Origin of the sequence: Eubacterium uniforme, assembly GCF_900167115.1 — a bacterium.
Classification (GTDB): domain Bacteria; phylum Bacillota; class Clostridia; order Lachnospirales; family Lachnospiraceae; genus Eubacterium_S; species Eubacterium_S uniforme.
On sequence record NZ_FUXZ01000007.1, the window covers coordinates 115,343 to 162,783 of the forward strand.

Here is a 47,441-nt window from a genome sequence, read left to right on the forward strand (position 1 = left end):
TATTTGATAGCATTTATGATGCATATAAAGGTGTAATTGTATTCTTCAGAGTAATGGATGGAAAAGTTAAAGCTGGAGATACAGTTAAGATGATGGCAACAGGAGCAACAGCTCAGGTTGTTGAAGTAGGTTATTTTGGTGCAGGTCAGTTTATACCATGTGAAGAATTATCAGCAGGAATGGTAGGCTACTTAACAGCTAGTATTAAGAATGTAAAAGATACTACAGTTGGTGATACTATTACTAATGCTGAGAATCCATGTAGTGAACCACTTCCTGGATATAAGAAAGTAAATTCAATGGTATATTGCGGCATGTATCCAGCGGATGGAGCTAAATATCCTGATTTACGTGATGCACTTGAAAAGTTGCAGCTTAATGATGCGTCACTTAAATATGAACCTGAAACATCTGTGGCATTAGGCTTTGGATTTAGATGTGGTTTTTTAGGGTTATTACATCTTGAAATTATTCAGGAGAGACTTGAAAGAGAATACAATCTTGATTTGGTTACAACAGCGCCAGGTGTTATTTATAAGGTCTATAAGACAAATGGTGAAATGATTGAACTTACTAATCCATCAAATCTTCCGGATCCATCAGAAATTGATTATATGGAAGAACCTATGGTTTCAGCTGAAATAATGGTAACAACAGAATTTATAGGGCCTATTATGGAATTATGTCAGCAGAGACGTGGTATTTATAAAGGAATGGATTATATTGAGACAACGAGAGCACTGCTTAAGTATGATTTGCCACTTAATGAAATTATTTATGATTTCTTTGATGCATTAAAATCAAGGTCAAGAGGATATGCTTCATTTGATTATGAACTAAAAGGTTATGAACGAGCTAAACTTGTTAAACTTGATATTTTGATTAATAGAGAAGAAATTGATGCACTTTCATTTATTGTTCATGCTGATACAGCATATGAACGTGGTAGAAAGATGTGTGAAAAGTTAAAGAAAGAAATTCCAAGACAGTTATTTGAAATACCAATTCAGGCTGCAATTGGAAGTAAAATTATAGCTAGAGAAACAGTTAAAGCTATGAGAAAAGACGTACTTGCTAAGTGTTATGGTGGTGATATTTCTCGTAAAAAGAAACTTCTTGAAAAACAGAAAGAAGGTAAGAAACGTATGCGTCAAGTTGGTAATGTTGAAATACCACAGAAAGCGTTTATGGCGGTTCTTAAACTTGATGAGGATTAAGAGTTGAAAGAAATTATAAGAGATAGAAAAAAATATTATTTATATTATACAATTATATATTTAGTTGTAATGTTAATAGTTTTTCTCCCTTTTTTGTTGAATGGTAAAACATTTATTGCAGATAATGATACAATCGCACAGCATTATCCGTATATGGTTAAAATTCGGGATTTTTATAGATATAATATAAAAGCTTTAATTATGGGGAAACAATTAAAATTTTTTGATTTTAACACATTTTTAGGTCTGGATATTGTTCAAACATATAACTATTATGGATATGGAAATCCTTTGTTTTTATTGTTGATTTTTGTGCCCAAAAATATGATGCCGTTTATGTATCAGATAATGGTCTTAGTATTCATATATTTAGGTGGGGGATTTTTTTCGGAATATTGTTTTTATCATAATATAAAAGAAAAAAATATTATGATTGGAGTGATTTTATATATTGTTAGTCCGCTTGCAATTGCGACTATGGACCAATTGTGTTTTGTATTATTGGTTTATCAAATACCATTGGCTTGGCTTGGTTTTGATTTGTTACTAGACAAAAATATAAAGAGTATTTTTGTGGGGGCGTTAGTAATTATTTCTTTAAGTGGATTTTATATGTTGTACGTAATTACAATTTGTTTGATATTGTATGGCTTTTATAAAGCAATAAATAACAATAACAATATAAAATCAACTATAATATATTTAAAAGAAAAAATTGCTACTAGTTTGATTTGTTATATCATTGCTATATTATTGGTTTCACCAATTTTTATTGTGAATTTGGTTGGCTTTTTTAATAGTTTTCGAAGTGGAAGAAGCAAAAATTTAAATCTTTTATTTTATAACAAAGAGATATATGATAAAGAATTGTTAAGTTTCATTTTTTATTTTCCAGGTTCATTTTTTACAGTAAATATTGCTGTTTTAATTATGATATATATGATGAAAAAAAAGAAAGAAACGAAATGGTTAATTATTACTGGAATTATTATGGTGTTATCTCAAATTTCGGTTGTAGGGTTTATTTTTAATGGTTTCGCGTATCCTTCGAACAGATGGTTTATGGTGGTTTCTTTTTATTTTTGCATATTATGTGTTCAATTTTTTGATAAATATAATATAAATGCAAAACAACTAGTTTTAATTATTTTGATATCGTTGATTCAGCCTTTGATTTTTTCTTATTTATTTTCGGGGGCGGATGAATGTTTTTCAGTTAAAAAGATAAAGAATATTTCAAACAGGATTAATCAGGAATCAAAGATTAATCGTGTTGACTTAAGCGGAAATGGTTTGAGTAGAGAAAACGCGTATTGTGAGAGTCCTTCAACTTGGATTTATACAAGTATGATACCGAAAAAAATATGTGATACTATGTTGAAATTTGGTAATAAAGAATTACATAGTACTAGTGAAATATATGGACTTGATGGTAGACCAGAATTAATGGCATTATTTAATGTTGATGAGTATTATGGTGCTGATGATGCCTATAAACCTGATTGGTTTGTAAAATCTTCTAAAGGTAATACTTATATAAATACACTAAGTCTTCCGTTTGGATATACATATAAGAATATTATTTATGAAAATGATGTGGAAGATATGAATGAAATAGATAGATCATGGGTTGCATTAAGAAGAGGAATAGTTGATAATTCAAAACATAATAAAAATGATAAAATAGAAGGTATTTCAAAAAAGATTCCATTTATCTCAAAAAATGAAAATAAGAAATATATGTTAAAATTTGACGAAATAAAAAAATCACAGATATACGTCGTATTAGATGGCTCGGAAGGTGGTAAAATTGAAGGAAAAATAAATAATAAAGACTGTTTTGTAAATGATTTTTCATTTTTTACCAAAAATAATCCGTGGTTTATTCAGCGAGAGAAATTGTATATAAATGCAGGATATTATGATAAAATTTCAGAATTGACAATAATTTTTGAAGAAAGTTATGATAAGGGTGTAGAATTATATGCTGTAGATGTATCAAATTACAAAAGTTACTTAAAGGAATTATCTGAAAAACATTTAGATAATGTCAAGTATAGAGTAAACATGATTGAAGGAAGTGTTAGTCTAAATGAGGATAGAACAATGTGTATTGCTGTTCCAAATTTAAAAGGATGGAAAGCATATGTTGATGAGAAGGAAGTAGATATTTATACTGTTAATTATATGTTTATAGGTATTGATATACCGAAAGGAAATCATGTGATAAAAATAAAATATAAAACACCATTATTTGATGAATGTTGTTTTCTTAGTGGAATAACAATGTTAGTATTAATATGTTATGGTGTAATAAGACGTAAAAGAAAAATTAGAGATAATAAGGTTGAGGGGTGATTATGGAAATATATGTACACATTCCTTTCTGTATTAAGAAATGTACATATTGTGATTTTTTATCTGCACCAATGGATGATGAAATTAAAGATAAATATGTAAAGGCTCTATGTAAAGAAATAGAAAATGGAAATAATAAGGATGAATTTGTTAGTAGCATTTTTATAGGAGGAGGTACGCCTACTGTATTAAAAGGCGAATATATTGAAAAAATAATATATACTATATGTGAAAATTATAATGTTAACTTAGATGCTGAAATATCTATTGAATGTAATCCAGGAACAATCACATATGAAAAGTTAATTTCGTATAAGAGGAGTGGAATAAATAGAATTAGCTTTGGTTTGCAATCATCTCATAATGATGAATTGAAGAAATTAGGAAGAATTCATACGTATGAAGATTTTGTTGAGAATTTTGAGTTAGCAAGACAGGTTGGATTTAAAAATATAAATATTGACTTGATGAGTGGACTTATAAATCAGAGTTTAAAAAAATTTAGTGATACTCTAAATAAAGTGGCAAAGTTAAATCCTGAACATATATCGGTATATAGTTTGATTATTGAGGAGAATACGCCACTTTATGAATATGTTAGAAAAATGGAGAGAGATGGAATTGATATTAGGCCATTAGAAGAAGTAGAACGAGAAATGTATAAAGTAACAAAACAAATACTATCGAGTTTTGGCTATGAAAGGTATGAAATATCAAATTATTCAAAATCTGGATATGAGTGTAAACATAATATAGGTTATTGGACAGGAATAGATTATATTGGGTTTGGTATAGGAGCAGCATCATATAAAAATTTTGGTAATAAAGCAATTCGATGGAAGAATACAGATAGTATTAGTAAATATCTTGATAATATTGAGACTAAGCAAGATGTTGAAAGATTAACCATAGATGATATGATGTCAGAATATATGATATTAGGCTTTAGGTTATGCAAGGGAGTTTCAAAAAAAGATTTTTATAATAAGTTTGGTGTTACCTTACAAAAAAAATATGGAGACATAATTAATAAGTATTTAGTAAATGGTTTTTTGGCTGAAAATGAAGACAGAGTTTTTTTGTCAGAAAAGGGAATTGATGTAAGTAATTATATTTTATGTGATTTTATGTGAATATAGAAATAGTTGTATAATAAAAATACATATATCATTAATTGGATATTAAAATTTGGTGAGAACTCGATGTTTGATTTGAGGGTTTGTCGTAACTGACAAACCCTCAAATTGTGTATGTGATTCGAAATGACCTGTGAAAATTAAGTAAATATAAATGTGGAAAATATCGAACTTGAGTATTAGTGAACTAGCAGAAATGAACACTTTAATAGGGTAAATTATCTTTATGTTTAATTAAAAAATATTGTTATTGCACATTTGTTATGACAGTTTTATAATAAATATATATGTTGCACAAAGAAATTGTAAAAAATGAGAATTTATTATAAAAAATCAACAAATGGAGGTAGCGTATGAAGGGGATTTACAAAAAGATTGTTTCGATATTTCTTGTTGCTAGTATGATTATTACTGGTAATGGTGTATCAGGTTTGAAATTGAAAGATGTATTTGCTTCTGATGCCACAATTGAACTTATCAATGGTACTCTTGGATCTTCAGATGGTCTGTACGATGGTAATACAATTGGAGAGGCAATACTTGGTAATACATCAACAAATGCATCGGATGATTTATATATGGATGTTGGATCATTTGTTGAATTTGATATTGCTACACAGAATAGTTCAGGTTATTCATTTTATTTAGCTGAAAATGCTACAGGAGAGAATAAACTTACACAATCGTTAAATTTCGAAGGACGGAAAATTGATGAATTTGATGAACTGGGGGAAAATATAGAAATACATTATGGCGATGATGTTAGTACTTGTACGAGTGATATGGCATCAAGTAGTACTTATTATGGAGTTAAAAAACATAAATATATAGATTATGAGCCAGGTAAAGATCCAAATACAGGAGAGACGGTTATGCTTCCTGTAGAAAAAGAGATAAATGTAGCGTTCGATCTTTTTAGCGTGGAATATGAAAATAATCATATAAAGATTAAGTCTCATAAAGATACTAAGCAATCAATTAATTATAGAGATACCTATTATTTGAATTTTATTGATAAAAATGGTGGATTTAAATGGACATTGAATATCCATGTTATGTTTAAAGCAACCTATGATAATTGTTCAATTAAAGCTAATGCTGTGTTTGTTAGACAGGGCAGAAATATAGTTCTTGATGTAAAAATGAAAAATAATAAGGATTTAATTACGGATGGCTTTGATTGGAAGGTTGTTAATGGGGATAATGTACAGAGTGAAGAAGTGTTAGGTACAGTTACAACTAATAAGCAGGGAACTACCAGATTCTCACAGGAATCAAGCGCAACATTCCATGCTGATTCAGATAAGGGTACAGGAAGTGTTGTTATAACAGCAAGTACTAATAGTGGAATTATGCTTGAAGATGGCGCAAAAGCATGTATAGCTTTAGGCTATAGAGGAACTACTTTTGAAATTACAGTTCCTATAGTTGAGTGGGTTCCTGCTACAGAAATAAGTTTCTCGAATGAAGAATATATTATTCAGGTTGGTTCAACAATTGAATTAAATAAACTTATTACTGCAAAGAGCGCAAGTGCAACTAATCCTAATGATGAATATACATTTACAATACCTACTTCTCAGGGTAAGTATGCAACAATAAATAAAGTAGCTGGGCAATCAACAATGCAACTTGTGAAACCTGGAAAGGTTGAACTTACATGTACAGCGGAAAATACCAGCGTAACAGCGAAGTGTATTATAAATATTATTAAGCCAACAACTAATTTGACGTTGTCAATTAATGGTGAAATAGTATCTCGTTATGAACCAACAACTACAAAAAATGCAACAATAAGAAGTGGTAATGAATTTATTGTTACTGCAGAAGAGTCTACTGGTTCAGATGAAGAGCTGATTTGGAATGAAGATAAATGGAATGGATTATTAACAGCTGAATTAATAAGTGATGTTGATAATGTAAAAGTTTATAGAATAAAAGCTAGTGATGTTACAGAACCAACTAGTGTAACTATGGAACTTGGAACTAATAGAACAAAAATAGGAGGAAATGATCCGGGAGAAGTTAAGGCGTCATATTTGCTTAATATCTATCCTATGATAACAGATGAAAATCCTCTTATAACAAGCGTAAGTTATGATGGCGAAAATTCATATCCAACAGATAGCATAGACTTATATAGTGGAGAGTCAGTGGTTGTTTATGCAAAGCCTGAAGGTATTTTAAATACGGAACCAGTTGATCAAATTGACTGGACTATTCCTCAGAATTCTGCATATATATTAAAAGAAGATTATAGAACATTAGAGAGTACTAATGTACTAAATGCTACAACAATTTACTGGTTAGATGATGGAGAAGAGGCATCAGTCCTTAGAGCAACATCAAAGAGTAATCCAGGTATTTCTAAGGATTTGATTATTAATACAAAAACATCAATAGAAAATATTGGGCTTGAAGTGGATAATTTAACATCACCAACTTTAAATGTAGGTGATTCGGCGGTTATCAAACCTACAATATATCCAGAAGGTGCTGATGAGGAAATAGAATTTGTATCACAATATCCGGATATGGTTTCAGTAGACCAAGATGGTAAAATTACTGCTCTTAAGGCTACAGATGCTAATGGTGTAGTAATATATGTGTATGCATATCATGAAAGATTTGATAATCCAAAGGCTAATAGAAGACTTATGGCTACAATAATTGTCAAAGTTAAAAAGATAGGATCAATTGAAGTTAAATATGATGCTGAAAGACAGTATACAGATAGTACATATTCAGTTACAGCATATGCGTATGAAGAAGGACAGGGTTCACAGGCTTTATCAGATGATACTATCGTAAATTGGAGTATAGTTGATGAAAAAGTTGCTAGTATTTTTGGAAGTACAACAGGTAAAACAATAGATATAAAACCAGAAAAAGTTGGTACAACGGAAGTTGTTGCTTCTGTTGGTAGTGGAGAAGGAAATAATCCTGTAACAGGTAAAGCATTTTTAACAGTTACAGCTCCTATTACAGATAGTAAAATTGTAGTTTCAAATATGAATACTTATACACTGTCAACACCGAATGATAATGCTTACAGATATTTACCTAACGGTGCTAGACAGGATATTACACCTGTTTTGACAGCGACAGGTATAGATTCTAGAGCAAATGCATATGATGAATATGTTCTTGTTGAAGAAACCGATTATAATGTATCAGATTCATTTGTTGAAGGCAGAGGAATAGGTACATATTCAATTAGATTTACGGGAAATGAATTATATACTGGTTCAAAATCTGTAAATTATAGAATATTCCCTAAAGTACTTGGTGACGATGTAAATCGTGATGGTGAAATATATGTTGAAGAAGTTGGTAAGTTAGTATATAACGGACAAGTTCAAAAACCAAATTTAAAGATTACATACAGAAATAGTAAGGGTTCACAGGAACTTGTATTAGGAACAGATTATACACTTAGTGATGGTAATACAGTTGCTGGAGATTATTCTATAGTAGTTACAGGTAAGGGCAACTTTACAGGTAGTTTTATTGTTGACTATACAATTCATCAGTTTGATTTAGAAGAGAACTTCGGTGAAACATTAAAATATAAAAAGACCAATGCTAATGAATACGTGATTTCAGGTAGTGTACCTAATCAGATTTGGAATGGAACAGAAGTTTGTCCAAATTCTCAAGTTTTAGTTTATGCAAAACTTGTTGAAGGTAAAGAAACATGGACTAAGTTAGTAGAAGGAAAAGATTATACTGTTGAATTTGAGAACAATACTGGTGTTGGAATTGCAACAGCAATTATTACAGGTATAGGTAATTATGTTGAAGAAGTACGTTGCGATTATAGAATAGTCGAAAAAGATATTTCAATAGATAATACTGGTGGTAAAAAAGCTACAGTAGCAGAAATTGGTACACAAGTTTATACTGGCTTTGAAGTTACACCAAAAGTAACCGTAACTTGTAATGAAGTTTTATTGCAGGAAGGTATTGATTATGAATTATCATATTCTGATAATATTGATGCAAACGTTAAGAGTAAAAAAATACCTAAGGTTATAATTACAGGTATTGGAAATTATAGTGGAACTATAAGTAAAAACTTTACAATTAGACCAGCAAATATTTCTGAAACAGATTTGGCTGATGGTTTAATTAATACAGAAGAAATAGGCGAAGTTATTTATAATGGATCTACTCAGGTACCAACACTAGATATTAAATATACTAATGATGAAGGAACACTAAATCTTGTAAAAGATGAAGACTATTCATTAGCAGCTAGTGGCGTTAATGTTGGCGAAGGTTATCCAGTTACAGTTACAGGTAAAGGTAATTATACTGGCTCATATGTATTTTACTTTGATATTAAACCATATAAATTACTTGATAAATTTGGTGTGGATGTAAAATATCAAAATGCAAATAAAGAATTTGTAACAGAAGGTAGTGTTGAAGACCAGGTTTATAATGGTACAGAAGTAACACCAAACGGAAAGATACTAGTTTATACATGGCTTAAAGGTCAAAGTGGTAGTGCAACAAAATTAATTGAAAATACTGATTATACAGTTGAATATGTTGATAATGATAGAGTTGGGCAAGCAAGAGCAATTATTACTGGTAAAGGAAATTATTCTCAGTCTATTAATTGCGATTTTAATATAATACAAAGAGATATTTCAGCTAAGATAGCAAACTTAAGCGATAAGGCTACGATAGCTCCAATTGATAATCAAGTTTATACTGGATTTGAAATCGAACCAAAGGTTACAGTGACATGTAATAGTATTGAACTTGTTGAAAACGTTGATTACGTATTATCATATGAGGATAATATTGATACAAATATTAAGAGTGGTAAAAAACCAACAGTTATAGTAACTGGAATTGGTAATTACACAGGAAGTATTAGTGCAAACTTCACAATAGTTCAGGCAGATTTATCAGATACAACTTTAGTACAAATTGATGAAATCCCAGATCAGTATGATTGTGGTACATTACTTGTTCCACCAATCACAGTTAGAATGGGTGAATACACATTAATAGAAGGAGTGGACTATAAAGTTTATTATGGTAAACAAAACTCTACAGAATATAATTATCAAATGGGCACACAGGGTGTTGTTACCATAGAACCGGTTGTTAAAGGAAACTTTACAGCAAATATATACACAACAGTTAGAAACATAAAAGGTAGTGAACAATTCTTTGATATAGTTGAAAAGAGTGTAAGTTCAAATGCTGATGATGTTAGCATTAAGCAGGAAAATGGTGAAGCATTAATTAATGATGCAATATATGTTAATGTTGCTAGAGCAGGAGCTGTAAACTCAACTCTTAATTTCGATATTGAAGCAGTTCGTTTTGATAACACTGAGTGTGATGACATAGTATTAGTATATGCAGATGCTAATGATCTATTTACATATGTTGTTACACCAGAAGATAGTACAAATGGTAATAAGGCAACTCTTTCAATAACAGGTAAAAAAGCTGGAAGAATGAAAATTTCGTTATTAACAAAAACTGGCGTATCCAAATATGTTGATGTTATAGTTAATGATCCAGCAACTTCAGTAAATGCAATTATTAAGGATAGAGAAGGTAAAACTGTTACAATTGATTCATCTACTAATCAGTGTGCTTTATTTGAAAATCATGATTATTTCCTAGAACCTGTATTATCAGTTGGAAAGACAGATACAGTTTCATGGTCAGTAAGTAATGAAGAGTACGCTACAATTAATGAAGATGGTAAATTGACAACAAAGAAGCCAGGAACTGTATACGTTACAGTAACAACTAATCCTTCAGAAGTTAGTCCTGGTGGAGTTTCAAAACAGATTACATGTATCATTAAAGAGAACGTATTAGCTGAAAATGTATTTATTAATAACAAGCAAAACTTATCAGTAGATTTGAAATACGATAAAACAATGGAATTAACTGGTACATCAATTTCAAAAGAGGGAGCAAATGTATCAGAAGAGTTATTATGGTCATCATCTAATGAAGATGCAGTACAGATTATTGCTGGTCAGGGTACAGGCAAGGCTGTAATAAAAGCAGTGGGTCCAGGAAGTGCAATTATTACATATGGTAGTAAGTTAGAAGCGGGAGTGAAGGCTACATGTACAGTTAATGTAACATATGATGTTACAGGAGTAGAACTTTCAGATAATGAACAATCGATTATAGTTAGTGATTCATTTGAACTTACTGCAACATTTAATGAAAATGCAGAAGATGAATTTATCTGGACTGTTGATAAAGAGGATGTTGTATCTATAAGTGAATATGATAGTGAAAAACATAATTCACAAACAGTTGATATTACAGGACTTAAACCTGGAACGGCAACGATAACAGTCAAGTCAAAAAATTATAATAAAACAGCAACATGTAGAATTAATGTTGTTCATGCATATGCCAAGGAAGCATTTATCAACGGAAATAATAATCAAACAATAGAAATGATGAATGGAGACACATTGGTACTTACTGGATCAGCAATATCTGATTTAGGTAAGGTAACAGAAGAACTTACTTGGGAAACAGATAATAGATATATTGTTGATATCATAGAAACAACAGAAGATGGAAAAGCTACAATTAAGGCATTAATGCCGGGCGAAGTAACAGTATCATATGGAAGCACAGTTAAGGATGGAGCAAGAGCAAGATTAAAAATTTTAGTTAGTAATCCGGTTACAGGCATTATGTTTGATGACGGCGATAGAGAAGTACATGTAGGAAGTACATTAACTTTAGGTGCAAGATTCAATGCATTTGCTAAAGGTGAAATGGTTATAACAAATACTAATGATGATGTTGTTCAAGTTACAGGAACTGCTGAAGGTATTTGCGAATATCAGGATATTAATGTTAAGGGCTTAAAGGCTGGTACATCAACAATTACTATTACAGCTAAAGGAACAGAATTATCAGATAGTGTAGAAATAACTGTTTTAGATAATATGGTTAGTGCTGCAACAATTAATGGTGAAGTTGATTCGGAATGCAAACTTAAGTTTGATGATACGATGGTTCTTAGTGGTATAGCAACATCAGAAACAGGTGATGTAACAGAAAAACTTACATGGAAATCATCGAATGAAGATGCAGTTAAGATAGTTGATGGTATTGATACAAATGAAGTTACTGTTAAGGCAGTTGGTCCTGGATCATCAGTTATTAGTTTTGGAAGTGATGCAGAAGGTGGCATAAGAGCAAAATGTACAGTCAATGTATATTATGAAGTTACAGAAGTTAAATTTGATGTAACAGAACTTATAATGACAGCATCATTAAAGAAACAATTAACAGCAAGCTTTAATGAGTATGCAGAAGATGAATTTATATGGACATCATCTGATGAAACAATACTTAAGGTGAATAATTTAAATAGTGGTGTAGCAAATGAACAGACTGTTACATTAGAAGCACTGAAAGCAGGCAGCGTAAATGTTACTGCTAAGTCAAAGTCTTATGGAACTAAATCTACAATTACTGTAACAGTAGTAGATAATAAGGCTTCTAAAGTATTAATTAATGGACAGATTAGTTCTTCTAAGACATTAAAGGTCAATGAGACTATGGAACTCGTTGGAACAGCAGAAGCTACGGAAGGAAAAGTTACAGAAAAACTTACATGGACATCATCTAATGATAAGGTAGTACAGATAGTTACTAATGATGGAAATGGAAAGGCAAGTGTAAAGGCAGTAGGAGCTGGAAATGCAGTGATTACATTTGGTAGTGCAAGTGGTGTTAAAGCAACAGTTACAATAACTGTTGAAAAGGAAGCAGTTACACCAACAGTTAATCCACAGGATGAAAATCAGGTTAAGGAAGGACCAAAAGCAGGTTCAGTTATTTCTGATAGTAAATTAAATTATAAGGTTACAAAGGCAGGAACAAGTAACACACCTGGTGAAGTTAGCATTAAGACAGTTGTAAGCAAGAATGCTAAATCAGTAGTTATTCCGGATAATGTAACAATTAATGGTATAACATATAAGGTTACTGTTATTGAAAACAATGCCTTTAAGAATAATAAGAAATTAGTTAAGGTTACTATTGGTAAGAACATTATTAGAATTGGAACTAAAGCTTTCTTCGGATGTAAAAAGCTTAAGAAGGTAACTGTGAAATCTACTGTATTAAAGAAGATTGGCAAAAAAGCATTTTACAGAAAGGGTGGAAAGAAATTAACATTTAAGGTTCCAAAATCTAAGAAGAAAAACTATAAAAAGTTAATAAAGAAAGCTAAAACTAATAAGTATGTTGTAAGATAATTTTAATATTGATTTATATACATATATATATAGTTGATTAATTGTTTTTCTCGATATGAGGATAAGGGTCTGTCAGATTATGGCAGACTCTTATTATTTTGATGAATTTTTCTTCCAAAACTGTTGACAAACACCCCTCGGGGTGTTATCTTATGTATAGATATTAGCACTCTATAAAAGTGAGTGCTAACAAAATGAACAAAGAAATTTTATTCTTTATATATTATTACAGCACATTAACGAAGGATATATAAAGAAAGGATTATTTGTACGAATACAACAAGGAGAATTAATAAGGAGGTGACCTCATGGATTTAAGTGAAAGAAAAGTAAAAATCTTACATGCTATTATAAGAAATTATCTTGAAACTGGGGAACCGGTAGGGTCAAGAACAATTTCAAAATATACAGATCTTAATTTAAGTTCTGCAACCATTAGAAATGAGGTTGCAGACCTTGAAGAATTAGGATTAGTAGTTTCACCACATACTTCAGCTGGAAGAATACCAACGGATCTTGGATATAGATTATATGTTGATAGTCTTATGAAAGATAGAGAAGATGAACTTGATGAAAGAGAAAAGAAACTTGAAGAAAAAGAAGACCTTCTCATTCAGAAAGTTGATAAGGTGGAAACACTTCTTAAGAATATGGCTAAGATGCTTGCAACTAACACAAATTACACAACATTAGTTTCAGCACCTACATATCAGAAAAATAAGATAAAGTTCATACAGCTTTCACCAGTTGATAGTACAAAACTTTTATGTGTTATTGTAAGTGAAGGTAACATTATTAAAAATAGAATCATAAATCTTGAAGAAGAACTTGATAATGAAAAGGTTTTAAATTTAAATGTTCTTCTTAATACAAGTCTTGCTGGCTTGACGCTTGAAGAGATTAATTTATCAATACTTAATAAGATTAATCAGCAAACATCTGAACATATCCAGATAGTAGATCAAGTTATGAAAGCAATTATAGAAACTCTTTCAGATGATGAAGACTTAAAGATTTATACATCAGGTACGATGAACATCTTTAAATATCCAGAACTTGCTGATAGTAGTAAGGCAGGAGAACTTATAAATGTTCTTGAAGAAAAAGAAGGACTTGAAGAGTTAATTAAAGATGATGAATCTGATATTAAAGTTTACATTGGTAATGAAACACCAGTTGAATCCATGAAGGATTGTAGTGTTGTTACAGCACATTACGAGATAGCTGATGGTGTTAAAGGTGTAATTGGTATCATTGGTCCAAAGCGTATGGATTATGAGAAAGTTATGAAAACGCTTAAAAATGTTAAAACACAATTAAGCGATACATATAATAATGAGAATGGAAGGAGCGGAAAAGATGGAGAATCAGACTACTGAGAAAAACGTAGTTGAAGAGGCGATTGAGAAAGCCAAAGAAGAAGCGGGCTTAAATGAAGCAGAAGATACAGCGACAGAAGTTGAAAATGCAGAAACTGAAAATGCAGAAACAACAGAAGAAACTGAAAGTGATAAAGAATCTGAGAAAACTTCTGATGATAAGTCTGATAAAAAAGGTTTCTTCAAAAAGAAGAAAGATAAAAAAGATGAGATTATCGAAGAACTTACAGATAAGAATAAAAGAATGCTTGCTGAGTTTGAAAACTTCAGAAACAGAAGTGAAAAAGAAAAGAGTGCAATGTTTGAAGTTGGAGCTAAAACAGTAATAGAAAAAATCTTACCTGTAATTGATAACTTTGAAAGAGGACTCACACAGAAACCTGAGGGTTCAGAAGCAGAAGGATTTGTTACAGGTATGGACATGGTATATAAACAATTTCTTACTTCGCTAGATGAACTTGGTGTTAAACCAATTGAGGCAGTAGGTAAGGAATTTGATCCTGAACTTCATAACGCAGTAATGCATGTTGAAGATGAAGAAGCAGGAGAGAATATCGTTGTTGAAGAATTCCAAAAAGGATATATGTATAAAGATACTGTGGTTAGACACAGTATGGTAAAAGTAGCAAATTAAAACTAAATAGTAAATTAATATTTAAAATACTAAGTATCAAATTGATACTAAGCAAATAAATTAGTACATTAAAAGAAAAAAATAACAAAGGTAATTTAGTAGAGATACAATTCTAAGGAGGAAAGAATTATGAGTAAAATAATTGGTATTGACTTAGGTACAACTAATTCATGTGTAGCAGTTATGGAAGGTGGTAAGCCAACTGTTATAGCTAATGCAGAAGGTATTAGAACAACACCATCTGTTGTAGCATTTACAAAGACAGGTGAAAGACTTGTCGGAGAAGGCGCTAAGCGTCAGGCAGTAACTAATGCAGAAAAGACAATCTCATCTATTAAGAGAGAGATGGGTACAGATTATAAAGTAGCTATTGATGATAAGAAATATACTCCACAGGAAATTTCAGCTATGATTCTTCAGAAATTAAAGAGTGATGCTGAAAGCTATCTTGGAGAAAAAGTTTCAGAAGCAGTTATTACAGTACCAGCATACTTTAATGATGCACAGAGACAGGCTACAAAGGATGCAGGTAAAATTGCAGGTCTTGATGTTAAGAGAATTATCAACGAGCCTACAGCAGCAGCTTTAGCTTATGGTCTTGATAATGAAAAAGAACAGAAAATTATGGTATACGATTTAGGTGGTGGTACATTCGACGTATCAATCATTGAAATCGGTGATGGCGTTATCGAAGTATTATCAACATCTGGTGATAACAAACTTGGTGGTGATGACTTTGATAAGAAGGTTGCAGATTATATTATTAGTGAATTTAAGAATGCAGAAGGTGTAGATTTAAGCCAGGATAAGATGGCTCTTCAGAGAATTAAAGAAGCAGCTGAAAAGGCTAAGAAGGAATTATCTTCAGCTACAACAACTAATATTAACCTTCCATTCATTACAGCAACAGCAGAAGGTCCAAAGCATCTTGATATGAACCTTACAAGAGCTAAGTTTGATGAACTTACAAATGACCTTGTTGAAAGAACAGCAACACCTGTAAACAATGCTCTTAATGATGCAGGTATTACAGCATCTGAACTTTCAAAGGTATTACTCGTTGGTGGTTCTACAAGAATCCCAGCAGTACAGGATAAGGTTAAAGCACTTACAGGTCATGAACCATCTAAGACACTTAACCCAGATGAATGTGTAGCAATTGGTGCTTCAATTCAGGGTGGTAAATTAGCTGGTGATGCAGGTGCAGGTGAAATCCTTCTTCTTGATGTAACTCCACTTTCACTTTCAATTGAAACATTAGGTGGTGTTGCTACAAAACTTATTGAAAGAAATACAACAATTCCTACAAAGAAGAGTCAGGTATTCTCAACAGCTGAGGATAATCAGACAGCAGTTGATATTCACGTAGTACAGGGTGAAAGAGAATTTGCTAAAGATAATAAGACACTTGGTAACTTTAGACTTGACGGAATTCTTCCAGCTCCACGTGGAATCCCACAGATTGAAGTAACATTTGATATTGATGCAAATGGTATTGTTAATGTTTCAGCTAAGGATCTTGGAACAGGTAAGGAACAGCATATTACAATTACAGCTGGTTCAAATATGTCTGATGAAGATATTGATAAGGCTGTTAAGGAAGCTGCTCAATTTGAAGCAGAAGATAAGAAGCGTAAAGAAGCAGTTGATACTGTTAATGATGCAAATTCAACAGTATTCCAGACAAAGAAAGCTTTGGATGAAGTTGGTGATAAGATTGATGCTGCTGATAAGACAACAGTAGAAGAAGATCTTAAAGCACTTGAAGCTATCTTAGAAGGAGTTAAAGATCAGGAAGTTTCTGATGATAAGATTGCAGAAATTAAAGCTGCTAAAGAAAAACTTATGAACGATGCTACAAAGGTATATCAGAAAGTATATGAACAGGCTCAGGCAGCAGGCGTTGATCCAAGCCAGTTCACAGGTGGACAGGCAGGTCCTGATGCATCAGCAAATGCAGGTGCTAGTCAGACACAGACACCTAACGATGACAATGTAGTAGACGGAGATTTCCAGGAATTATAAAATAAATAATTCGAACTAACAATGATTAAATAAGCCATCTGGAATTATGTAAACCAATAATTCCGGATGGCAAAATGTGTATATATAGAAAGGTTTCGAGATGGCAGATAAAAGAGATTATTATGAAGTCCTTGGCGTTGATAGAAATGCTGATGACGCAGCGATAAAAAAAGCATATAGAACACTTGCCAGAAAGTATCATCCAGATCAGAATCCAGGAGATAAGGAAGCTGAAGCGAAATTTAAAGAAGCATCAGAAGCGTACGCTGTTCTAAGTGATGAACAGAAGAGAAAGCAGTATGATCAGTTTGGACATGCTGCATTTGAAGGTGGCGCAGGTGGTGCAGGTGGATTTGATTTTAGCAATATGGATTTTTCGGATATATTTGGAGATATATTTGGATTTGGAGATATATTCGGCGGTGGTTCAAGACGTAATTCAAACGCACCAAGAAGAGGTGCTGACTTACGTACAGTTGTAAGAATTACTTTTGAAGAAGCTGTATTTGGTTGTGAAAAAGAGTTATCAGTTACAATTAAGGACGAGTGTACAAAGTGTAATGCAACAGGCGTTGCGCCTGGTAGTTCAAAAGAGACTTGTAGCAAGTGCGGTGGTAAGGGACAGGTTGTATTCACACAGAACTCAATCTTTGGCATGATGAGAAATGTTCAGACATGTCCAGATTGTGGTGGTACAGGTCAGATGATTAAGGAAAAATGTCCTGATTGTCATGGAACAGGATACATTGCAAGTAAGAAAAAGATTGCAGTACAGATTCCAGCTGGTATTGATGATGGTCAGTCTATTAGACTTCGTGAAAAAGGTGAGCCAGGTACTAATGGTGGTCCAAGAGGTGACTTATTAGTTCAGGTTAATGTAAGTAGACATGCTAAGTTTGCAAGAGAAGGAGTTAATATCTTCTCATCATCTAAGATATCATTTGCTCAGGCAGCACTTGGTGGAGACATCAGACTTGAGACTATTGATGGCGATGTTTTATTTAAGATTAAACCAGGTACACAGACAGATACAAGAGTAAGACTTAAAGGTAAGGGCGTACCTAATCTTAGAAATAAAGAGGTTAGAGGCGATCATTACGTAACACTTATTGTTGATGTTCCAACAAAACTTACAAATGAACAAAAAGAAGCACTTCTTGCATTTGATAAGGCATGCGGAGATACAGTTAGTGATACAAGCCAGACTAAGACAAAAACAAAGAAAAAGTCTTTTAAAGAAAAGATTGATGATATATTAAGTTAAAAGTAGAAGAATAATCATAATAGTTATTATTATGATTATTCTTTTTTTGTTGAAAATTGAGTTAACGTAAACTATAATTGTTTTTAGGTAAATTATTACAAAGAATAATTTGCTATCTATTATAAATAGTTTTTAGGAGGAAATATGAAAAGAAATATTATTTCGAAGGTAAAAAAATTTGTGCTAGCTACAACATTTTGTAGCGTGCTTTTAGTGGGAGGAAGCGTAAAGGCATTTGCGGATGATAATTCTGGAAAAACGGTTATTTATTCGAGAGAAACAGCTCCTACAATAGTATATGGTGATAGATATGATATGGAGTTAGATAATGATCAGACTACATATTACAAGCTTGAGATTACCGAAAAAACAAAAATTAAATTAAAGGGAAGATGTGAAGATGGTCATTTTCTGTTAACTAGTGCTTATGGTTATGAATTATTTAATAGTGACGGTATTGATAAAAATGATTATGATGATGAGACAGATCCAGAGACCGGAAACAGATATGTGGTATGGCATACAGATAAAACATTTATACTTCCTAAGGGTACATATTATGTAGGATTTACAACTACATTTTACGATTATTCACATATTGATTATGCATACTTTAGGGTATATAAATTAGATATGACTGATTTTGAAAAGGCATCAGAAAGATCGGAGACGGATATTTCTCTTGATAATGTTGCAAATATTTCAGATGTTGAAAAGTTAGTCACATCACAAAAGAATGATAGAGATGTAAAAGGTTCAACATATACTTTACTTCAGGCAAAGGGTAGTGCTAAAGGAAAGAATGCCATAAAAATATCATGGAAAAAGATAAAACAGGCTAAGAATTATACTATCTATGGTAATAAATGCGGTAAATCAAATAAATATAAAAAGATTGCTACAGTTAATAAAAACTCATTTATTCAAAAGAAATTAAAAAAAGGAACATATTATAAATATATTGTAGTTGCTAATACATCAAGTCATGTTATTGCAGTATCAAAGACTGTTCATGTTGCAACTAAAGGTGGTAAGGCAACAAATTATAAGAAGGTTAAGGCACCTAAGAGTGTTAAGATAAGAGTAAATAAATCAAAAAAAGTTAAAGCTAAAGCAATAAAAGAAAGTTCAAAGACAAGAAATCATAGATATATTGCATATGAATCAAGTGATGTAAGAGTAGCAACTGTAGGAAAGAATGGTGTTATAAAGGGCGTTCACAAGGGCAATTGTTACGTTTGTGCATATGCGCAGGATGGAAAGATGGTTAAAATAAAAGTTAAGGTTACAGAATAATTGCACCTTTACATTATGAATTGAAAAATATAGTATTTAAATGTATAATTATGAGGGTTAGTATTTATGCTAACCCTCATTTATTGTATTATATGAAATAATTAAACTGATATGAAAGAAAGGAAAGTCGCTATTTAAGATTATATATAGATTATGAAGTGGAATAAGTATACAATTGCTACTAAGGCAAAAGCAACTGAATATATATGTGATATGCTAATTGGGCTTGGAATTACAGGTATGCAAATAGATGATAATCTTGGCATAACTGAGGAAGAGAAAAAAGCTCAATTTATTGATTATGTGCCTACACTTAAGGATAGTGATGATGCATATATAACATTTTATACAGAAACTAAAGAGAATGCGGAAGATGAAAAATCTGATTCATATAATTTAACAGGAGTTGAAGTGGTTAAGCAAACTTTACAAATTAGTGATGAAGAGTTGCTTGAAAAAATAAGAGAAGAACTTCTTGATGCTTCTAAATTTATGGATATAGGTCTTGGTACAATTACAAAAGATGTGACTGTTGATACAGACTGGAAAGATAATTGGAAAGAGTTCTTTAAAGAATTTAATGTAGGATGCTTTAATATTAAACCTTTATGGGATAAAGATGTTGAAGAAAAAAGAGATTTAAGCCAAGTCGAAAACACGGATAAGACAATTTTCATTGATCCAGGTATGGCATTTGGTACAGGTAAGCATGAGACTACGGCTCTTTGTATACGTGAACTAGAAAAGTATGTTAAGCCTAACATGAATGTATTTGATGTTGGATGTGGTTCTGCAATTCTTTCGATAGCCGCAAGAAAACTTGGAGCAGGTAAGATGCTACTAACAGACATAGATCCAGAGGCTGTTAGCGTCGTTCCACATAATTTAGAAATTAATGACATAAAAGTGGATGAAAACATTACAGTGCTTAAAGGTGATTTGTTATCTGATGAAAACATTCAGAGTTTGGCAAAATCCTATGATTTTGATATTGTCGTAGCGAATATTTTAGCTGATGTAATTATACCTTTATCCGCAGTTGTTGATAGATATTTAAAGAAGGGTGGTATTTTTATTTCATCGGGTATTATTTATACAAGAGCTGATGAAGTTAAAGAGGCAGTTGTAGCAAATGCTAACCTAGAACTACTAGATGTAAAACGAGATGGTGATTGGGTTATGATTTCAGCTAGAAAGAAATAGATTAATGGTATATTGATGATTTGTATCTAATAGTATTTGAATATTGGAGAGATATATGCATAGATTTTTTGTTGATAGTAAAAATGTATCTGAAGAAGAAGTGAGAATCACAGGTAGCGATGTTAATCATATAAAAAATGTTTTAAGAATGAAACAGGGTGATAAGTTTTATGTTAGTGACGGTGACATTACAGATGTAACCTGTGAAATAACAGAGATTAATTCAGATGAAGTTATTGCAAAGATAATTGAAGAACATGAAAATACTGAACTTGCATCAAGAATAGTTTTATTCCAAGGCCTTCCAAAGTCAGATAAGATGGAACTGATTGTTCAAAAAGCAACAGAACTAGGAGCAAGTCAGATTGTTCCAGTTGCAATGAAGCGATGTGTTGTTAAACTTGATGAAAAAAAAGCAGCAAATAAAAAGAAAAGATATGAAGCAATTGCACTTAGTGCAGCTAAACAAAGTAAAAGATCAGTTATACCTGAAATAGGTGATGTGGTTAGTTTTAAAGAAGCATTAAGTATGGCTAAGAATTTAGATGTATGTTTGGTACCTTATGAATCAGCTAAAGGCATGGAAGGTACGAGAGAAGTTTTAGCAGAATTAGAGTATGGACAAAGTATTGGTATATTTATTGGACCTGAAGGAGGCTTTGATGATAAGGAGATAGAAGAAGTTAAAGAATGTGGTTTTAACATTATATCTCTTGGTAGACGAATTCTTAGAACAGAAACTGCTGGTCTTACAGCATTATCTATATTGATGTATATTCTTGAAGATTAATATATGTTTTATTGGTTACATCAATTTTGTATGTTGATAATAATCAGTATGATTTGAATTATTACATAGATTTAATATGATTATGAGTTTGAAAGGAGTGCATGGTAAACATGCAGGAACATATGGAGTGTTATTTTGATAATAGTGCCACAACAAAACCATACAAGGAAGTTGTGGAAGTTATGGAAAAAGTTTTAACTGAAGATTTTGGAAATCCATCATCAATGCATTTGAAAGGTGTTGATTCTGAAAAGTATGTAAAGGATGCAAGAGAAGTTATTGCAAAGACTTTAAGAGTTAATGAAAAGGAAATTCTTTTTACATCAGGTGGTACAGAGTCTAATAACACTGCAATCATTGGTAGTGCAATTGCAAAGAATAGGGAAGGTAAACACATTATAACTACAGCAATTGAACATCCATCAGTTTTATCACCAATGCAGTTTTTAGAAAAAAACGGATATGAAGTTACATACTTAAAAGTTGATGCTGATGGAAAAATCAGTATTGAAGATTTAAAGAATTCATTAAGAGAAGACACAATACTTGTTTCAATGATGCACATAAATAATGAGGTTGGAAGCATTCAGCCTATAGAAGAAGCAGGTAAGGTTATTGCTGAATTTGAAAAGAACCTTCATGCAAATGGTGCAGACAGAAGCAGACATATTAATTTTCATGTTGATGCAATTCAAAGTTATGGAAAAGTAATCATTAATCCAAAACAGTTAAACATTGATCTTTTATCAGTTAGTGGTCATAAGATTAATGGACCAAAAGGTATTGGATTTTTATACATAAAGGATAAAACAAAAGTTTCACCAATTATATTCGGTGGTGGTCAGCAGAAAGCAATGCGTTCTGGTACTGAAAATGTTCCAGGTATCGCAGGATTAGCTCTTGCTAGTAAAAAAACTTACGATACACTTGATGAAACTAATAAGAAATTATATGAACTTAAAGATTATCTTATAGATGGTCTTAGTGCTTTGCCAGATGTATATGTTAATAGTAAGAAAGGTGAAGAAGGAGCAATACATATCGTAAGTGCTTCATTTGCTGGAATAAGAAGTGAAGTTATGCTTCATACACTTGAAGATAAGGGGATTTTTGTTTCAGCGGGTTCAGCATGTTCATCAAATAAACCAGCACCAAGCAAGACACTTACAGAAATGGGCCTTAAGAAAAATCTTATTGAATCAACAGTTAGATTTAGCCTAGGCCACTACAACACAAAAGAAGAAATTGATTATGCGCTTGGCGAAATCGAAAGTGTTTTATCGATGCTAAGAAAATATATAAGAAAATAAATAAGAAAATAAAATAATAGCCTTAAATGTAAACACATGCATAAGTATATTATCTAGCAAGGACCATCGCGGGTCTCAGCACTTAGCGAGCATTGATTGCGAGCTTAGTACTGCTAGGGGTAGCCCGCGCTGTGCGAGAGCAGTGTCCTAGATAGATAATATACTTATGCATGTGTGTAGAAATAAGATTAAGTTATTTATGGAGGATATATGGTAACGGATATTTTTAATACTTTTTTGATAAAGTATGCAGAGATTGGAACAAAGGGAAAGAATAGATACATATTTGAAGATACACTTGTAAAGCAGATTAAAAATGCAATGTATAGAACAGGTTATAAGTATGAGGTTGTTAAAGAGTCAGGAAGAATCTATGTTAATCTTCCAGAAAACTTTGATTATGATGAAGTGGTAAATGCATTAAAGAAAGTATTTGGTATAGTTGGAATTTGTCCAGTTATGCAGATTGAGGATGAAGGCTTTGATAAGTTAAAAGAAACAGTTGTTAAGTATTTTGATGATGTTTATGAAGACAAGAATTTAACTTTTAAGGTTAAGACAAGAAGAGCAAGAAAGAATTATCCGCTTGAATCTAATGATATTAACATGGAACTTGGTGGAGCACTTCTTGATGCATATCCAGAACTTAAGGTTGATGTACATAATCCACAGGTTTGGTTACACGTTGAAATTAGAAATCAGATAAATATATATTCTGAAACAATTCCTGGACCTGGTGGTATGCCAGTTGGTACAGCAGGTAAGGCAATGCTACTTTTATCTGGTGGTATTGATAGTCCGGTTGCTGGATATATGGTTTCAAAGCGTGGCGTTACACTTGAAGCAACATATTTTCATGCACCACCTTATACAAGTGAAAGAGCAAAGCAGAAAGTAATTGATCTTGCAAAGAAGGTTGCTGTTTATTCTGGACCAATTAAGCTTAACATTGTAAACTTTACTGACATTCAGCTTGCAATTTATGAGAAGTGTCCACATGATGAACTTACGATTATCATGAGAAGATACATGATGAGAATTGCTGAACATTTCGCTAAGGAGAGTAAGTGCCAGGGACTTATTACGGGTGAAAGTATCGGACAGGTTGCAAGCCAGACTATGCAAAGTCTAATGGCAACTAATGAAGTTTGTACAATTCCGGTTTACAGACCACTTATTGCATTTGATAAACAGGATATTGTAGATGTTTCACTTGATATTGATACATATGAAACATCAATTCTTCCATATGAGGATTGTTGTACAATTTTCGTTGCAAAACATCCTGTTACAAAACCAAATCTTAATGCTATTAAAAGAAGTGAGTACAAGCTTAAAGATGTAATTGATGATCTTTTTACGAAGGCAATTGAGACTACAGAAGTTATAGAAGTTGAATAATAATTTGGGAAATAAAAAGAAAATGGAAAAACGTAAGAAGTATAGGGGAAAAAGCTATTAAAAACAGCAGGTACAAAAAAATATATTGTTAAAAAGTAGTAAAATAAAAGAATGGATTTATGAAAATCATAAATCCATTCTTTTTAAATTTATTATATCATCTGCAATATATAACTTAAAGTTTTATTATGCTTCTGCTATAAAAGGCTTAATAGCCTCAAGAATTGTTTCGATATTATCTTCCGAGTGGATATTTAAGTCGATAGGCTTTGATAAGTCTAAACTAAAGATACCCATGATAGATTTAGCGTCGATTACATAACGACCAGAAACTAAATCGAAATCAGTATCGAATTTTGTTACTTCATTTACGAATGCCTTTACTTTGTCAATTGAGTTTAAACAGATAGTTACTTTCTTCATTTCAAAATCCCTCGTTTCCTTCTTTGATATTTGTTAGGGCGTTTCTTTGACCCTACTACATTATAATACAATTTTGTTTTAAATAAATCAATGTACAATATGTATAAAAATTAAGGAGTATTGTTGTAAGAATTATTTTGTATATAGTTTTTATTGGTTATTTTATCTAATGAAAAATGACAAATAATTTAGTATAATATTAGGAGGTGTTTTAGAACGTGATAAATTCAAATTTTAAATAGAGATGATTTAGGATACGAGGAATGAATATGGGAAAAACGGTTGCACTTCACAATCTTGGATGCAAGGTTAATGCATATGAGACAGAGGTTATGACAAAACAATTAGAAGAAGCTGGATATGAAATAGTAAATTTTAATGAAAAGGCAGATGTGTATATAATTAATACATGTTCTGTTACTAATATTGCCGATAGAAAGTCAAGACAAATGCTTCATAGAGCTAAAAAACTTAATAAGGATGCTTGCGTTGTAGCTGCTGGTTGTTACGTTCAGGGTGCAAGAGAAGAGATGGAAAAAGATGCAGCTGTTGATGTAATAGTTAGTAACAATCGTAAGGGTCAGATTGTTGATATTATAAATAATTATTTTGAAGAAAAAGATATAAGAGATAAAAACTCAGATATAAATGAAATTAATGAATCTATAAACATAAATAACGAAATAAAATCATGTAAAGAATATTTTATTGATATTAATAAAACTTCTGAATATGAGGATATGACACTTACAGATACAGGTGAAAAAACAAGAGCATATATGAAAATTCAGGATGGTTGTAATCAGTTTTGTTCATATTGTATTATCCCATTTGTTCGTGGAAGAATAAGAAGTAGAAGTATAGAGAGTATAGTTAAGGAAGCTGAAGGTTTAGCTTTACGTGGATATAAGGAAATTGTTCTTACAGGAATTCATATTAGTTCTTATGGTAAGGATTATTTGAAAGATAAAGTGAATACTAAAATTGATAATAATGATGTTGAATTAGATAAAAATAGTGGTAAAGGATTAGGATCAGCATTGAAAGATGAAAATGATTATTTGAGTTTATCACAAGACCTTGAAGAAGTTATAGAGGATAATAAGAATATTCTAAGTTTAATTGATGTTATTGAAGCAGTAAGTAACGTTGATGGAATTAAGCGTATACGTCTAGGTTCTTTAGAACCAAGGATTATAACTGATAATTTTGTTCAAAGACTGGTAAAGCAAACTAAGGTATGTCCACATTTTCATTTATCACTTCAAAGCGGTTGCGATGAAACGCTTGCACGTATGAATAGACATTATACTTGTGATGAATACGAAGAAAGCTGCAATATCCTTAGAAAGTATTATGATGATCCAGCAATTTCAACAGATGTTATAGTTGGGTTTCCAGGTGAAACAGACGAAGAATTTAAAACTACGCATGCTTTCTTGAAAAGAATCGCATTTGCTAAGATGCATATTTTTAAGTATTCAAGACGTAAGGGCACTAGGGCAGATAAGATGCCTAATCAGATTTCGGATAGTGTTAAGCAGGTACGTAGTGAAGATTTGCTTAGTTTAGAACAGAATTTAGCATATGCATACATTAATAGAAATCTAGGTAAGGAAGAGGAAATCTTATTAGAAGAAGTTATAGAGGTTAGCGGCAGGGATTATATGACCGGATATACAAGTACATATGTAAAGGTTGCCGTTCCAATTGATGATGGTAAGGTTTATGGTGTTGATGTTTTAGAAGCTAATGGTAAGATTATAAAAGTTAAGTTGGATAGAGAACTTGAAAGCGAGCTTGTATTGGTTAATCCAATTGAGTGGGTGGAGTAATCTTAAGAGCACGCGGTTAACATAAAATATAATTGTTAAATTTTTGATAAATATGTCAAAAATTATCTAAATATTTTTAAATATATGGTGCCTATATAGCAAATGACACTTGCTTATAATAGGTAAATAAACTATAATAAAACCAAAGGTATTTATGTAAATAATAAGGAAAAGGACGTGAAAAAAATGGATTTAGGAAACACACAATATTTTAAAGTTCAGGCTGATAAACAGATTTCTGCTGAAGATGTTTTAGAACAGGTATATGAAGCTTTAGTAGAAAAGGGATATAATCCAGTTAATCAAATCGTTGGTTATATTATGTCAGGCGATCCAACATACATCACTAGTCATAAGAATGCTAGAAGCTTGATTATTAGGGTTGAAAGAGATGAGTTATTAGAAGAAGCCTTAACTTATTACATTGAGAAGAAATTAGGCGGAGATGTACAATAATGAGAATAATGGGCTTAGACTTCGGTTCAAAAACTGTTGGCGTAGCCGTTACGGATCCTCTGGGCATTACTGCGCAGGGGATTACGATTGTAAGGAGGGATTCTGAGAAGAGGCTTAGAAAGACTTATCAGGCAATCGAAAAGCTAGCTAAGGAATATGAAGTTACCAAATTTGTCATTGGACTTCCTATGAATATGGATGGAAGTTCGGGAGAGAGAGTGGAGAAATCTAAGGCATTTGCTGAAGATTTGCATAGAAGAACTGGTATTGAAGTTGAGTTATGGGATGAGAGACTAACAACGGTTGAAGCTCATGAAATTATGAGTGAACTTGGTATAAAAGGGGGAAAACGTAAGGATTATGTTGATGAGATAGCAGCAGTTCTTATTTTGGAGGATTATTTAAGGGCTAATCCTGATTGTTTGAAATAATAAATGTGAACATTAATTGATTGAGGGATATATAATCATAAGAGTTTAAGGAGATTGGTATGGAAGACATTTTAACATTTATTGATGATGATGGAGAAGAGATTAAATTCGAAGTTTTAGAAGAAACAAGAATTAATAATACGAATTATATTTTAGTTGCTGAAGATGGGGACGGAGACGAGGCAACTGTTTATATTATGAAGGACGTATCGGAGCCTACAAGTGAGGAAGCTTCTTATGTTATCGTGGATGATGATACGGAGTTAGAAAGCGTTATGAAAATATTTGACGAATTACTTGGAGACGAAATGAACATTGAAAGATAGGTCCTCTAAAAATTATAGGAGGATAATATGAAGAAGGATGAAGTGAAAATCATTCCTTTAGGCGGTTTAGATAAGATCGGAATGAATATAACTGCCTTTGAAACGGATGAAGACATTATTATTGTGGATTGTGGTATGTCTTTTCCGAGTGAGGATATGTTGGGAATTGATTATGTTATTCCTGATATAACATATCTCATTTATAACAGAGAAAGGGTTAGAGCTTTTTTTATAACACATGGTCATGAAGATCATATAGGAGCTTTACCATATGTTTTAAAACAATTGAATGTGCCTATCTATGCTACGAAACTCACAATGGGTATTATAGAGGGCAAACTTGAAGAAGCTGAACTTATGGATGTCACTAAGAGGAACGTGGTAAAATATGGTGATATTATTGAGACAGGCGACTTTAAGGTGGAATTTATAAGAACTAATCATAGTATTGCTGATGCGGCTGCATTAGCTATTACGACTCCAGCAGGTGTGATTGTTCATACAGGTGACTTTAAGGTTGATTATACTCCAGTATATGGTGAGCCTATTGATCTTAAGAGATTCGCTGAACTTGGTAATGAGGGAGTACTAGCAGTAATGTGCGATAGTACAAATGTTGTACGCCCTGGTTTTACTATGTCTGAACGTGCAGTTGGAGATAGAATAGATAAGATATTTGCTGATCATCCAAAGAACAGAATTATTATTGCGACATTTGCTTCAAATGTTGATAGAGTTCAGGAGATTGTAAATGCTGCGCAAAAGTATAATCGTAAAGTTATTATTGAAGGCAGAAGTATGGTTAGCATTTTTGATATTGCGCAAAAACTAGGATACCTTGAAGTTCCTGATAACATTATGGTTGATATTGAAGAAATTGGTAATTATACTGATGAGCAGATTTGTCTCATTACAACAGGTAGTCAGGGAGAGGCTATGGCAGCGCTTTCACGTATGGCTTCATCAGCTCATAAGAAGGTTTCAATTTTTCCAGGAGATACTATTATATTTAGTTCAAACCCTATTCCTGGTAATGAAAAGGCGGTTACAAAAGTAATTAATGATCTTTATGATAAGGATGCAGAGGTTATATTTGAGAATACTCATGTGTCAGGCCATGCTTGTCAGGAAGAGATAAAACTAATATATACACTTACAAAACCAAAGTATGCCATACCAGTTCATGGTGAGGTTAGACATTTAAAGGAGCATGCAAAACTCTGCAAGAGCCTTGGTATGGATAATGAACATATCTTTGTTTTACATAGTGGAGATGTTTTGAAATTAAGTCCTAAAAAGGGGAAAATTGTAGATAAAGTTGTAGCCGGAGAGGTTATGGTTGACGGTCTTGGCGTCGGTGATGTTGGTAATATTGTTCTTAGAGATAGACAAAGTCTATCAGAAAATGGTATTATGATTGTTGTTATGACGCTTGAAAGATATGGTTCAAGAATATTAGCAGGACCAGATATTGTTTCAAGAGGTTTTGTATATGTAAGAGAATCTGAGGATTTAATATATGAAGCACAGACTGTTGTAAGAGAAGCACTTGAAAGATGTTTAGGTTCAGGTGTTAATGACTGGGGAAGAATCAAGACAGTCATTAGGGATACTCTTAGTGAGTTCTTATGGAAGAAGATTAAGAGAAGTCCTATGATTATTCCAATTATTATGGAAGTTGATTAATGGTATTTTGATTATTTGTATGTATGTTGGAATAAAATAAATTTATGAGAGGCGATTATGAGTTTACTTAGAAAGACATCAACTGGATTTGCTAAGACAGTATTTAAGGTTGCAGTATATATTGTGCTTGGTCTTGTGTTGTTTTACGGATGTTCATATGCATATACTTATGGACAGAAAGTATTTTCTTCAAAAGGTATGGAATCAAAACCAGGTACAGATATTAAAGTTACAATTAAGAACGGAACAAGTGTAAAAAAGCTTGGTACAATTCTTGAGGATTATGGACTAATAGAGGATGATTTTATATTCTATTTACAATCTATAGCATTTGAGTATAAAAAAGTAATTCCAGGTACATTTGATCTTAATACTTCAATGAGTGGTGAGGAGATTATCAGAGTGTTATCTACTGAACCACAGGAAGATGAAACTAGTACAGAGAAGGATAAAGAAACTGAAAAAGAAACTAAAGAAGAAAAAACTACAAAAAAAGATAAGGATGAAAAGTAGTTTATAGTTTAGTTGGTCTTTAATACAGATAAAGGATGAATTGATATGATTAGTGATGAAAGAATCACAACATATATTAATTCACTCGATAAAAATGATAATCCATTTTTAACTGAGCTTAGGAAAAAGGCTGAAGAAGATAGAGTTCCTATAATCAGAAAGGAAATGGAAAGTTTTATAAGGGTTTTATTTAAGTTAAAAGAGCCGAAGAATATTTTAGAGCTGGGTAGTGCAATAGGCTACTCAGCCATTTTAATGAGTGAATGTATAAGTAGTGATGGTAAAATAACTACAATTGAAAATTATGATAAACGTATTGTTCAGGCTAGAGAGAACTTTAAAAAGGCGGGGAAAGAAGATGTGATTACGCTTCTAGAAGGGGATGCCCTTGAAATCATAAGTAAGTTAGATGGTGAATATGATTTTATATTTATGGATGCTGCTAAGGCACAATACATAAATTATCTTCCACATTTAATTAGACTTATGGAAAAAGGAGCAATCCTTCTAACCGATAACGTTCTTCAGGATGGAGATTTATTTGAATCACGTTACGGTATAATAAGAAGAAACCGTACAATTCATACACGCATGCGTGAATACCTAGAAGCAGTAAAATCCAGCAACGAATTAGAAACAAGCATCGTTCAAATTGGTGATGGTATAACACTTAGTGTGAAATTGTAATTAGATGGCTAAATAACCATCTAAATCATTAAATATGTAAGTTCCTAAGTGAACGTAGAGAATTAAGAATGGAGAGATGATATGAAGAAACCTGAATTGCTATGTCCGGCAAGTAGTTTGGAAGTTTTGAAAACAGCGGTGAATTTTGGCGCGGATGCTGTTTATATAGGTGGCGAGGTTTATGGACTTCGTGCAAAAGCAAAGAACTTTTCACATGAAGATATGATAGAAGGTGTAAAATATGCACATGCTCATAATGTCAGAGTATTTGTTACAGCAAATATCTTAGCTCATAATGCAGATCTTGCAGGTGTTAGAAAGTACTTTGAAGAATTAAAAGAAGTTGGAATGGATGCACTTATTATTGCTGATCCAGCTATATTTACAATAGCTAAGGAAGTTCTTCCGGATACAGAAATTCATATTAGTACACAGGCTAATAATACAAACTATGGTACATTTAATTTCTGGTGGAATTTAGGTGCTAAAAGAGTAGTTACAGCAAGAGAATTATCGCTTAAAGAAATAAAAGAAATTAGAGATAATATTCCAGAAGATATGGAGATTGAGACATTTGTTCATGGGGCTATGTGTATTTCATATTCGGGAAGATGTTTGCTTAGTAGTTTTATGACAGGTCGTGATTCAAATAAGGGAGCATGTACTCATCCATGTAGATGGCAGTATGCAGTTGTTGAGGAAAAACGACCAGGAGAATATATGCCTATATATGAAAATGAAAGAGGAACATATATCTTCAATTCAAAGGATTTATGTATGATTGAACATATTCCTGAACTAATAATGAGTGGTGTTGATAGTTTAAAGATTGAAGGACGTATGAAGACTGCTTTATATGTTGCAACAGTTGCAAGAACATATAGAATGGCAATAGATGATTTTTTTGAAGATCCGCTTAAGTATAAAGAAAATATTCCTAAGTATGTTGAACTTATGAGTCAGGGTATTTATCGTCAGTATACAACAGGTTTTTTCTTTGGTAAGCCTGATGAAAATTCACAGGTTTATGATAAAAATGATTATGAACATAGTTATACTTATCTTGGAATTATTGGAGATGTTGATGAAGACGGTATGTGTCATTTTGAACAGAGAAATAAGTTTAGTGTGGGCGATGAAATAGAAGTAATGAAGCCTGATGGAAGAGACATTAAGATTAAGGTTTCTAAGATGATGGATGAAGAAGGTAATGAAGTTGAATCTGCACCACATCCAAAACAAAAACTTAAAGTTTATCTAGATGGTCAGGCAGAAATTGGCAATCTTATTAGAATGAAATCTGAGAAATAATGATTATACAGTCTTATAGTGGTATATAGTATGTTAGACAACGCTTTAAAAAATTTAAAAAGTGTAAAAATTTGCTTGATTTTTTTATATAATTAGATACAATGTACAGGTTGTATACATAATAATTTATTTACGGATTAGGAGGACGAAAATGAAACATTTTAAAAGAATTATTATTTTATCGACTGTATTAGTGTGTTTAGTAAGTATGACAGTTTCTGCAAAAGCAGGAAGCTATAGTTCTACATATAGCATGAAAGGTGGAGTTTTTTCAAAAAAATGGATTGATCCTAAAAGCAAATGTACAGTAGATGTATTTCCTGAAATTGGAACACCAGGTGAAGATATGGCAGTTATATGGGCTAATAAGGTTTTTTTTGGATGGGATGGAGACTACAAATGGACATCTTCGACTGAACCAGGAACAGTTACATTTAAATCAAGTAGAAGAAGAAAAGTTTGGTTAAGAAACTTTACAGGTATTCGATGGGAAGGAAAGGTTACATTTTCTTGGGATTAAGGTTTGAGATATGTATATTTTAGATTTACATCTTTTTCTTTTTGTGATAATTTTAATGTTTTTATTTGGTATGACAGTGATAATATGTAAAAAGAAAAAGACGAAGTATAGGAGACTTTTTTATTTTTTAATTGAAATATATTGTTTATTAATGGTAAAAGTTGTTGTTATGCCAATAGTTTTACTTAATGCAGTCAGTAGACATGATTTTATAAAACATTTAGGTAGAAAAGTTATATATGGTATTCAAACAATCCCGTTTCAAACAATAAAAAGTAATTTGACGCCAATCACATTTGCTGGAATAATACAAATATTTGGAAATATAATATTATTAATGCCGGTGGCAATTATTATAGTTTGGATAATTGAAGAGAAAAATATAATATTTGTTTTATCTCTTGGACTATTTGTTTCGATTATTGTAGAAGGAATGCAGTATATTATTAATGCGTTAACTTTGTATCCATCGCATGAAGTAGATGTTGATGATTTGATTTTAAATTATTTAGGATATATTCTGATGATTGGAGTTATTTATATTATTAAGAGAAAAAATATTAATGTATACAATAAAGTAAGAAAAATGTTCGTGATAAATGAATAATTGAAAATGCTAAGAATATTACTTGACATTACTAACGCAAAGTGTTTAAATATTCTTAGCATTGATTTTTTATACCACGTCTAACAGAAATGGAGGATATGTGGTAAGTAAAACTTATTGCGCGGTACTACAGGGTATAAGCGCAGAAATAATTAACATTGAAGTAGATATTGGTGAAGGTCTGCCATCATGTGAGATGGTTGGCCTTCTTTCGTCTGAAGTGCGTGAGGCCAAGGAGCGAGTTAAATCAGCTTTAAGGAACTCAGGCATTTTTTTGCCTTCAGGGAGAACTACAATTAGTTTATCCCCTGCTGATATCAGAAAGGAAGGCTCGGGATTTGATTTAGGAATTGCTGTTGGAATCATGATTTCATTGGGACTTATTGATGAAGAGAAAGTTAAGAACAAAATCTTTATCGGTGAACTTGGATTAGACGGTGAAGTTAAGAAAGTTAACGGTGTTTTAAACATGGTTATGGCAGCAAGGAATAAAGGATTTAAGGAGGCAGTTGTACCTTTAGCAAATGTAAAAGAAGCAACTATGGTTTCTGGAATAAATATTATTTCATTTAAAAACCTAGAAGAGTTAGTGGTGGCTTTTGATAGTACTTTAAAATATGAAGAAACCGTAGATATTTCTAAAATTATTGATGAGGATGAAGACAAAGAGGAAGTATATGATTTTTCAAATGTTTATGGACAAGGTATAGCTAAAAGAGCAATTGAAATTGCTGTAAGTGGAATGCATAATATTATGCTTGTTGGTCCACCGGGATGTGGTAAGTCTTTGATGGCAAAATGTATACCATCCATTATGCCAAAACTTAGTGTTGATGAGGCATTAGAAATTACAGGAATTCATAGCATGGGAGGAAGACTTGGTAATAATGAAGTGATTACAAAAAGACCATTTTTAAGTCCGCATTATACAACAACAATTACAGCACTTATGGGTGGCGGAAAGAATCCAAAACCTGGAGATATATCTCTTGCACATGGTGGTATTTTATATCTTGATGAATTTCCTGAATTTCCAAGAAAACAATTAGAAACATTAAGGCAACCCATGGAAGATGGGCAAATTACCATATCTAGAGTTAATGGAAATTATACATATCCAGCTAGGTTTATGTTAGTTGCTTCTATGAATCCATGTCCTTGTGGATATTATCCTGATAGGAACAAATGCAATTGTAGCATTTATCAAATAGAGAAATATAAATCAAAACTTAGTGGGCCGATGTATGATCGAATTGATATATGTGTAAATGTTGAAAGTGTTAAGTTAGAGGAATTAATGAGTGATGATTATGATAAGAATGGTTTGCAGAATGATGTAAAAAGAGATACATCTAAAATTATTAGACAAAGAGTTGAAAGAGTAAGAAAAATTCAACTTGAAAGATTCAAAAATGAAAGCATAAAATTTAATTCGCAGATGAATAATGAACAAGTAAAAAAATATGCAAAAATGGATAGTGAGGCAGCGAAATTTTTAGGACAGGTTTTTGAGAAGAAAAAACTTAGTGCAAGAAGTTATTATAAGATAATAAAGGTTGCTAGAACCATAAGTGACATAGAAGGAAAAGAGTTTATAGATAAAACATCAATAGCAGAGGCAGTTGGATTAAGGGGGAATATCAATGAATGATAAAATGTATTGGTTATGGCTTAGTGGCATAGATAATATGTGGTCTAAAAAAATAGAAATTTTAATAAAAAGATTTGGAAGTGCTGAAGAAATATATAAAGCAAGTAAAAAAGATATTATGGCTTTTTATAGAGATTACAATAAGGTGGAAGAAAATATAAATGATGTTGTATTTAATAGTAATAATCAAAATGATACTAAGTATGTAATAAAAGGTCATAAAGTTGAGTTTACAATGGAAGATGTAAATAGAATTTTAGACAAAGAATATGGGAAGAAAAAGCTAGAAGATATGGTGAAAATTATGGATAGGGAGAGAATGAAATTTACGTATATGGGTGATGAAAACTTTCCTATTAAATTATATGATTTAACAACTCCTGTATATACGCTTTTTTATATTGGTAAATTACCAGCTGGAAAGACCTGTAGCATAATTGGTGCAAGAAATTGTAGTGAGTATGGTAAAAAATATGCATTGACAGTTGGCGAAAATTTGGCACGTGGAAATGTAGAGGTTATAAGTGGCATGGCTAGAGGAATTGATACATATGGTATGTATGGTGCATATCGTGGTGGAGCAAATGTATATGCAGTTTTGGGAAGTGGCGCAGATGTATGTTATCCGAAAGATAATTTAGAAATATATGAGGCCATAAAACAAAGAGGTGGAATTATATCAGAATATCCCCCAGGGTGTTTAGGGTTACCTTGGCATTTCCCGCATAGAAACAGAATAATAAGCGGCTTATCAGATTGTGTGGCTGTTATAGAGGCTAGAAAGAAAAGTGGATCATTAATAACAGTTTCGTATGCTATACAAGAGGGGAAGGACATATATGCACTTCCAGGACGAGTTAGTGATGAATTAAGTGTAGGCTGTAATGAATTAATTAGAGATGGAGCAGCAGTTATTTTTGATGGTCGAGAAATTGTTTTTGATATTACTGGAAAAGAAATAAGGAGAAGAGTTAGTAAAAAAGCATTAAAGAATGAATTGGGAGATGAAAAATATAAGATATACAGTTTACTTTCTATGACACCTGAAAGTATTGAAAATATATCAAGAAAAGCTAATGTAAGTATTGATATTATTAGGTCACATTTGCTGGATTTAGAGATGAGTGGATACATTGTAGAAGTGACTTCTGGATATTATGTAAGAGGATGATTTTTAAAAAACTAAAATCAAAAATTTTATTAAAAAAATAAAAATTTACTTGCAAAAGATTCGAATAGGGTGTATAGTTGCCTTGATTTGCTTTCAGAAGGGGAGCAAAAAAAGGGATGGTTTTATGAAAGACCAAGAAGGAGATAAGGATTATAATGGCTAAAAAATATTTAGTTATAGTTGAGTCGCCTGCTAAGGTTAAGACAATTAAAAAGTTTTTGGGAAGCAATTATGAAGTGTTGGCTTCTAATGGACATATAAGGGATTTGCCTAAGAGTACAATGGGCATTGATATAGAGAACAACTTCGAACCTAAGTATATTACAATAAGAGGTAAGGGTGAGAAACTTAATGAACTTAAGAAGAATGCAAAGAAAGCAGATAAGATTTTTCTTGCAACTGACCCTGACCGTGAGGGAGAAGCTATATCATGGCATTTAAAAACAGCTCTTGGACAGGACGAAAAGAAGCTATATAGAATTTCATTTAATGAAATAACAAAAAATGCAGTTAAGGAATCATTAAAGAATCCTAGACAGATAGATATGGGACTTGTTGATGCACAGCAGGCTAGACGTGTTCTTGACAGAATGGTTGGTTACATGATAAGTCCAGTTTTATGGCAGAAAGTTAAGAGAGGTCTTAGTGCAGGTAGAGTTCAGTCTGTAGCACTTAAGATGATTTGTGATAGAGAAGCAGAAATTGATGCATTTATTCCAGAAGAATATTTTGATATTGAAGCAGAACTTAAACTTGAAGGTGAAAAGAAACCATTTTTATGTAAACTTAATTACAAGGGTAAGGAAAAACTTAGAATAACAAATAAGGAAGAACTTGCTAATATTATTTCTGTTATTGAAAAAGCAGATTATAAAGTTTCAGATGTTCAGGTTGGAAAGCGTACTAAGAAGGCACCAGTTCCTTTCATTACTAGTACACTTCAGCAGGAAGCATCTAAGACTCTCAACTTCTCAACACAGAAGACCATGAGACTTGCTCAGCAGCTTTATGAAGGTGTTGATATTAAGGGAAGAGGTACAGTAGGTTTAATTACGTACTTACGTACTGACTCTATTCGAATTGCTGAAACCGCTCAGGAAGCAGCTAAAGAATTTATAGAAGAAAAATATGGTAAAGAATATATAGCAACAACAGAGAGTACAAATAAATCAGGTAAAAAGATTCAGGATGCTCATGAAGCAATAAGACCAACAGATATTACACTTATGCCTGAACTTATTAAGGATGAGTTATCAAGAGATTTATTTAGATTATATCAGCTTATCTGGAAAAGATTTGTTGCAAGCCAGATGGAAAATTCTATATCAGAGATTAAGTCAGTTAAAATCTCAGCTGATGAATATATTTTCAATGCATCAGATTCAAAAGTTTTATTTGATGGTTTTACAAAGGTATATACAGCAAGTGATGAGGAAAAGGAAAAGTCTGATAATGTTATTTCAAAACTTACTAAGGAAAGTGAATTGAGTCTTGTTAAGCTTAATCAGAATCAGCATTTTACACAGGCACCTGCTCACTTTACAGAAGCAGCACTTGTAAAGGCACTTGAAGAAGAAGGCATTGGAAGACCAAGTACATATGCTCCAACAATCACAACTATTTTAGCTAGACATTATGTTACAAAGGAAAATAAAAATTTATATGTAACAGATTTAGGTGAAGCTGTTAATAATATTATGAAGGAAGCCTTTGAGGTTATTGTTGATAGCAAGTTTACTGCTAATCTTGAATCATTGCTTGATATGGTTGAAGAAGGAAAGGTTGAATGGAAGACTGTTGTAAGTAACTTTTATCCAGATCTTGAAGCAGCAGTTAAGAATGCTGAAAAGGAACTTGAAAAAGTTGAAATTGCAGATGAGGTTACAGATGTTATATGTGAGGAATGTGGAAGAAATATGGTAATTAAGTATGGTCCACATGGTAAGTTCCTTGCATGTCCAGGATTCCCTGAATGTAGAAATACAAAACAATATTTTGAAAAGATTGGAGTTGCTTGTCCTAAGTGCGGTGGCGAAATCGTAATTAGAAAGACAAAGAAGGGCAGAAGATACTATGGATGTGAAAACATCCCAGAGTGTGATTTTATGTCATGGCAGAAAGTATCAAAGGAAAAATGTCCTAAGTGTGGTGGCTTTATGGTGGAACGTGGTAATAAGCTTACATGTGGTGATACAGAGTGTGGCTATGTTTGCGATAAACCAAAGGAAGAAACAAAGTAAATATTTTTTTGAAATATATAAACTATAAAAAGATTTTAATAACTTAAGAACATTTTAAATGATTGTTAAATGAATTTAAGATGATTCTGAAAATAGTTGTTGAAATCTTTTTTTATTTATGCTAAACTTGAAAGGCTGAATATGCACGTGTGGCTAGTAGAGCCGGTGCCTTTATAATTAAGGTGGTATTCTATGGAAGTGCACACGGAAGAATAAAACCAAATGGAGGTAGAGAAATGAGCGTTATATCAATGAAACAGCTCTTAGAAGCAGGTGTTCACTTTGGACATCAGACAAAAAGATGGAACCCTAAGATGGCTCCATACATTTACACAGAAAGAAATGGTATCTACATCATCGACTTACAGAAGTCAGTAGGTATGGTAGATACAGCATACCAGGCAGTAGCAGACATTGTTGCTGATGGTGGTAAGATTCTTTTCGTAGGTACAAAGAAACAGGCTCAGGAAGCTATCAAGAGTGAAGCTGAAAGATGCGGTATGTACTATGTAAACGAAAGATGGCTTGGTGGTATGCTTACAAACTTTAAGACAATCAAGTCAAGAATTGCTAGACTTAAAGAAATCGAAGCTATGTCAGAAGATGGAACATTCGATGTTCTTCCTAAGAAGGAAGTTATTGAACTTAAGAAAGAATGGGATAAGCTTGAAAAGAACCTTGGTGGTATCAAGAACATGAAGACTATTCCAGATGCTATCTTTGTAGTAGATCCTAAGAAAGAAAAGATTTGTATCCAGGAAGCACATACACTTGGAATTCCTCTTATCGGTATCGCTGATACAAACTGTGATCCAGAAGAACTTGATTATGTTATTCCAGGTAACGATGATGCTATCAGAGCAGTTAAGCTTATCGTAGCTAAGATGGCTGATGCTGTTATTGAAAGCAATCAGGGTGCTGAAGGTGAAGACTTTGAAGCAGCAGAAGAAGTTGCAGAAGAAGTAACAGAAGATACAGAAGCATAATATAATTTTTGATAATATATAATTTCATAATATAGGAGGATAAGAAGATGGCAGATATTACAGCTGCAATGGTAAAAGAGCTTAGAACTCTTACAGGTGCTGGTGTTATGGCTTGTAAGAACGCTTTAGTAGAAACAGATGGTAATATGGATGAAGCTGTAGAAGTTCTCAGAAAAAAAGGTGAAGCTACAGCTGTTAAGAAATCAGGCAGAATCGCTGCAGAAGGTACAAGTTTTGCAGTAGTAAAGGATGATAAGAAGGCTGTTGTTGTTGAAGTTAACTCAGAAACAGACTTCGTTGCTAAGAACGAAAAGTTCAAGACATTCGTTGCTCAGGTTGCTGACCAGATTATAGATTCAAATGCAAAAGATGTTGAAGAGTTACTCGCTGAACAGTGGAAACTTGATGCATCAAAGACAGTTAAAGATGAATTAGTTTCACAGATCGCTGTTATCGGTGAAAACATGAACATCAGAAGATTTGCTAAGATTGAAGCTAATGATGGTATCGTTGCATCATACATCCATATGGGTGGTAAGATTGGTACTCTCGTATATGCACAGACAGATGTTGTAAATGATGACATTAAGACAGCACTTTACAATGTTGCTATGCAGGTTACAGCTTTAAATCCAAAATTCATCACAGATGAAGATGTTGATCAGGATTACATTAATCATGAAAAAGAAATTCTTCTTGCTCAGATTCAGAATGATCCTAAGGAATCACAGAAGCCTGAAAAGGTTATCGAAGGTATGATTATGGGTCGTATCAAGAAAGAGCTTAAAGAAGTAGTTCTTTATGATCAGGCATATTTCCAGGCTGCTGATGGTAAGCAGACAGTTGCTGCTTATATTGATGAAGTAGCTAAGGCTAATGGTGCTAACATCAAGATCAAAGAATTCGTTCGTTTTGAAACAGGCGAAGGTCTTGAAAAGAAAGAAGAAGATTTCGCTGCAGAAGTTGCAAAACAGATGCAGTAATGCTTTTGATTGCAAATCAAAAGAGCCCTCCGCGGCTTTGAGCGGAGTCAGAAATTCTCTGTAAGAGAATTTACCTTGTGTGATTGTAAATCAAAAGTAGATATATATAAAACCACGTACCAATAGGTACGTGGTTTTTGTTTGAAGATGGAGAATAAGATGCATAATAAAATAAAAATGATGATTCCATATTTATGTACAGTTTTGTTGGTGATGCTGATGACATTGTTTTCGGAGGTATTAAATGAAAAAGAAATAATATTTCCTGAAATAACAGCATTAGCTGTTGGATATATGGTAGCGAAGAAAAGAAGTTGGAAAGTAAATGGAAAAAGAATGTTAGCCCTTATAACAGTTTGTGCTATTTTAGGAGTTGGAATTGTAAGATATTTGAATGCACCTATTTTAGTAGAGGTTGTTGTAGCGTATTCATTTGCTCAGGTTTTATTTATGTATTCAGGTACAACATTTGCTCCTTTTGTATCAGCAATTGTTCTGCCAGTTATGATGCAAACAGAAAGCATAATATACCCGATTTCTGCTTTTGCATTAACTTTATTGATAATAATATTTCATAATATATTTATATTTTTGGGAATACGTGAGGATGAAGATTATATACCAGTAAAGCTTAATTTAGAGGAAGATAAGTTAGATGCAGCAATTAGAATTTTATGTGTTACTCTTATGGCGAGTGTGGCTTTTATGAGTGGATTTAGATTTATAATTGCGCCTCCATTATTAGTTGCGTTTACGGAGTTTTCCAGACCGAGGAATAAAACAAGAAATAAGCCAGTAAAAGTAGTATTTGTTATCACGATTTGCGCATTTGTAGGAGTTATTACTAGATATATAGTTGTCATTAAATTATTACTTCCATTAACGATTGCTGCGGTGATTGCAACTAGTATTATGCTTATTATTCTTAATAAAACAGAAATGTATATGCCACCTGTTGGTGCAATCACGATGCTTTCGATGATAATTAAAAAAGAGATTTTATTTACATATCCTATTCAGATATTTGTGGGTAGTGTTGTTATAATGGTTATGTCTAGAAACTTATTTATGAAGCGTCAAGATAGAGGAAAATATGAAACAGAGCATGAATTAAAAGCTGGTTAATAGCGTTTTTTGGTAGACATATTTGGTGATAATTAGTAAAATATATAGTATGAGTTTACGTTTGTATATATAGAAATATGGGGATTTAAACAAAGGAGAAAGATTTATGCAAAAAAACAAATTTTTTCCAGAAGTAAATGGAAATTTTGCTTTTGGGTGTATGAGGCTACCTATGAAGGGGAGTGAGGTTGACTATGATGAATTTATTAAGATGATTGATAAGTTCATAGAGACAGGTTTTAATTATTTTGATACAGCACATGGCTATATTGAAGGGAAAAGTGAGACTGCAATTAGAGATTGCTTGTCAAAAAGATATGATAGGGATAAGTTTTTGCTTACAAATAAACTTACTTCACCTTATTTTGATAAAGAAGAAGATATAAGACCTTTCTTTGATAAACAACTTGAGTTATGTGGAGTTGATTATTTTGATTTTTACCTTATGCATGCGCAGGATCATAATAACTATCCAAAATTTAAAGCATGTAATGCTTATGAAACTGCTTTTGAATTAAAGAAAGAAGGAAAGATTAAGCACGTTGGAATTTCTTTCCATGATAATGCATCAATGCTTGAACAGATTCTTACTGATTATCCAGAGATTGAAGTTGTTCAAATTCAGTTTAATTATGTGGATTATTTAGATAGTGCGGTAGACAGTAAAAATATTTATGAAGTATGTGAAAAATACAATAAGCCAGTCCTTATTATGGAACCTGTAAAGGGTGGCACTTTAGTGAATCTTCCAGATGATGCTGATAAAATATTTAGAGATTTAGGTGATGGTTATAGTAATGCTAGTTATGCAATTAGATATACAGCATCATTTCCTAAGGTTTCAGTTGTATTATCAGGTATGAGTAATATGGAGCAAATGAATGATAATATGAGTTTTATGGCTGATTTTAAACCTTTAGATGAAAGAGAAATGCTTGCTGTTGCAAAGGTGTGTGCCATTTTTAAAAATCTTGATTTGATTCCATGTACAGGTTGTAGATATTGTACTGAAGGATGTCCAATGAATATACCTATTCCAGATTATTTTTCATTGCTTAATGCAAAGAATAATTTTTCTAGTTGGAATCAGAATATGTATTATAATAATATTTTACATGACGGAGTTGGAAAAGCGTCGGAATGTATAGGATGTGGACAATGTGAGGGGGTATGTCCTCAGCATTTGGAAATCATTGAATTGTTAAAGAAGGTAGCGCAAGCGTTTGAATAATAATGGAGGTACATTATGAGTATTAAAGTAAGAGATAATGTAAAAGATAAACTATCAATGCAGACTAAAACTATAGCTGCATTTATTGCAATCGTTGCTGCAGTAGCTTTACCACAAATTTTTCATCTTATTGGTGCAGCTATTGGTGCAGATACAGCAATTGGTGAAAAGTATTTACCAATGCATTTGCCAGTTATTTTTGTTGGACTATTAATAGGGGCTTATACTGGTAGTCTTACGGGTTTAATTGCACCTTTGGTAAGTTTTGCATTAACAGGAATGCCAGCAAAGTCTATGCTTCCATTTATGATGATTGAGTTATTTGGATATGGATTTGCTGCAGGAATTATTAAGAATATTATTAATACAGAAGAAGTAGGAGCAGTTAAGAGTCTTGTTGGAAATACAATTAAAGTATTTTTAGTTCAGGTATCTGGTAGAGCACTAAGAGCTATTGCTATCCTATTCTCATTTCATGTTCTTGGTAACAAGGCAATTAAGCCTATAATTATTACAAAGAGCATTAGTGCTGGAGTGGTGGGTATAGTTATACAATTAGTTGCTATTCCAATAATATTATATGTAATTAATGGTAGAAAACATGAATAAATTATTTGAAAAAGAATTACTCGATGAACTTAATAATGGAGATACAACTCTTGTGATTAGATGTGATGAGAAAGTTATCAAATCTAATCACAAGGGTATATCGCCCTTGATTGAATTGAATGAGAAAAATCTTAATTTAGAAGGTGCTTGTGCATATGATAAAATAGTTGGTAAGGCAGCGGCTTTACTTTATGCACGTTTGAATATAAAGTATGTTTATGCTGAAGTTTTATCAAAACGTGGTATGGATACTTTAGATAATTATGGAGTTGAATATGACTATTCTGTTTTTACAGATGAGATAATTAATAGATTGAAAACAGGTATGTGTCCGATGGAGGAAACAGTTTTAGATGTGAAGAATCCAGAGGAAGCATATGAAAAATTAAAGAAAAAAATAATTGAAATGAAAAATAATAAATAGTTGAAATGAAAAGCGAAAAAATAGAAATAGTATTTAGTATATAGATTTTATAATATAAATTATATATATTAATTTTATATTATTAATTTGAAAAAAAGATTTATACAGGAAGGATTATTATATGAATTTAATTTTTGATATTGATGGAACCCTTTGGGATACTACTAAAGTTGTAGCTGATGCGTGGCAGAGGGCTGTAGATGAGATAGGTACGGTGACTACAAAGTTGACACCTGAAAGACTTAAAAAAGAATTTGGTAAGCCTATGGATGTTATTGCTAAGAATGTATTTCCAGAGATAGAAGATGAAGAAGATAGAAATAAATTAATAGAACTATGTTATAAGTATGAAGAAGAGTTTTTAGATGGCTTAAGTGATGAAAGTGTAGAAGATATTTTATTTGATCAGGTTAGATACACTTTAACTAAGTTAAAGGAAGAACATGATTTATACATAGTAAGTAATTGCCAGAAAGGTTATATAGAATTATTTTTGAAAAAATCAAAACTAGGTCATCTTTTTAATGATTACTTATGTTTTGGAGATACTAATGCACCTAAGGGTATTACAATTAAACAACTTATGATGAATAATCATCTCTTAGAAAAACACACTTTATATGTTGGTGATACTATTGGTGATTTTGAAGCAACATTACTAGCTGGAATTAAATTTGTATTTTGTAAGTATGGATTTGGCCAGGTACCAAATGCTGAATATCAGATAGATGGGATAAGTGAGTTGTTATAATTAATAGAAGAGGTATATAATAAAATTTTTATAATAAGAGTTAGTTGTAAATTGATACTAACTGATATGGAAAGTGAGAGCGGATATGGAATTTAATGAAACAAGACCTTTTGTAGAATTTGAAAAGATGAAGAATTTTATTGCGGATGCATTTGCTGCATATGGAGTTCCTAAGGAAGATGCTGAAATTTGTGCGGACGTTTTGATTGAGTCAGATAAGCGTGGTATCGAAAGCCATGGCTGTAATAGATTTAAACCAATCTATATTGATAGAATTAAGAATGGTACACTTTTACCTGTTACTAATATTGAAATTTTAAAAGAGACTCCAACGACTGTAGTTATGGATGCTCATGATGGTATGGGTATGGTTGCTAGTCATAAGATGATGACTATGCTTATTGAAAAAGCTAAGAAGTATGGTATGGCGGGTGGCGCTATTAGAAATTCAACTCATTATGGTATCGCAGGTTATTGGAGTGGTATGGCTGCTGATGCAGGACTAGTTGGTATTACAGGTACTAATGCAAGACCTTCAATTGCTCCAACTTTTGGCGTTGAAAATATGCTAGGAACTAATCCACTTACATTTTCACTCCCAACTGATGAGGAATTCCCATTCTGTTTAGATTGCGCGACTTCAATAGTTCAGCGTGGTAAGATTGAATATTATGCGAGAAATGGTAAGGATACACCAGCAGGAATGGTTATTTCTGAAACAGGTGAGACTCTTACAGATAGTGAGCAAATACTTAAGGATTTAGTTGCAGGTACAGCAGCACTTGCACCTTTAGGTGGTGTTGGTGAAGAACTTGCTGGATATAAAGGATATGGATATGCTACAGTTGTTGAAATCCTTTCAGCAGCTTTAAGTGGTGGTAAGTTTATGAAGGCTTTAACAGGTGTTGATGAAAATAAGAAGCCTAGAATGTATAATCTTGGACATTTCTTCTTCGTAGTTGATCCAGAAGCTTTTATGGGTCTTGAAACATTTAAGAAGATTGCTGGTGATATTTGTAGAGATCTTCGTGCATCTAAAAAGGCACCAGGAGAGGAACGTATTTTTACTGCAGGTGAAAAGGAACATGAAGTTTGGCTTTATAGAAAGGATAAAGGGGTTCCAGTAAGTGAAAGCGTTCAGAAAGATATTATTGAAGTTAGAAATGAAAAGAATTTAGATTATAAATTCGATTTTGAATAGAAAAAATATTAGAATGAATATTAATATAATTGAGTATTAATATAATTAGATAAGGATTATAATTATGTCGGCTAAAGATTATTTTAAAAAGTATTTACCTTATATTATCATTTATGCAGTTATTGCTATTGTTTTGATTTTTAAAACTATTTCTAATCAACCGAAGGAAGAAAAGCGGAATAAAAAAGAACTTAGTTTGGTAACTGAGACTAATGATAATGAAAAAAATAAAGAGACAAATAAAGATACCACGTTAGCAACAACTATAGAATTTGAATCAGAGACAGAGACAGTTGATTATGTGGAATATAAGTTTAGAAATAAGAATTTATTAAATCAGCATTTTGAAAAACATGGAAAAGACATGGGATTTGCTGATGCAAAGGCTTATGAAAAAGCAGCAAGTGATGTTGTTAATAATAAGTCAGCTCTTCATAAAACAGAAGAAGAGGATGGAGATGATATTTATTATGTAGAAAGCACCAATGAATTTGTTGTGGTTTCTACGGATGGATATTTAAGAACTTATTTTAATCCGGATAGAGGTCTTGATTATTTTAATCGACAGTAATACAATAATATAAGTGTGTTTGCTAAAAAAATTGAGATATTTTGAGATAAACACCTGGGGTCAAATATAAACTATATTGAAAGGCATATTATGAAAGAAGAATTACAAAAACGAGTAGATTTATTTATTGAAAATAAAGATAAGATAAAGGCAGAATTTCCAAAGGAAGCAGAGACATTAAGTATTCTTTGTGCTGCACTAATTGGACTTAGAAATAGGGAAGCTGATCCTAAAAAAATGAGAAAGTCATTAGAAATTGTTAGAGAGAATACAGGTGTTTTTTCAAGTTTTAGAGGAAGTTTAAGAATGCCTATTATTACGAAGATGTCTTTAACAGGTGATTCTAAAGACTTTTTATATGTCGTTCAAAAGAATTATAATGCATTAAGTGGACATAAGTGGATGGGAAATATTTATCAGATTCTTGCATCTATGATTATGTATGAATATGTTGAAAGAAAAGAAGTAAATGCTATGGTTTCATCAACCAAAGCAATTTATGCAAAAATGAAAAAAACGCATCCATTCTATACTTCTCAGGAAGATTGTACATTTGCTGCACTTCTTGCAATGACTGATAGAAATGAAGATGAGATGCTTGCAGATATTGAGAAGATGTATAAGATTCTTAAAGAGAGATTTAAGTATAATCGTAATGCGACACTTGCACTTGCACATGTTTTATATCTTAATAATGATGATATTGATACTAAGTGTAAAAAGGTTATAGATATTTATGATGCACTTAAGGATAAGGGTGTAAAGTTTACAACTACTTATGAGTTTGTTACTCTTGGAGTTATTACAAATCTTGATGTTGATATTGAAACTATAGCAAGTGATATCTATGAAGTTAATCTATTTTTAAAGAAGGATAAGGCATTTGGTATGCTTGGTGTTGGTAGATCAGAGCGCCATATGTATGCTTGCATGGTTGCGGTTTCCCTTCATTTGGAGAACATAGAAGGACTTATGGATAGTGCTCTTAATGATAATGTTGATGGAGACATTGATGATGAATATGAAGATGAAAGTACAGATTTGATTGATTATAATCTTTCAATTAGAATGGCAGAGGAGATGGCTCTATTACTTATGATGACAGGTGATAGTGAATCTGCATTGAAATAGCAGTTTCATAAAAGTGATGAAGATATTGTGAGAAATGTAGAAATATAAATGATAAAAAGAGGCTGTAAACAGTCTCTTTTTATTATGTATAAGGAAAACTCCACTATTATAAGGAAATTCTCTATTATGTGGGGGGAGTGAGCTTGCTTTTGTGAGTAGGAGTAATCAAATGCTTTCCTATTAGCCAAAAATGTAAAAAGGAAAGCAAGTTTAAGCATGTATTTGTAAGTATAGGTTACCAAATGCTTTCCTATTGGTCAAAAAAGTAAAAAAGGAAAGC

Annotated in this window: 37 protein-coding genes (1 of these 37 cut by a window edge); 36 read left to right on the forward strand and 1 reads right to left on the reverse strand. The window is 32.2% G+C overall.

Features of this window, described 5'->3' with window-relative positions; translation table 11 throughout:
* The 13 genes from lepA to thiI form a co-directional block, all read left to right on the forward strand.
* Positions 1-1,217, forward strand: partial view of a translation elongation factor 4 gene (lepA, locus tag B5D16_RS06475; RefSeq protein ID WP_078766166.1) — the 3' portion only. The gene continues 598 nt to the left of window position 1, outside the view; 1,217 of the gene's 1,815 nt are visible here — the last part of the coding sequence; its start codon lies beyond the left edge, outside the window; it ends in the stop codon at positions 1,215-1,217.
* Between the two features lie 3 nt (positions 1,218-1,220).
* On the forward strand, positions 1,221-3,575 hold the full coding sequence (locus B5D16_RS06480) for a YfhO family protein (RefSeq protein WP_078766167.1): 2,355 nt from the start codon (positions 1,221-1,223) through the stop codon (positions 3,573-3,575).
* A gap of 2 nt (positions 3,576-3,577) precedes the next feature.
* A complete protein-coding gene (gene hemW / locus B5D16_RS06485; RefSeq protein ID WP_078766168.1) occupies positions 3,578-4,708 on the forward strand; it encodes a radical SAM family heme chaperone HemW in 1,131 nt (376 codons plus the stop codon).
* Between the two features lie 356 nt (positions 4,709-5,064).
* Positions 5,065-12,990 carry an Ig-like domain-containing protein gene (locus B5D16_RS06490; RefSeq protein WP_078766169.1) on the forward strand — a complete coding sequence of 2,642 codons (7,926 nt, stop codon included), beginning with the start codon at positions 5,065-5,067 and terminating at the stop codon, positions 12,988-12,990.
* Between the two features lie 308 nt (positions 12,991-13,298).
* Positions 13,299-14,369, forward strand: a complete 1,071-nt coding sequence (gene hrcA / locus B5D16_RS06495; protein WP_078766170.1) for a heat-inducible transcriptional repressor HrcA — start codon at positions 13,299-13,301, stop codon at positions 14,367-14,369.
* The gene (gene grpE / locus B5D16_RS06500; protein ID WP_078766171.1) at positions 14,350-15,003 is read left to right on the forward strand and encodes a nucleotide exchange factor GrpE; all 654 of its coding nucleotides are present in this window, start codon (positions 14,350-14,352) and stop codon (positions 15,001-15,003) included. The genes hrcA and grpE overlap by 20 nt, the downstream gene beginning before the upstream one ends.
* A gap of 129 nt (positions 15,004-15,132) precedes the next feature.
* On the forward strand, positions 15,133-17,028 hold the full coding sequence (dnaK, locus tag B5D16_RS06505; protein WP_078766172.1) for a molecular chaperone DnaK: 1,896 nt from the start codon (positions 15,133-15,135) through the stop codon (positions 17,026-17,028).
* Positions 17,029-17,128: 100 nt separating this feature from the next.
* The gene (gene dnaJ, locus B5D16_RS06510; RefSeq protein WP_078766173.1) at positions 17,129-18,292 is read left to right on the forward strand and encodes a molecular chaperone DnaJ; all 1,164 of its coding nucleotides are present in this window, start codon (positions 17,129-17,131) and stop codon (positions 18,290-18,292) included.
* Positions 18,293-18,436: 144 nt separating this feature from the next.
* On the forward strand, positions 18,437-19,588 hold the full coding sequence (locus B5D16_RS06515) for an Ig-like domain-containing protein (RefSeq protein WP_078766174.1): 1,152 nt from the start codon (positions 18,437-18,439) through the stop codon (positions 19,586-19,588).
* Between the two features lie 153 nt (positions 19,589-19,741).
* Positions 19,742-20,791, forward strand: a complete 1,050-nt coding sequence (locus B5D16_RS06520) for a 50S ribosomal protein L11 methyltransferase (protein WP_078766175.1) — start codon at positions 19,742-19,744, stop codon at positions 20,789-20,791.
* Between the two features lie 55 nt (positions 20,792-20,846).
* A complete protein-coding gene (locus B5D16_RS06525; protein WP_078766176.1) occupies positions 20,847-21,581 on the forward strand; it encodes a 16S rRNA (uracil(1498)-N(3))-methyltransferase in 735 nt (244 codons plus the stop codon).
* Positions 21,582-21,703: 122 nt separating this feature from the next.
* Positions 21,704-22,891 (forward strand): cysteine desulfurase family protein, encoded by a 1,188-nt coding sequence (locus B5D16_RS06530; RefSeq protein ID WP_078766237.1) that lies wholly within the window; start codon positions 21,704-21,706, stop codon positions 22,889-22,891.
* A gap of 210 nt (positions 22,892-23,101) precedes the next feature.
* Entirely contained in the window at positions 23,102-24,292 is a 1,191-nt protein-coding gene (thiI, locus tag B5D16_RS06535) for a tRNA uracil 4-sulfurtransferase ThiI (RefSeq protein ID WP_341465195.1), read from the forward strand.
* Positions 24,293-24,478: 186 nt separating this feature from the next.
* Here the strand turns inward: thiI and B5D16_RS06540 are convergent, their stop codons facing one another.
* On the reverse strand, positions 24,479-24,715 hold the full coding sequence (locus tag B5D16_RS06540) for an HPr family phosphocarrier protein (protein WP_078766177.1): 237 nt from the start codon (positions 24,713-24,715) through the stop codon (positions 24,479-24,481).
* Between the two features lie 269 nt (positions 24,716-24,984).
* Between B5D16_RS06540 and B5D16_RS06545 the strand changes: the two genes are divergently transcribed.
* The 23 genes from B5D16_RS06545 (at position 24,985) to B5D16_RS06655 (ending at position 47,161) form a co-directional block, all read left to right on the forward strand.
* Entirely contained in the window at positions 24,985-26,550 is a 1,566-nt protein-coding gene (locus tag B5D16_RS06545; RefSeq protein WP_078766178.1) for a MiaB/RimO family radical SAM methylthiotransferase, read from the forward strand.
* Positions 26,551-26,736: 186 nt separating this feature from the next.
* A complete protein-coding gene (locus tag B5D16_RS06550) occupies positions 26,737-27,006 on the forward strand; it encodes an IreB family regulatory phosphoprotein (protein ID WP_078766180.1) in 270 nt (89 codons plus the stop codon).
* Complete coding sequence (gene ruvX, locus B5D16_RS06555; RefSeq protein WP_078766181.1) at positions 27,006-27,437, forward strand: Holliday junction resolvase RuvX; 432 nt, start codon at positions 27,006-27,008, stop codon at positions 27,435-27,437. Before B5D16_RS06550 ends, ruvX begins: the two co-directional genes overlap by 1 nt.
* Before the next feature lie 59 nt (positions 27,438-27,496).
* Entirely contained in the window at positions 27,497-27,763 is a 267-nt protein-coding gene (locus B5D16_RS06560) for a DUF1292 domain-containing protein (RefSeq protein WP_078766182.1), read from the forward strand.
* 27 nt (positions 27,764-27,790) lie between these two features.
* A complete protein-coding gene (locus tag B5D16_RS06565; protein ID WP_078766183.1) occupies positions 27,791-29,449 on the forward strand; it encodes a ribonuclease J in 1,659 nt (552 codons plus the stop codon).
* A 57-nt stretch (positions 29,450-29,506) separates the two neighbouring features.
* Positions 29,507-29,962, forward strand: a complete 456-nt coding sequence (locus B5D16_RS06570; protein WP_078766185.1) for an MltG/YceG/YrrL family protein — start codon at positions 29,507-29,509, stop codon at positions 29,960-29,962.
* A 45-nt stretch (positions 29,963-30,007) separates the two neighbouring features.
* Entirely contained in the window at positions 30,008-30,649 is a 642-nt protein-coding gene (locus B5D16_RS06575; RefSeq protein WP_078766187.1) for an O-methyltransferase, read from the forward strand.
* A gap of 81 nt (positions 30,650-30,730) precedes the next feature.
* A complete protein-coding gene (locus tag B5D16_RS06580) occupies positions 30,731-31,960 on the forward strand; it encodes a peptidase U32 family protein (RefSeq protein ID WP_078766188.1) in 1,230 nt (409 codons plus the stop codon).
* A 151-nt stretch (positions 31,961-32,111) separates the two neighbouring features.
* Positions 32,112-32,480 (forward strand): hypothetical protein, encoded by a 369-nt coding sequence (locus B5D16_RS06585; RefSeq protein WP_078766189.1) that lies wholly within the window; start codon positions 32,112-32,114, stop codon positions 32,478-32,480.
* Positions 32,481-32,631: 151 nt separating this feature from the next.
* The gene (locus tag B5D16_RS06590) at positions 32,632-33,087 is read left to right on the forward strand and encodes a VanZ family protein (protein ID WP_159444318.1); all 456 of its coding nucleotides are present in this window, start codon (positions 32,632-32,634) and stop codon (positions 33,085-33,087) included.
* A gap of 100 nt (positions 33,088-33,187) precedes the next feature.
* Positions 33,188-34,738, forward strand: coding sequence for a YifB family Mg chelatase-like AAA ATPase (locus B5D16_RS06595; RefSeq protein WP_078766193.1), 1,551 nt, complete (start codon positions 33,188-33,190; stop codon positions 34,736-34,738).
* Positions 34,731-35,909, forward strand: a complete 1,179-nt coding sequence (locus tag B5D16_RS06600; protein ID WP_078766195.1) for a DNA-processing protein DprA — start codon at positions 34,731-34,733, stop codon at positions 35,907-35,909. Before B5D16_RS06595 ends, B5D16_RS06600 begins: the two co-directional genes overlap by 8 nt.
* A gap of 155 nt (positions 35,910-36,064) precedes the next feature.
* A complete protein-coding gene (gene topA / locus B5D16_RS06605) occupies positions 36,065-38,149 on the forward strand; it encodes a type I DNA topoisomerase (protein WP_078766196.1) in 2,085 nt (694 codons plus the stop codon).
* Positions 38,150-38,385: 236 nt separating this feature from the next.
* Positions 38,386-39,135: a 30S ribosomal protein S2 gene (gene rpsB / locus B5D16_RS06610; protein WP_078766197.1), complete on the forward strand. Its 750-nt coding sequence runs from the start codon at positions 38,386-38,388 to the stop codon at positions 39,133-39,135.
* Between the two features lie 47 nt (positions 39,136-39,182).
* A complete protein-coding gene (gene tsf / locus B5D16_RS06615) occupies positions 39,183-40,118 on the forward strand; it encodes a translation elongation factor Ts (protein ID WP_078766199.1) in 936 nt (311 codons plus the stop codon).
* 159 nt (positions 40,119-40,277) lie between these two features.
* Entirely contained in the window at positions 40,278-41,243 is a 966-nt protein-coding gene (locus B5D16_RS06620) for an HPP family protein (protein ID WP_078766200.1), read from the forward strand.
* 160 nt (positions 41,244-41,403) lie between these two features.
* Positions 41,404-42,474: an aldo/keto reductase gene (locus tag B5D16_RS06625; RefSeq protein ID WP_341465200.1), complete on the forward strand. Its 1,071-nt coding sequence runs from the start codon at positions 41,404-41,406 to the stop codon at positions 42,472-42,474.
* A gap of 15 nt (positions 42,475-42,489) precedes the next feature.
* On the forward strand, positions 42,490-43,083 hold the full coding sequence (locus B5D16_RS06630) for an ECF transporter S component (RefSeq protein ID WP_078766202.1): 594 nt from the start codon (positions 42,490-42,492) through the stop codon (positions 43,081-43,083).
* The gene (locus tag B5D16_RS06635) at positions 43,076-43,507 is read left to right on the forward strand and encodes a DUF1893 domain-containing protein (protein ID WP_159444319.1); all 432 of its coding nucleotides are present in this window, start codon (positions 43,076-43,078) and stop codon (positions 43,505-43,507) included. Before B5D16_RS06630 ends, B5D16_RS06635 begins: the two co-directional genes overlap by 8 nt.
* A 121-nt stretch (positions 43,508-43,628) precedes the next feature.
* Entirely contained in the window at positions 43,629-44,258 is a 630-nt protein-coding gene (locus B5D16_RS06640) for an HAD family hydrolase (protein ID WP_078766204.1), read from the forward strand.
* Between the two features lie 85 nt (positions 44,259-44,343).
* A complete protein-coding gene (locus B5D16_RS06645) occupies positions 44,344-45,459 on the forward strand; it encodes an Ldh family oxidoreductase (RefSeq protein ID WP_078766205.1) in 1,116 nt (371 codons plus the stop codon).
* Positions 45,460-45,523: 64 nt separating this feature from the next.
* The gene (locus B5D16_RS12555) at positions 45,524-46,030 is read left to right on the forward strand and encodes a hypothetical protein (RefSeq protein WP_078766206.1); all 507 of its coding nucleotides are present in this window, start codon (positions 45,524-45,526) and stop codon (positions 46,028-46,030) included.
* 90 nt (positions 46,031-46,120) lie between these two features.
* A complete protein-coding gene (locus B5D16_RS06655; protein WP_078766207.1) occupies positions 46,121-47,161 on the forward strand; it encodes a DUF4003 family protein in 1,041 nt (346 codons plus the stop codon).
* Positions 47,162-47,441 lie beyond the last annotated feature (280 nt).

What these genes read in the sequence shown, in the direction of transcription:
- B5D16_RS06645 (WP_078766205.1), top strand. Translation starts at nt 44,344, where the DNA reads ATGGAATTTAATGAAACAAGACCTTTTGTAGAATTTGAAAAGATGAAG.
- B5D16_RS06625 (WP_341465200.1), top strand. Translation starts at nt 41,404, where the DNA reads ATGAGGCTACCTATGAAGGGGAGTGAGGTTGACTATGATGAATTTATT.
- dnaJ (WP_078766173.1), top strand. Translation starts at nt 17,129, where the DNA reads ATGGCAGATAAAAGAGATTATTATGAAGTCCTTGGCGTTGATAGAAAT.
- B5D16_RS06600 (WP_078766195.1), top strand. Translation starts at nt 34,731, where the DNA reads ATGAATGATAAAATGTATTGGTTATGGCTTAGTGGCATAGATAATATG.
- tsf (WP_078766199.1), top strand. Translation starts at nt 39,183, where the DNA reads ATGGCAGATATTACAGCTGCAATGGTAAAAGAGCTTAGAACTCTTACA.
- B5D16_RS06585 (WP_078766189.1), top strand. Translation starts at nt 32,112, where the DNA reads ATGAAACATTTTAAAAGAATTATTATTTTATCGACTGTATTAGTGTGT.
- B5D16_RS06525 (WP_078766176.1), top strand. Translation starts at nt 20,847, where the DNA reads ATGCATAGATTTTTTGTTGATAGTAAAAATGTATCTGAAGAAGAAGTG.
- B5D16_RS06545 (WP_078766178.1), top strand. Translation starts at nt 24,985, where the DNA reads ATGGGAAAAACGGTTGCACTTCACAATCTTGGATGCAAGGTTAATGCA.
- dnaK (WP_078766172.1), top strand. Translation starts at nt 15,133, where the DNA reads ATGAGTAAAATAATTGGTATTGACTTAGGTACAACTAATTCATGTGTA.
- B5D16_RS06630 (WP_078766202.1), top strand. Translation starts at nt 42,490, where the DNA reads ATGAGTATTAAAGTAAGAGATAATGTAAAAGATAAACTATCAATGCAG.
- B5D16_RS06640 (WP_078766204.1), top strand. Translation starts at nt 43,629, where the DNA reads ATGAATTTAATTTTTGATATTGATGGAACCCTTTGGGATACTACTAAA.
- B5D16_RS06530 (WP_078766237.1), top strand. Translation starts at nt 21,704, where the DNA reads ATGGAGTGTTATTTTGATAATAGTGCCACAACAAAACCATACAAGGAA.
- B5D16_RS06560 (WP_078766182.1), top strand. Translation starts at nt 27,497, where the DNA reads ATGGAAGACATTTTAACATTTATTGATGATGATGGAGAAGAGATTAAA.
- B5D16_RS06620 (WP_078766200.1), top strand. Translation starts at nt 40,278, where the DNA reads ATGCATAATAAAATAAAAATGATGATTCCATATTTATGTACAGTTTTG.
- rpsB (WP_078766197.1), top strand. Translation starts at nt 38,386, where the DNA reads ATGAGCGTTATATCAATGAAACAGCTCTTAGAAGCAGGTGTTCACTTT.
- grpE (WP_078766171.1), top strand. Translation starts at nt 14,350, where the DNA reads ATGGAGAATCAGACTACTGAGAAAAACGTAGTTGAAGAGGCGATTGAG.
- B5D16_RS12555 (WP_078766206.1), top strand. Translation starts at nt 45,524, where the DNA reads ATGTCGGCTAAAGATTATTTTAAAAAGTATTTACCTTATATTATCATT.
- thiI (WP_341465195.1), top strand. Translation starts at nt 23,102, where the DNA reads ATGGTAACGGATATTTTTAATACTTTTTTGATAAAGTATGCAGAGATT.
- ruvX (WP_078766181.1), top strand. Translation starts at nt 27,006, where the DNA reads ATGAGAATAATGGGCTTAGACTTCGGTTCAAAAACTGTTGGCGTAGCC.
- B5D16_RS06570 (WP_078766185.1), top strand. Translation starts at nt 29,507, where the DNA reads ATGAGTTTACTTAGAAAGACATCAACTGGATTTGCTAAGACAGTATTT.
- topA (WP_078766196.1), top strand. Translation starts at nt 36,065, where the DNA reads ATGGCTAAAAAATATTTAGTTATAGTTGAGTCGCCTGCTAAGGTTAAG.
- B5D16_RS06515 (WP_078766174.1), top strand. Translation starts at nt 18,437, where the DNA reads ATGAAAAGAAATATTATTTCGAAGGTAAAAAAATTTGTGCTAGCTACA.
- B5D16_RS06655 (WP_078766207.1), top strand. Translation starts at nt 46,121, where the DNA reads ATGAAAGAAGAATTACAAAAACGAGTAGATTTATTTATTGAAAATAAA.
- B5D16_RS06490 (WP_078766169.1), top strand. Translation starts at nt 5,065, where the DNA reads ATGAAGGGGATTTACAAAAAGATTGTTTCGATATTTCTTGTTGCTAGT.
- B5D16_RS06580 (WP_078766188.1), top strand. Translation starts at nt 30,731, where the DNA reads ATGAAGAAACCTGAATTGCTATGTCCGGCAAGTAGTTTGGAAGTTTTG.
- B5D16_RS06520 (WP_078766175.1), top strand. Translation starts at nt 19,742, where the DNA reads ATGAAGTGGAATAAGTATACAATTGCTACTAAGGCAAAAGCAACTGAA.
- B5D16_RS06575 (WP_078766187.1), top strand. Translation starts at nt 30,008, where the DNA reads ATGATTAGTGATGAAAGAATCACAACATATATTAATTCACTCGATAAA.
- B5D16_RS06540 (WP_078766177.1), bottom strand. Translation starts at nt 24,715, where the DNA reads ATGAAGAAAGTAACTATCTGTTTAAACTCAATTGACAAAGTAAAGGCA.
- hemW (WP_078766168.1), top strand. Translation starts at nt 3,578, where the DNA reads ATGGAAATATATGTACACATTCCTTTCTGTATTAAGAAATGTACATAT.
- B5D16_RS06550 (WP_078766180.1), top strand. Translation starts at nt 26,737, where the DNA reads ATGGATTTAGGAAACACACAATATTTTAAAGTTCAGGCTGATAAACAG.
- B5D16_RS06565 (WP_078766183.1), top strand. Translation starts at nt 27,791, where the DNA reads ATGAAGAAGGATGAAGTGAAAATCATTCCTTTAGGCGGTTTAGATAAG.
- B5D16_RS06635 (WP_159444319.1), top strand. Translation starts at nt 43,076, where the DNA reads ATGAATAAATTATTTGAAAAAGAATTACTCGATGAACTTAATAATGGA.
- hrcA (WP_078766170.1), top strand. Translation starts at nt 13,299, where the DNA reads ATGGATTTAAGTGAAAGAAAAGTAAAAATCTTACATGCTATTATAAGA.
- B5D16_RS06590 (WP_159444318.1), top strand. Translation starts at nt 32,632, where the DNA reads ATGGTAAAAGTTGTTGTTATGCCAATAGTTTTACTTAATGCAGTCAGT.